The organism is Gordonia rubripertincta (genome assembly GCF_038024875.1).
Taxonomy (GTDB): Bacteria; Actinomycetota; Actinomycetes; order Mycobacteriales; family Mycobacteriaceae; genus Gordonia; species Gordonia rubripertincta.
The window spans coordinates 2,528,624-2,586,294 of sequence record NZ_CP136136.1 but is presented as its reverse complement, the minus strand read 5'-3'; the positions used below and the strand labels follow the sequence as shown (position 1 = coordinate 2,586,294).

Below are 57,671 nucleotides of genomic sequence, written 5' to 3'. Positions count from 1 at the left end.
CGGATCGTTCGACGCCGGTCTCGGATCGGGATACCTTGCTCGCGTCGTCGGTGAGAAGCGCGCACGTGAGATCTGGTTCATGCTCCGCCGCCTGTCCGCGGAGGAGGCGATGGACTGGGGGCTGGTCAACAAGGTCGTCCCGGCTGCCGACCTCAAGGCCGAGGTCCGCGCATGGGCCGACCAGATGCTGGACTTCTCCCCCACCGCACTCAAGGTGCTCAAGCAGTCACTCAACACCGACACCGAGCACTTCGTCAGCATCGGCCAGATGGCCTACTCAACGCTCGAGATCTTCGGCGAGACACCGGAATCCCGCGAGGGGATCACGGCTTTCAACGAAAAGCGCAAGCCCGATTTCACTCCGTACCGAGGCAAGTGACGTGCAGTTCTCGGCTGAACAGCGGGAGTTCGCGGCGGCAATCAACGACTACTGTCGCCGCGAGCTCGCCACGGTCGCCCAACGGGACGCCGTCACCGACGGTGGCGCCCTTTCCAACAGTCCTCTGGTACTGGCCGACATGGCGCGCAACGGTTGGCTGGGGGTATCACTACCGGAGGAGTACGGTGGCGGCGGAGCAGGTTTCGTCGACGAGTGCATTTTCCTGGAGGAATCCTCTCGCGGGCTCGCACCGCTGACCGGATACTCGACCGGGCTCACCGCGGCGCAGACCTATCTCCGCTGGGGCACCGACGACCAGAAGAAGACCGTCGTCACCAACCTCACCGCAGGTCGCCTCGAGGCGATCGCACTCAGTGAGCCCGGCGCGGGCTCCGACCTCGCAGGCCTGCGGGTCAGTGCCCGCCGCGACGGCGATCGGTACATCATCAACGGACAGAAGACCTGGATCTCGGCCGCCCACGTCGCCGAACACATCCTCGTCCTCACCCGCGAGGATTCATCCGGCGGCAGACATCAGGGGATGACACTCCTGATGGTCCCGACCACATCACCCGGCCTCACCATCCGAGCAATCGACACGATGGAGGCACACACCTGCAACGACGTCTTCTTCACCGACGTCGAGGTTCCGGTATCCGCTGTCGTCGGCGAACCACGCAATGCGTGGAAACAGTTGATGCGAGGTCTGAGCATCGAACGCCTCATCATCGCCGCGATGAGTATCGGCGGTGCACGCCGCGCGCTCGACGACGTCGTCGCCTACGCCAAGGAACGCGAACAGTTCGGGCAGAGCTTGGCTTCTTTCCAGGCGCTCCGGCACCGGATGGCCGATCTCGCCACCGATGTCGAGATCGCGCGGGTGTTCCTGTACGACGTGGCAGCCAAGATCGATGCGGGCCTGGAAGACGACCTGTCTCGCGAGAGCGCGATGGCGAAGATGCGGTGCACCGAGGTCGCCAAGAACACGACCCTGGAAGCCATGCAGATGATGGGTGGCTACGGTTACGCACGCGAGTACGGCATGGAGGGTCAGGTCCGCCGCGCCCTCGCACCACCGATCTACGGCGGCACCAACGAGATCCAGCGAGAGATCATCGCGAAGACCATAGGCCTGTGACAATCGCGCAGGCACCGACACCACGAGGTACACGATGAGCGACGACACGATTTTCTCGCCGGCGTTGTTGGCCGGCAAACGAATTCTGATCACCGGGGGTGGCACCGGGCTGGGTCGCGGGGTTGCCCGCCACCTGGTGGAGCACGGCGCGCAGGTCCACCTGTGGGGCCGCCGCGAGGCCGTGCTGGCCGAGGCCGCGGAGGAAGCCTCCGCGTCGCGGCCGGGTTCAGTGCAGTACCACACCGTCGATGTCCGCGACTACGAAAACGTCGACGAGACCATGGAACGGATCTGGTCGGACTCCGGGCCGTTGACCGGGGTGCTCAACAACGCGGCAGCGAACTTCATCGCCCAGACCAAAGACCTGAGTCCCCGTGCATTCCAGGCGATCACGAGTACGGTGATGAACGGGTCGTTCCACACCACCCATGCCGCGGGTAAGCGTTGGATCGCCGACGGACTGCCGGGCAGCGTGCTCTCGACACTGACCACCTGGGTGTGGACGGGATCTGCTTTCGTGGTGCCATCCGCCATGGCGAAGGCCGCCGTGCATTCGATGACGATGTCGTTGGCCGTCGAATGGGCCAAACACAACATCAGGCTCAATGCCCTTGCACCCGGCCCGATCCCGACCGACTATGCGTGGGAGATGCTCAACCCGACCGACAAGAGCTCGGTCGGCGCGACACAGGCTGACCAGATTCCGGCCGGTCGCACGGGAACCATCGAGGAACTCGCCAATCTCACCATGTTCCTGATGTCGGATGCCTGCGACTACCTCACCGGGCAGACGATCGCCATGGACGGTGGACAGATGCTGGCCGGCCCCGGCACCTTCGCCGGACTCACCTCGCTCTCCGACGCCGACTGGCAGCAGATCAAGGAGACCAGCAAGGCCGCCTCGGAGTCGAGCAAGGCTCAGCGAAGCGTGTAGACAACGAGATTGACCTGACAAGCCGGGGGCGCATCGGAGACGATGCGCCCCTGGCTGTTTGCCGTGTAGGCGATCAGGACCGAAAGAACCACCCCACACGAAGTCTTGTGTGGGGTGGTCTGCGTTCCGCGTGGGCGCGTGCTCCTCAGATCACAGCGACGCCCGGTAGGAATACTTGCTCGAGCGGGTGACGGCGAACTCGAAGATCCCAGAGCCCTTGGCACCAGACCCCTCGGCGTCCTGCTCCCCTTCACCGAGAAGTTCGAACGTGCAGAGCCGGTCGGTCAGGGCGGAGTCGAACGAACGAGGCGACACCGAACTGTCCAACGCGTACCGGTCCGATTCGACGTGATCGACGCCGTGCGACACCCCGTGGTGTCCGCCGTAACCGGCCCCGGCCATGAAACCGCCGCCGGCCCGGGCATCGGCGTACACCCGCAACCGTTGTCCCGACGCGGTCGTGACCTCGACCTCTCCGTCGACCAGGTCGCGTTCATCGGTGAAAACCAGGGCGTGGCGGACATCGGTGATGGGGTCGAGCCGACCGTCCACGTGCATGACCGCACCTTCGAGGAGCAGCCGATCGTGATCGCGGGTCTCGACGAGCAGGAAACCGATCGAGTAGTCGGGGAACTGGGCCTGGTACCAGATGTGCAGGCCCTGACCGCCCGACATGGTGCGCACTCCCCGCGAGCGGTCACGCTGACCGTACCAACCGTCGACCGGGACCACGGCGCCGTCGATCGTCAGCTCGCCCTGGTATCGACCGGATTGGAAGAGGTGGTCGAACGAAGTCTTTGTCGCCGAAGCGTTCTCGACGGCGACCTCACCGAACCATGCCGGCGTACGAGCGTGCCACCGGACATCGAACTCGACCCCGATTTCGTTGGCTCCGAGCGCAAGCCGCCACTCGGTGTTGGGCTCGACGACCTCGAACCGGAACGGGCCGGCCCCGTTGCGCCCGGTTGCGCTCAGCAGGCTCGAGAAGCGCAGGTTCCGTTGCTCGCCGGCCTGGGTCAGGACGACGAATCCGTCCACCGTGTCCTTGGGCGGGTAGATGCCGAATCCCATGATGACCGAGGGTGCCTGCCCATCGGTCGGGTGCATGTTGAACATCAGACGGTCGAAGAAACCATCTGGGAGGTCAGTCACGTCGGCCCCGACCAATGGGTCGTGGAAGGTTTCCGTACCGCTCTGGGGTGGTCATCGAAAAGTCACTCCTCGGTGTGTTCTCAGGGGCCCGAGGTCAACGACCGGCGGGCTTGGCGGCCGCGATTCCGGCCGATCTGCGTGCGTCGCGCAGGAACCTGCGCACCAGTTCCGGATCCGAGTAGTAGGGATCGCCGACCCCGTTCAGAACTCGGCGGCGGCTGTACTCGTAGAGGACGGCCAGCTTCCACAGCGCCAGCGTCGTGTACCACGCGAGATCACTCACGTCACGTCCCGAGCGTTCTGCATAGCGCTGGGTGAGTTCGAGTTTCGTCGGGAAACCAGGCTCGAGCATTGCCGCGCCGAGTTCCGCGGTGGGGTTCATCGGCTGCCCCGGCTCGGGCACCGTGGCAAGCAGGTATCCCACGTCCAGGAGAGGATCTCCGATGGTGGCCAGTTCCCAGTCCAGGACGGCGGCGACGCGTCCCGGTGTCTCGGGAGCCACCACCACATTGCCGATACGGAAATCGCAGTGGATCAGCGTCGCCCCGGACTCGACGGGTACGTTGGCCTCCAGCCACGCGTCGATGTCGGCGAAATCGGCAGGAGGCGCACCGTTCTCGTCGGCGACGAGCCGACGCATCCGTTGCAGATGCCGCGCGTTGAATCCCTCGGGACGTCCCATCCGGTCGAGGCCGACGGCACGCCAGTCCACGGAGTGCAGCTCCACCAGGGTGTCGATCAGACTGTGCCCGATCAGCTCCCGCTGTTCGATGGTGTCCAGCGGAGCCGGTGTGCGGTCGGTGACGACCGGCCCCGCGGCGAAACTCATGACATAGAACGGGACATCGAGCACCTCACCCTGTTCGGCCACCGCGAGCACCTGCGGCACCGGAACCGAACTCGACTGCAATGCACGCAGCAGGGTCGCCTCACGGAGCATGTCGTGCGCACCCGGCGGAATCGGCGGCGGCGGCGGACGCCGAACGACCACGCTGTCGGTTCCATCGCTGATCAGGTATGTCAGGTTCGAATGTCCGTCACCGATGGGCCGGGTCGTGATCGGACCCGACAGGATGCCTCGCTCTTCGAGGAAGAGGCGCAGTGCATTCCTGGTTTGTGTGTCCCAGTCCCAGGCCATCGTCGCGTCACCTACCGGTGAACTCTGGCCGGCGCTTCGCCTTGAACGCCGCCAGCGCCTCGGGCATGTCCTCGGTACGGGTCAGCAAGGCCTGGCCGCGATTCTCCAGTTCGAGAGCCGCTTCATACGAGGTGATCTCTTGGTTGCGTTGGATGGCGCGCTTGGACATCCGTACCCCACCTGGTGAGTTGCGGGCGATCAGACGGGCCATCGCCAATGCTTCGTCGAGCAGCTGCTCGGTGGGAACGACCTGATTGACCAGTCCGATGCGCAGGGCTTCCTCGGCCTCGACGATCCGGCCGGTGAAGCCGATCTCGGCTGCACGCGCCGGCCCGACGAGTCGTGAGAGGTTGTAGGAGGTGCCCAGTTCACCCATCGACAGGCCCACCTTCACGAAGGCGGCACTCATCTTGAGAGTCGGTGCCGCGAGGCGGATGTCGGCTGCGAGCGCTAGTGCCATGCCGCCGCCGGTGGCGGGTCCGTGCAGGGCGGCGATCACCGGGAAGGGCAGGTGCCGCAGAGATTGGATCCCCCCGGTCGCGGTCTCCTGGAACTTCAAGAACTCCCGCACACCCATCTCGGTGATCACGTGGATCTCGTCGAGGTCGAAGCCGGCGCAGAAGGCCCGTTCACCGGCCCCGGTGAGGATCAGGGCCCGTAACTTGCTGTCCCGCAGAGCACGACCTGCCGCGAGGTACTCGTGGAACATCGCCACCGTTTGAGAGTTCAAACGGTCGGGACGATTGATGCGGAGAATGCCGATCCCTGGTTCGGCCTCCTCGAAGGTCAGCGTGTCGAGGTCGGGGAATTGGATGGTCATGTCGTGGCTTGCCTAACCCTGGTGAGTGGTACGGACGAGTGGTCAGCGACCCTGGAACACCGGTGCGCGCTTCTCTTTGAACGCCGAGAGCGCTTCGGCCATGTCGGGACTGCGGGTCAGCAGTGCCTGTCCACGGTTCTCCAGTTCGAGTGCTGCTGCGTAAGAACCGACTTCGAGGTTGGCCTGTAGCGCACGTTTGGAGAGCTGCACTCCCCCGGGCGAGTTCGTGAGGATCTGTTCGGCGATTGCGAGCGAATCGGCGAGCACGTCATCGGCGCTGAGCGAGTTGACCAGTCCGAGGTCGGCGGCCTCGGCGGCGTCGACGATCCGCCCGGTGAAGCAGATCTCGCTGGTCTTGGCAGGACCGATGAGCCGGGTGAGCAACCACGAGGTGCCCAGGTCACCGGCGGAAAGGCCGATCCGGACGAAGGCCGCGTTGAACTTGGCGTCGGTGCTCGCGACTCTGATGTCGGCGGCCAACGCCAACGAGAAGCCGCCGCCTGCCGCGGCCCCGTTGACAGCCGCGATGACCGGAACCCGCAGCGAGCGGATCGCGGTCAGCGCACGCGCTGCACGTTCCTGCTGATCGAGCATCCCGAGCGCGCCCAGGTTGGGCAGGTCGTCGGCGTCAGCGAGGTCGTAACCGGAGCAGAACGCCTTGCCTGCGCCGGTCAGGATCACGACGCGACAGTCGTCCTCGGTTTCCAGGCCCCATGCGAGCTGTTCGAGTTCGACGAACATCGTGTTGGTCATCGCGTTGTAGCGATCCGGCCGGTTGAGCGTGACGACGACGATGCCCGGCTTGACCTCGTCGGCGATCAGTGTCTCGAACTTCTGGTCCAGGGTCTTCATCCGAACTCCTTCGTGAGTTGTGGTGGTCACGCGGGTCAGCGGAACTGCGGTGCGCGCTTGCCGACGAACGCGGTGATGCCTTCGGCGGCCTCGCCGTCCTCGAAGAGCGCCTGGATCTGATCGATCTCGAACTGCGCACCGTCGGCGAGCGGTGTGTCGAATGCGGCATCGACGGTGCGGATCACGGCCAACTGAGCGGGCAGCGACGGACCCACGAGCTGTTCGGCGAAGGACAGTGCGGTGGCGAGTACGTCGCCGTCGGTCACACGGTCGACGAGTCCGATTCGGTAGGCCTCGTCGGCGGGCACCTGGCGGGCGGTGAGCATGATGTCGAGGGCGCGTCCCCGTCCCACCAGGCGAGGGAGGCGTTGAGTACCGCCGGCTCCGGGGATCAACCCCAGCTTCACCTCGGGAAGTCCGAGCTGGGCTGCCGACCCGGCCACCCGCAGGGTGCAGGCGAGCGCGAGCTCGAGGCCACCGCCGAGTGCGATGCCGTCGATCGCGGCGATGGAGATCCAACCGGCCGCAGCCAGCCGGTCGTTGACCGCGCGCATCTTGTCGCCGTACTCGGTGAACGACTCGGCATCGATCGACGACAGGTGCTTGATGTCGGCTCCTGCCGCGAAGAATCCGGGCTGAGCCGACCCGATGACCATGACCTTGACGTCGCCGGCCCTCTCGGCGGCGTCCATCGCCGCATGCAACCCGTCGAGGAGGGCTATGCCGAGCGCGTTGGCCGGCGGCCGTTTCATGGTCACCACCGTGATACCGGGTGTGACCGTCTTCCAACTGACCACGTCTTCGGCCTGGTCTGCCATGTCATCCCTCACATTCCGCCCGCTGACCACCCGTCCGGCCGTCAGTTTCCTCTCACTGGAAACTATCGACAAGGTCCATTTAAGTCAACCATTATTTTGGTATGACCATATTGCGGAAGTTGAACACTCGCAGGTCATGGGTTCCCACTCACGTGCCCATTGCTGTTAGATTAGGTACGACCAAATGCACAGAAAGCAGGAACACATGCCCGAATCGCCCTCGTCGAGCGCGGTCGCGCGTCATCCGGTGCAGCTGCAGCCGATGCAGGTGCCCAAAGCTTCCGATGTCCTCGCAAACGATCTGCGCGAACGCATCCTCCGGAACGAGTTCCCCGCCGGCACCGCACTTCCTCCAGAACGCGAGTTGGTCACCCAGACCCGCATGAGTCGGACAACGGTCCGCGAGGCGCTCCGCATCCTCGAGGTCCAGGGGCTTGTCGTGATCAAGACCGGCCGTTCGGGTGGTGCCTTTGTGCAGCAGCCCGGCGGCGAAGCTCTCGCCACGTCGGTGAGCCTGCTCATCCGTGGTCAGCAACTCCGATTGACCGCGCTACTCGAGACCCGCGAGGCCATCGAGCCCGCGTGCGCGAGCCTCGCCGCCAAGTATCGGACCGATGACGACCTGGAAGCCCTGGCTGCCGCCAACGCTGCCATCGGGGACCTCGACGCGCCGCTCGAGACATTCCTCCAGGCGAACGTGGACTGGCACCTTGCCGTGGCAGTGGCGAGTCACAACGAACTCCTGACCGGCTTCATGAGCGCGCTGTCGCGCGCCATCTACACGTCGACCGAGAACAAGGCCTTCGTCGACGACGAGGTGCGGAAGACGACGTATCGGGCGCACAAGACGATCACCGACGCCATCAAGGCCGGCGACTCCGCTGCGGCCGTGCGCCGCATGACCAAGCACGTCCACGGCTATGCCGAGGCGGTCGTCCAGATCGAGGAGCGAACCGAGATCGATCTCAGCGATTCCTGAGCGACACAGGCGAGCACAGCAACGAGGTCACCGGCCCGACGGCGCGTAGTCGATCCGACCACGCCGCCGGTCCGGTGACCCGATTCAGCGGTATACGCTCGCTGCCGCCTCGACACTGGCGATCGATGCGACGTCTGGATCGAATCCCATCGGTCCGTGCCATGCCCGTTCGAACTCGATCCGGTCGCACGAGGATTCGACGATCGTCGTGTCGACTTCCCGCCGGGTACCTTCATCGAGCGGCGAGTCGACGACGTCGCTGATGGCTGCCGCGATGGCGTCTGCGGCCGAACGTATTCGAACATCCGACACATCCGCTTGGTCTACCACCGCCCGTGCGGCGTCCAACGCCGAGTTCAAGTGCACCGGGGCCGGTGTCACCGCGTCAGCGATTTTCTGCCCCATCTGCGATAGTGCTGAAGGAGGAATCTGTCCCGGGCATGCAGATGATCGAGGCGAGATCTCACGAACTCGAGGGCCATGAGCGACAACGCCATCTGCTCCTGCGCCATCGGGTCCGCGGAATCCACGGCGGGGCCGACGACATCACGTAAGGACTTGATGGTTGCGCGCAGCGTGTTCTCCAGATGATCTGCCATCAGATCCGCTCCTTCAAGAGGTCCACCAGTTGCCGTGACAGGACCGGCACCATTCCGCTCACCCACGCAAGCAACACGTCCTGATGCGTCTTGCCAAGTCGTGAGATCCGGTATGCAGTGGCACGGGTTGCGACTATGAGTTGGTAGGTATTGGAGATCTTGTAGTAGGCGAGTCGTTCGCGGTCTACCTCGAAACCGGATGCCTCGCAGTACTTCTTCAAGAACTCTTCTTCGCTGAACAATCCGCACACGAGATACTCCCCGGTCGCCGGGTCACGGTGACCAAAAGTCGCATCCGTGGCCCACGCCAGATCACGGTGCCGATCACCGAGGTGGCAGTACTCCCAGTCCAGCCAGGCCGTGATCTGCGACGACTCTTCGTCGAAAAGGAAGTTTCCGCTGCGATAGTCGCCATGGATCACACTGACCGTGTCGACCGTCGGCAGGTTTCTCCGCAGCCACCGTGCGGCGACGTCCATGAGTGGAAAGTCCTCACCACGGTCTTCTTCCCACACCCGCTGGTACTGGTTCAGCTTCCACTCGGCGGCCTGACTCGTCCCTGGCGCCGGCCGATCGAAACTCGGCAAGTTCAGTGCGTCGACATCGAGCGAATGCAGTGCGGCGAGTTGCTCGACGAACTGTGTGCCGAGCGTCGCGCGCAACCGAGGACCGAACATCGTCCCGAGCCCGCTGACGGTTCCGGTGCTCGACTGGGTCGGTTTGGTGACACCTACGGCGAAGTCGTAGACGAGCGCCGGCTCCGGGAACCACCGGCCGGATTCGTCCAGCCAACGAACTGTCGGAACTGGGAGCACTGAGCCGACCGCGATGAGGATCTGCGCCTCCTGCGATCTACTCGTTGCGTTCAACGACTCGGCAGGATCCATACGCACGACCATCACGTCGGTGACACGACCGCGATCTGGGTCCTGCCACTCGAGAGTGAACCGCATCTGCATCTTCGATGCCCCGCCGGAAAGCCACCGTGCGTCGCTGACCACGAAATCGCCGTCGATGTTGTCACGCAACAACGATTCGAGGCAGGCGACGAAGTCGTCGAGCGTTATTCGTTGATAGGAACTACTGGTCCGCCGTCGGAGCTTCCGGACCAACATCGCGTCGAGCTCAGAGTCCACCGGGAACCGAGCGCGCATCGACTCGATGAACTCGGCCGTCGGGCGGTCACGCAGGTCGAACGATCCCGTTTCCGGCGTGGGGTCGACGGCGGGCTCCGTGCGTTCGCTCACTGTCATGTCACGCTCCCCGACCGTGCTTGGATACGTGCTCGGACAGGTAGTCGAGGCCGAAGATGTCTGCCATCTCCCCGTAGCCGACAGCACCGTCGTACTCGTAGCGATGAAGACTCTGGAAGGCGACATCTCGCGGGTTGAATCCGTACCAGGGACGTGCCGCCACCGCACTTCCACGGAACTCCCACTCTGTTCCGCCGGCGCTACGGACCTTCAGGTGATTCGACATTGTCAGCATGTCGATGCGCGCCGCATCGACCTGCGCCCACACCAGACTCTCGGTCTCACCGTTGCGCGTGACAAAGCCGAACCGCAGGTCGCCGTAGCGAACCTGTCCCCGTTCGAGAGTGATCTCGACGGCGAGATGCATCGCCAACTCCGGCCCGAAGTTGACCGAGATCCAGGAAACCGCCCAGGTTCCGAGATCGCGGCGCGGACCCCAGCTGTGGTCCATGCTCTCGTAGCACTCGACCTCGTAGCGCTGACCCCGAAGCGTCAATTCACCGGTGATGTGACCCTTCACCTCGAAATGACCGTTTGCCCAGCCATCGCCGCGTGTGTCCTGCGACGCCACGGAATCCGCGGCGGTCAGCAAAGCATTCTCGGCTGGATCGTGCATGTCGAACGGGTGGTGTGTTGCCTCGAAGTTCAGATCGAAGGAACAGTTGCCCAGCACGTTCTCATACCGCATGCGGTAGTCACGCGGGGCATTTGATGTCTTGACGCTCAGCCCATTCGGTAGCGAATAGTCGGTGAACGACTTCGGACACGGTTGGTGGACCTGACAGTCCGACAGGTCCATCTCCGCTGCAGACGTGCAAAAATTCTGTGCGAGTGCGACAGATGACAGCGCGACACCTAAGTTGGGCCGCGCGAGGACATACGCGTTTCCGAGGATGCCCGCTTCGGGCACGCTGAAGATCAGCGCGGTCGTCTCTGTCCACGTCCAGTCGTCCGGATCCCGGTCGTGGAACTCACAGTCGGTTTCTTTGATCATTGGAATGCCTCTCGGTGCTGCGATCGCGGTCTCCTTGCCGCTGCGAGAGATCCTTCCCATACGACCGAGGCTTCATGACGGTCATCACGCCCTATCCCCCGTGGGCACCCCAGAACTCCCTCTGGCGGGTCACGATGGGCCACACTCCCCACGTAGGTGAGCGGTTCATGACCCCGGCAGTTCATGACCCCGGCAGTTCATGACCCCGGCAGTTCCTGCTCAGGGACGAGTCGACCTCGCGATCAGCTCCGCACGATTCGCCGCACCGGACTTTCGCAGGATGTTCTTCACGTGGGTCTTCACCGTCTCCAGCGAGACGTAGAGTTCCCGTGCGATATCTGCGTTGGCGAGTCCACGGAGTATGAGCGGCAAGACCTCCCGCTCGCGTCTAGTGAGATCTTTTGCCAGAGAGGAGCTTCGGTCCGTATCCGGCGAGATACGCGTATCGAGATCGCCGTTCAACTCGCGGGTCACGTGGGAGACGAGGTGCTCCCACCCATGGGAGATGTCGGAGTTCACCCGGGCCGCCGAGACGAGGGACTGCAGCAATGCGAGGTAGCCGAAGTAGTCGGCCTGGTCCTCCTCGGAGACGCCCAGACCGAGGCAGAGTGCAACGGTTCGGTCCGAACACCGGAAGGCCATCGCCGTGCCGTCGTTCACCCGCCCCAGTGCGCTCGCAGACGCCGCCGCCGAGCGACCTACCGCGACCGTGGGACCGCGGAGTGCCGAGAGTTCGACGGACCTCGGTTCGAGGGTCAGCTCACACCCGTCGAGGTTGTCGGCGGTACCGGTCGCGGCCAGCACCCGACCGCGTGAACCCACACGCGCGCCGTCGAACTCGAGGCAGAGAGTGTCGGCGCGAAGGACGTCGTGCAGGTGTTCGGCGATCAGGGTCATAAAGGCCTCGCGGTCAGCTGCTCGAAGACGGGCGAGCAGGGTCGCGAGCGTACGGAACAGTTCCGTGTCCACGACATCGATCGTGTCGACCAGTTGCCGATGACACGTCAGTGCCCGCACTGTCACTGCGGCGAGTTCCGCGCGTCGTGCGTCGTCGGGACTGGACATCCGCTCGGCGTTGACCGATTCGAGGCACGACTCGAGAACGACCAGATCATGTCCCGCCTCCGCGCGTCGCCGGAGAAGTCCTCGCGACTCAGCGCGAGTCCGCGACACGATGTCGACCAACCGGCTCACGTCACCAACTGACGACAGGTCACCGCAACCCGCTGTCACCTCAACCATGCGTGTCGAGTCCGGCACGGTAGGCAGCAGCCGCTGCAGCACGGCTGTGGACACCCAAACGTGAATAGATCTCTTTCACATGTGATTTCACGGTACCCTCGGAGATGCCCAACTCATGAGCGATTTGCGCGTTCGTGGCGCCCACAGCCAAGCGCCGCAGGATTGTCAGCTGTCGCGCGGTCATCCGCACACCGCTTTGCCGAGAGCCGACAGCGTCCAGGCCCGGACCCGGCGACGACTCGACCCGGAGATCGGCCCGCCCACCGAGCACCTCCTCCGCATACGTCACGACGTTGGTCAAACGCTCTGCGAGGTCGGCGATCTGGCGGCGCCTCGCCATTCGTTCGGCCAGCACCCCGAGCATCCCGCACGCGAGAGCGACTCGTTCCAGATCGACCATCTCGGCGGGTTCGTCGTAGCGATCGGCGTGAACCATACCCACCGGGTTCCCGTTGCTCAGAACCGGCGCGGTTGCGTACCCGCGCGAGTTCGATACAGACATCAGCGGCTTGTAGGTGAGGCGGTGAGTCTTGGGGTGACGCGACGAGCTGAGGTTCGTGCCGTGCCACCGTCGTGTGTTCAAGGGGTGCGTCGTCGAGGTTGATCGTGCGCTCCGAGAGGTATGCCCGCAGCGACGACTGATCAGCAACGATTGCGCTCTCGATGTACAGGGACGCGGGGCGCCAGGTACTGCCATCGACGACCGAGAAGAGAGCTCGCCGAAAGCCGAGGGCTTTGGACGTCCCCTGAAAGGTCTCATCGAGCTTCTCAGGTAGCACCGGCCAGGGCAACGACGTCAGCGTTCGGACGGCCGCGGCCGCCGACTCCAGCCGGGCCCGGGCGCTGCCGCCTTCCCCGCGTCGCACGGATTCCAGTTGGGGTGAGAAGGTGATCGGCATCGGAGAACTCAGCCGGCTCGAGCACACCCGTGCGTATGGCACCGGCGACGTCGACGAGAAGACTCTCCAGTTCCAGACCGGCGCGTTCATGTACATGCGCAGGACCGTCAGTAGTGCCCATCGTCACTCACCCCGTATCGGAATCCCGTTCACACTCAGCAGAAGTGCTCGTAGGCCGTCAACTGCTCGCGCCTGGCCGGCGGCGGTCCCTCAACTTCGAATACCGGCCGGGGAGGACAGGTGCTGCCGGAGTCCGGACAGGATCTCGGCGTTGACGTTCCGGGTCTGCTCATCGGTGAGTCCCCACGGTGGCGCGATCAGGTCGAGATGGTCGAACCCCGCAGGAAGGTCTGCCAGCCGTCCAGGGAACTCACCTGGCGCGCAGGCAATGGCGATGGCGTCGATCATGTCATCGCTGACAGCGCGAATGAGCGCGTCGGTATCCCGATCACGGGCCGCCTGCCGGATCACCTTCTGCTCCGAGCTCCAGCCGTGAAGCTCGAACAGTCGGTCATAGACGCGGGACGCCGCGTACTGACCGATCGCGAACGCAACCTGCCGTCGAGCGAGTTCGACGTCATCGTCGATCGCACACATGCGGATACCCATGATGGTGATGTCGCCGGGATCACGGTCGGCGCGGCGGGCGCCGACAGCGATATCTTCGGCGACTGGTCCGCGGACGTAGTCTGCGGTGAACATCGGGTGTCCCACCAGTCCGTCGGCGTGCTCACCCGCGGTACGCAGCATGAGTTTGTTGACGCCGGCGATCCAGATCGGGATGGTCGGCCGAACCGGCTCGGGCACTTCCGAAGTCGGTGCGATGTGCACGTGGTAGAACCTACCGTCGTGATCGACTGGGCCTTCGTGGAGCCGCCACAGCGCCTTGAGTACGGTCAAGAGTTCGGCCATGCGCGCGGCCGGCGCCTCGCCGCTCACCCCGTGCCAGGCCTCCATCATTTTCGGGGTTCCGTTGCCGAGCCCGAGGATGATCCGGCCGCCCGACAGTTCGTCGAGGTCGCGAGCCTCTGCCGCCCACATCAGCGGGCTACGACCCACGCCGTAGGCGATGTTGGTGCCGATCGAGATGCGCTCGGTCCCGGCGGCGATCGCCGCCATCGGAATGGTCGCCGATCTGCTGTACAGCTCGCTGGTCCAGACCGCGGCACACCCGACTTCTTCTGCCTCGCGAGCCAGATCGGTCATCGTCTCGAAACGGCGTCGACCGGTACCCACCCCGAATGCGTTCACACCGAAAGTCGTCACAGCACAGATCCTTTCATCGAAGACTCAGGCGCGGCGCGGAAAGCGGTCGAACTCGGGCCTGCGCTTGGCCTTGAACGCCTCGCGCCCTTCTTGCGCTTCCTCACTCGCATAGAACAGCAGGTTGGTGTCGTGCGCGAGCTGCTGAATCCCGGCCAGACCGTCCTCTGCCGCATGGAAGCTCGCCTTCATCAGGCGAAGTGCCATGGGTGACAACTCGAGCATCTCCCGGCACCACTGCACCGTCTCACGTTCGAGGTCGGCCAGCGGCACGACGGTGTTCACCAGACCCATCTCCAACGCCTGCTGGGCGGTGTACTGACGGCAGAGGAACCAGATCTCCTTGGCCTTACGTGTACCGACCATGTCGGCCAGCAGTCCGGCACCGAAGCCACCGTCGAACGAGCCGACGCGGGGGCCGACCTGCCCGAGCCGGGCGTTGTCCGCGGCGATCGTCAGGTCGCAGACGATCTGCAGGACATGCCCACCGCCGATCGCGTAGCCCGCGACCATCGCGACCACCGGCTTCGGAAGGCGACGGATCTGCACCTGCAGGTCGGTCACGTGGAATCGGCCGACCGCATCCGGACTGTCCGGATCGGTGAGATAGCCCGTGTCGCCACGAACCCGTTGGTCGCCTCCCGAACAGAAGGCCTTGTCCCCCTGACCGGTGAGCACGATGACACCGATACTCGGGTCCTCTCGGGCGTGGGTGAGTGCCTCGGAGATCTCGATGAGTGTCTGGGGTCGAAAGGCGTTGTGCACCTCGGGGCGACAGATCGTTATCTTCGCGATCCCGTCGTCGGTGCGCGAGTAGTCGACATCGTCGTAGCGACGAACCGTCGTCCACTCGACTGCGGGGGCGCTTGTCATCGTCAGGCCATCGTCAATCCACCGCTGACCGACAGGGTCTGACCCGTGATGTAGCCGGTCTCGTCGGATGCGAAGAACGCCACGGCCACGGCGATGTCAGAGGGGACTGCGAGACGCTTCATCGGGACCGAGCGGGTCATGCCGCCGATGACCTTGTCGGCATCCTGGCCCGAGTTGTCGGCGAACTTGCGCAGCGCCGGGGTGTCGGTGGGGCCCGGGCACACGGTGTTGACGGTGACGCCCTTGGTGGCGACCTCGCGAGCCAGAGTCTTCGTGAAGGCGATGATGCCGCCCTTGGCGCCGGAGTACACGGCCTCCAGGGAGGAGCCGACCCGGCCGGCGTCCGAACCGATGTTGATCACGCGCCCGAAGCCGCGTTCGATCATGCCCGGCACGACCGTGTGGTTGACCCGCAGCGCGCCCTTGAAGTTGATGTCGAGGATCTTGTCCCAGAAGGCTTCGTCGGTGTCGACGAACTTCATGAAGTCGTCCCAGCCCGCGTTGTTCACGGCGACGTCGACCGGCCCCAATTCCTTGGTGACCTGCTCGACGGCAGCCTTCACCGACGCGGTGTCGGTGACGTCGATCGGCACCGCGATCGCCTCTCCCCCAGCGGCCACGATCTCCTTCGCGGTTTGCTGTGCGACTTCGAGATTCAGGTCGGCAACGGCGACGCGGAAGCCTGCTTCGCCCAGTTTGCGGGAGATTCCCTCGCCGATGCCCTGGGCACCGCCGGTGACAAGTGCGACTCGATTGCTCATGATGTGTTGTCCTTTCGATGGAATGCTGTCTGACGAATGGCTCTCTGCGGTTGTCATGACGCGGCTTTCACCGCGCTGGTGAGTTCGTCACGGAACTCCGGTGCCGCGATCGCGATGAGTCGGCGCCGGCGCTCGGAAAGCGGTTGTCCGCGAAGGTGGGCGATGCCGTGTTCGGTGACGACGCAGTCGACGTCGGCCCGTGCCGTGGTGACGACTCCCTCGTCGAGCGCGAATTTGATCGACGACCGACCCCGCATGGTGGAGCGGAGCGCGACGATCGACCGCTTTCCGGTGAGTGCCGCCGCGCGTGCGAAATCGACCTGTCCGCCGACCGCTCCGAGGTAGGTGCCCCTGCTCATCTCGGCGCCGACCTGGCCGGTCAGGTCGACCTCGATCGCAAAATTGACCGCGACGAGTGATGACAGCTGCGACAAGACCTGCGGCGCATGGGTGTAGCTGGTGGGACGGAACAGGGCGGGCACCTCGGCGATCCGGGTGTACAGGTCGGCCGAGCCGAGCGCCGTACCCGCCACGGACAACCCCTGGTCGATCTGTTTGCGCGCGCCGGTGACGACGCCCTTGTCGATCAACCGGAGCACACCGTCGGTGATCATCCCGGTGTGGACCCCGAGATCCCGGTGGCCGGCCAGCGCATCGAACACCGCCGAACCGGTGGAGCCGATGCCCACTTGAAGGGTGTCGCCGTCGTCGACGAGTTCTGCGATGTACCCGGCGATCGCCCGGTCCGGGTCGCCAACGGGACGGCTCACCTCCTCCTGCAGTGGCCGGTCGGTTTCGATGGTGGCCGTGAACCGTCCCAGCGGAACGCGTGGGGAACCGGGTGGTGCGGGCATCTGACGGTTGATCTCGGCGAACAACAGCGACGTGTGAGCGAGGGCGTCGGCCATGTAGTCGACCCCGATCCCCAACGAGCACATACCATCTGCGTCGGGCGGCGCCACCTGCAGCAGGCCGGCGTCGCAGGGCAGTCGGTGTTCGGCGAACATTCGTGGCAGCGCCGAGTAGTGACATGGCACCACCTCGAGCTGATCGGTCGCGCCGAGGTCTCGGAGCGCACCCAGACCGCCGTAGGACACCATCGTGTCGGCCGGAGAGATCGTCTGCGCCAGTTGATCGTTCCAGCTGAGCCCGGTGAACAGCCGCAGCGGCCCAAGACCGGGTGCCTGTTCGAGCAACCGGTCGACGAGTGGACGCGGCTCGGCCGCCGCCTGGCTCCACCAGACGCCCATACCGGGCTTGAGCAGTCCGCCGAAATCGACCATCAGTCGACTCGTTCGATCAGCGTGCCGGTACCGAGACCGCCACCGCAGCACATCGTCACCAGACCCAGGTGGCTGTCGCGTCGTTCCATCTCGCTCAGGATCGTCGCGATCAGGCGGGCACCGGTGGCGCCGACGGCGTGGCCGAGGGCGATCGCACCGCCGTTGACGTTGACCCGGTCCATGTCGGCTTTGAGTTCCTGCTGCCAGGCGAGGACCACCGACGAGAACGCCTCGTTGACCTCGAAGAGATCGATGTCGTCGACGGAGAGACTGTTCCGCTCGAGCAGTTTGTGGGTCGCCGGGATCGGACCGGTCAGCATGATGATCGGGTCCACACCGACCGTCGTCTGGTCGGCGATCCGTGCCCGCACACGCAGCCCGTGACGTTCCGCGGCTTCGCGAGTGCAGAGCAGCACTGCGGCGGCGCTGTCACAGATCGGACTCGACGACCCCGCGGTGATCCGTCCGTTCTCCTTGCGGAACACCGTCTTCAGCGCACCGAGGGTATCCAGCGACGTTCCCGGCCGTACGGTCTGATCGCCTGTGCGGACCTGGCCGTCGAGCTCCATCGGGACCATCTCGTCGACGAACCGTCCGGCGTCGATCGCGTCGACGGCCAGTGCGTGTGAACGCACCGCGAACTCGTCCATCTCGGTCCGCGAGATGTTCCACCGCTCCGCGATGAGTTCGGCGCTCTCTCCCTGGGTGACGAAGTCGTAGCGGTCGCGAAGTTCCGCGGGCCACGGCTCCCCGTAGAGTTCGCTGATCTTGGCGGGCGAGTTCATGGGTACATGTCCCATGTGTTCGACACCGCCGGCGATGACGATGTCGTGTACACCCGAGCTCACCAGGGCCGCAGCGAGATTCACTGCAGTCTGCGCGGAACCGCAGCGACGGTCCAGGGTCGTGGCAGGCACCTCGGCCGGGTACCCCGCCTGCAGCCAGGCGTTCCGGCCGATGTTGCGCGACTGCTCGCCGAAGGGGGCCGTACAGCCGATGATCAGATCTTCGACGACACGGGGGTCGATTCCCGTCCTCCCGACGAGATCCTGATAACAGGCCGCCAGCATCGCGTTGGGGTGGATGTCGCGAAACCAGCCCTTCTCGGGGTGGGACCGGCCGATCGGGGTACGCACGGCCTCGGCGATGACGACCTCGCGGCCGGCAGCGACGAACGGACCGGAAACTCTCGCACCCATGTCAGATCACCGTCCCGCCGTCGACGGGGAGGATCTGTCCGGTGATGTAGGCCGCGGCATCCGAGGCGAGGAACACGAAGGACGGTGCGATCTCGTTCGGGTATGCCCAGCGGCCCAGCGGGATGCGCGCGAGTGTTTTCTCGGCCAGCTTCTCGTTGCTACGGATGTTCTCGGTCATCGCGGTCGCCGCCAGCGGGGCGACCGCGTTCACGGTGATCGCGCGGCGTGCCAGCTCCTTGGCCAGCGACTTCGTCAGACCGACGATCGCCGCTTTCGCCGCCCCGTAGTTGGCCTGCCCGATGGTGCCGGTGAGCCCGGCGGCGGAGGTCACGTTGATGATCCGCCCGGTGCCGTCGTCGGGAAGCACGTCCAGCGCGGCATGGCTGCAGTGGTAGCTGCCCATGAGGTGGGTGTCGAGGACCCTGCGGAACTTGATCTCGTCCATATTGGGGAACATCGCGGGCGCGATCACGCCGGCATTGTTGACCAGGATGTTCAGGGTTCCGTTGCCCAGCGCGGCAGCCGCGCGCACCGCGTCGCGGGCGTTGTCCGCGTCGCAGACGTCGAGGGCGAAGGGCTCTGCGGTTCCTCCGGCGGCGTTGATGCGCTCGCTGACCTGGGCAGCGGCGTCCTTGTTGATGTCGGTGACGAGGACCGCCGCACCGGCGGCGGCGAACGCCTCGGCGACCGCGGCTCCCACGCCCCCGCCCGCGCCGGTTACCAGCGCGGTTCGTCCGGCGAGCCCGAAGACGTCGAGGCCGGCGGGCGCCGTGGATTCGGTGTTCTGCTGCTCACTCATCAGTAGCTCCTGGGGAGGCCGAGGACGTGCGATCCGAGGTAGTTGAGGATCATTTCCTGACTGATCGGGGCGATCCGCGTGAGGCGCGCCTCGCGGAAGTAGCGTGCGACGTTGTACTCCTCCGAGTAGCCCATCCCGCCATGTGTCTGCAGGGCGCGGTCCGCGGCGTCGAAGCCGGCGTCGGCACACAGGTACTTGGCCGTGTTGGCCTCGCGGGCGCACGGTTGCCCACTGTCGTAGAGCCAGGTGGCCTTCCGCAACATGAGTTCGGCTGCATCGAGGCGGGCGAGTGAATCGGCCAGCGGGAACTGGATCCCCTGGTTCTTACCTATCGGACGGCCGAAGACCTCGCGGTCGTTGCCGTAGCGGACACCTGCGCGCATCGCCGCCCGGCCGATGCCCAGCGCCTCGGCGGCGACCAGGCAGCGTTCCGGGTTCAGTCCGTCGAGAATGTAGTAAAAGCCCTTGCCTTCCTCGCCGACGCGGTCCTCCACCGGAATCTCGAGGTTGTCGATGAACAGTTCGTTGGACGTGACCGCATTACGGCCCATCTTCTTGATCGGGCGGACATCGACCTTCGCGCGGTCGAGATCGGTGAGGAACAGCGTCAGGCCGTCGGTCTTGCGGGGCGACTCGTCGAACTTCTGGGGTGCGGGTCAGCAGCAGGATCTTCTCGGACTCGACCGCTTTGGAGATCCACACCTTGCGGCCGTTGACGATGTATTTGTCGCCCTCGCGCTTGGCGAAGGTGGTGATCTTGGTGGTGTCGAGACCCGCGCCCGGTTCCGTGACGCCGAAACAGACGTGCAGGTCACCGTTGACGATGCGGGGCAGCGTGCGCTGTTTGAGTTCCTCGCTGCCGTGCACGATCACCGGATGCATGCCGAAGATCGACATGTGTATCGAGCTGGCACCGTTCATCCCCGCGCCCGATGCCGCCACCTGCTCGAGCAGGATCGAGGCCTCGGTGATGCCGTACCCGTGCCCGCCGTACTCTTCCGGCGTGGTGATGCCGAGCCAGCCACCCTCGGCGAAGGCGTTGTAGAACTCCGTGGGGAATTCGTGCTTCTCGTCTTTCTCCTGCCAGTACTGGTCGTCGAACTTGGCTGCGAGTTCGGTGACCGCATCACGAATCGTGATCTGGTCTTCGGTGAGATCGAAATCCATGTCAGGTCTCCATATCCTCAGTCCAGGCAACTATACCAATGGACTGACCAAATAAAGCAAGGGGTGCGGTCAAGCGATCGTGGCGGGCCCGTCGAGCAGGCTCGCCGCGATCCGGTCGTTCCATGCCGTCGGCGTTCCGAACAAGCTGCGGTCGAGCTTGGCTCGTTTGTAGAACAGGTGCAGGTCGTGTTCCCACGTGTAACCGATGGCACCGTGCACGGTGAGGGCTGACTCGGCGACGTCGGCCACCGGACCGGTCACCTGCACCTTCGCCACCGCAGCTACCGTCGCTGCGTCATCGAGTCCGGCGTCGAGCGCGGCGGCGGCGTACAGCGCGATCGAGTACGACGACTCGACCGCGACCAGCATCTGGGCCGCTGCGTGCTTGACCGCCTGGAACGTGCCGATGAACTGGCCGAACTGCTTGCGTTGCTTGCTGTATTCGACGGCGAGATCGAGCATGCGTTCGGCGCTCCCCAGGGCATCGGCGGCGACCAGGACCGCGGCGAGCGATGAGATCCTCCTCAACGATGCGTCATCGGCAGCAACAACGGAGGCGATCGGGGCCCGGTCGAACACGACGGTCGACGCGGCGCGCGCCCGGTCCAGCAGGTTGTCGCGGGTCACCACGGCGTCGGCGGTGGCCACTCGCGCCCAGCCCCGCCCGTCGGGGCCGTCGACCGGAACCAGCAGCGTGTCGGCGTCGGCGACACCGAGCACATGAGCCACTGTCCCGGTGACCGTCGAGCCGTCGGTCGTGCATGGGACCCAGGCCGGCACGCGGTCGGCGCGGAGCACTGCGGCGAACTGCTTCTCGCCGGCCAGCTGTGCGGTCAGTTCGTCGTCGGTCAGCAGGACCGAGGCGAGCGTGGCGGCGAACCACCGCGAGTCCGGTGCCGCGGACCGACCGAATTCCCGTGCGGCAAGCGCGAGTTCGAGAACCCCGCCGCCCTGCCCACCGGACTCCTCCGGATGCCCGACGCCCCACCAGCCCTCGCTGATCAGTGCACCGGTGAACCGCGCGGAATCTCCCTCGGACGCAAGCTGTCTGACGGTGTCGGTGGGAAACTTGGCGGTGATCCACTCACGCAACGATGACGCGAACAGTTCCTGCTCGTCGGACAGTTCCCAGTGCATTACACGCTCCTCGAGTTCGCGGCCGCGGACTGCGCGTCTTGTGGACCGGCCACGCCCGGCCCGTCGGCGCTGTGCACGACTCGGCGGATGGCGTCGACCGCCTCGGGGTTCTCGGCACTCGACAGGTCCCCCGGATCGGTACCGATGGCCGCAGCCCGGACCGCGCGACGCAGGATCTTGGCCGACCGCGTCTTCGGGAGCGCCTCGACGGCCCACACCTCGGCGGGCGCGAACGGCTTGCCGACGCCGGTGGCCACCAGTTGCCGTAGTTCCTCGGAGACGCCCTCGGTGTCGGCGCCGGCGCGGGGAACCCAGAAGGCCCACACGGTTTCGCCCTTCTTCGGATCAGGTATGCCCACCGCGGCCGCCTCGGCCACCGCAGCGTGGGTGGTGAGCACGGATTCGACCTCGGCCGGGGCCAGTCGTTTGCCCGCGACGTTCATCACGTCGTCGGACCGGCCGAGGATGTACCACCGGTTGTCGTCGTCGACGAGTGCGTAATCGCCGTGACACCACATCCCGGGGAACGTGGACCAGTACGACTCGAGGTACCGGTCGCGATCTCGCCACACCCCCCTGGTCATGGCCGGCCACGGCTGGCGGCAGACGAGTTCACCGATACTGCCCCGCAACGGTTTTCCCTCGTCATCGACGACGTCGACGTCCATCCCCAGCGACGGGCCGCCCAGTGAACAGCTCGGGATGGGCTCGACCGGGTAGGGCGCCAGGAAGGAACCGCCGACCTCGGTGCCGCCGGAGAAGTTGATGACCGGCACCCGGCCGGCGAACACCTCGGCGGCCAGCCAGTCGTAGGAGTCGGGATCCCAGGGCTCGCCGGTGGAACCGAGGACGCGGACCGCCGACAGGTCGCGGGTGGCGATGTCGGCGAGCGGCGTCGATCTGATCGCGCGGATGAGTGTCGGCGAGACACCGAGCATGGTGACCCGGTGCCGCTCGGCGAGGTCCCAGAGACGGCCGGCGTCAGGCACATCGGGTGAGCCTTCGTACAGGAGGAGTGTCGCGCCGTTGGCGTGAGTACCAAAGGCCGCGAGCGGCCCCATCACCCAGCCCATGTCGGTGATCCAGCAGAACGTGTCCCCCACGGAGATGTCGAACGAGTAGGCGACCTCGGTCGCGACCTTGGTGACAAAGCCGGCGTGAGTGTGCACCGCTCCCTTGGGTTTTCCGGTCGTTCCGGAGGTGTAGCCGAGCATCAGGGTCTGCATGGCGGGCATCGGAGCGAACTCGTGGGGTTCGCGCGTGGGATCGGTGAGCGCGTCCCAGCTGACGGTCGCGACGTCGGCGTCACCGACGTCGACGCCGGTTGCGACGTTGTCGATGGTGATGACCGATCGGACCGACGGGGTGTTCGGGAGGGCCTTGGCGAGTTCGCCGGACATGCCGATGGTGCGTCCGCGCCGCACGGTGCCGTCGGCGACGACGATCGCTTTGACCTCCGCGTCGTTGAGCCGGGCGGCGATCGCCGGCGCGGCGAAGCCGGAGAACAGCGGAACCAGGATCGCGCCGATACCGGCTGCGGCGTAGAGGGCCACGACCGCTTCGGGGATCATCGGCAGGTAGATGCCCACCGCATCGCCCTCGCCGATCCCGAGTTCGATGAGCCCGGCGGCGACCCGGCCCACCTTGTCGGCGAGTTCGCGGTAGGTCATCGTCGCGACGGTCCCGTCCTCGGCCTCGTGCACGATGGCCGGACGTTGGCCGTCATGGGCGAGCCAGCGGGTGATGCACGCGTCGACGGCGTTGAAGCTGCCGCCGACGAACCACTCGGGGAACTGTGGTCCCCCGGAGGCGTCGAGGACCGCGTCATACGGTGTCGCGAACGGGATTCCCAGATCGGTGATCGCCGCATCCCAGTACCACGACACGTCCTCAGTCGATCGCTTCCGGAGTTCGTCGATCGTCTCGATGCCGTGCGCTCGCGCGAGGCGCAGCACGTTGGCGTTCTCGAGGTAGTCGGCGTTCGGTGTCCACGTGTATGTACTCATCACGTCGCCTTTCTCAGCCACGGGGCATGCCGAGCACCCGCTCGGCCGCGATGTTGCGTTGGATGAAGGTCGATCCGCCGGCGATGGCGGTGCCGCGGGCCTGATAGGCGAGCCGGAGCCAGCGCTGCTGGTCGGCGTCGGCCGAGTCGTCGGTGTCCGCGGCGAGACCGAACTGGCCGCCGAAGTCACCCAGCTCCAGGCCGAAGTCGGCGATGTCCTCGACCAGCGGACAGAAGTAGAGCTTCCCGATCGAGGTGACCGGGCCCGGCGGCTGTCCAGAAGCAGCACCGGTGATCACCCGCTGGCCGATCAGGTAGTGCGTCAACGCGCGACCGTAGAGGTCGGCGATGCGCTGCCGGATCTCGCTCTTTTCCGTCAGCGGAGCACCTTCGTCGTCTGTGGTCCGTCGGACCTGATCGATCAGGTCGCCGACCGCCCGAGTGGTGTTCACCCGCCCGGTCGCGATGCCCACGCGCTCGAAGGCGAGCGTGCCCATCGCGACCTTCCAGCCGCCGTCGACCTCCCCGACCACGGCAGAGTCGGGAACGAACACGTCATCGAGGAACACCTCGTTGAACTCGGCCTCGCCCAGCATGTGCTCGAGGGGGCGGACGGTGACCCCCGCCGAGGACATCGGGAGCAGGAAGTAGGTGATCCCCTTGTGCCGATCGCCACCGCCCGTGCGGGCCAGCAGGATCGCGTTGTCGGCGATCTGTGCGCGCGAGGTCCAGATCTTCTGCCCCTGGATCGACCAGCCACCGTCGACCTTGGTCGCCTTGGTGCGCAGTGAGGCCAGGTCCGAACCCGATTCCGGTTCGGAGAACAGCTGACACCAGATCTCGTCACCGGTCAGGATCGGCTGCAGGTAGCGCTGCTTCTGCGCATCATCGCCAAAGGCGACGATCGTCGGTCCGGCGAAGTCCTCACCGATGATGTTCAGTCGCTCCGGCGCTCCCGCACGGTCCATCTCCTCGTTGAAGATGGCCTTGATCTTCGCGTCGGCACCGGCGCCACCGAATTCGGTGGGCCACGACAACCCGGCGAAACCGGCGTCGAACAGCTTGCGCTGCCAGACCGACCAGAACTCACGCTTGCGCTCGAGCCGGGAAGGCTCGGGCCAGGGCAGCGTCGGAAGGGTCGCCGTCAACCATTCGCGTACGCGGGTCCGGAACCGTGCCTCTTCCGGCGTATCACTCAGATCCATGTGAACCTCTCCATCCGTTATGGACTAAAGGTACTATAGGTCTGACCATAAAATCTAGGAGGTTCCGCGTTGTCGGCCACTACATCCACAGGCTCGATCCTCGACGAGGTGTCGTTCGAGATCGAAGCCGGCAAGATTCGCGAATTCGCCACGGCGACCAGGACAACCGATCCGGTGCACACCGACCTCGCCGAAGCGGCGGAGTCCGGGTTCACGGCGCTGCCCGCGACTCCGACCCACGTGGTCGTCGCCGGGCATCACCGCAATCAGCACGGGTTCGTCGCAGCACTCGGCATGGACATCGCGCGCGTGGTGGTCGGATCGGTAGAGTGGGAGTACCACCGTCCCCTGGTCGCCGGGGACCGCGTCACCGGGACACGCCGCATCGTCGAAGACACCACTCGCGACGGTAAACGCGGCGGGACCATGCGGCTGGTGACCCTCGAGACCACGTGGGTCGACGACGAGGGCAAGACGGCAATCACTCAGCGCGAGGTTCTCATCGAGAGGGGTGCAGCATGACCCGCACCCCCATCGCGCTGACGGCAGGACAGGAACTCGCGCCCCGGGTCATCGGTCCGATCACCCAGACCGACATCGTCCGTTTCGCCGGTGCGGGTGGCGATTTCAACCCCCTGCATCACGACGCGGACTACGCACATGCCGCCGGACTTCCCGGCGTCATCTCGATGGGGCAGATGCAGGCCGGAATGCTCGCCGCCTGGGTATCCGACCTGGTCCACGTCGAGAACCTGTTGTCCTACTCGGTACGGTTCTCCTCTCCCCTGGCGATCGGCGAGACACTGGAACTCCGCGGAACCGTCACGAACGTCGACGAATCCGGTACCGCAGCGGAGCTCGAACTCCGGGCGACGGTCGGCGATCGCACCGTGATCTCCGCGTCCGCGCGCGTCCGGCTGTCAGCACCGGCCTAGGGTGCTGCGAATGCCGGCGCCGGTCATGCGTTCTACCACAACGACCGGCGTCGGCTCAGATCCTCGGTGATCTGGTGCCTCAGTGGCTCAACGTGATCTTGCCGAACGCAGTACCGGCCTCGAGGTGACGATGAGCCTCGGCGACATCGTCGAGTGGATAGCTCGCCGCGATGGTCGGCGGATCCACCCGACCGGCGCTCACGAGGTCGAGCAGTCCCCGAAAGTCCTGCGGTCCACCCATCGTGGTTCCCAGCAGGCTGTACTGGCCGAAGAAGAATGCACGCACGTTCATGGTCGCCTGCTCGGCGACGTTTGCGCCGAGCACCACCAACCTGCCACCGGGCCGCAACGTCCGAACCGACCTGTCCCACAAGCCAACCGGGTCGAGCACCACATCGAAGCCCCGCCCGCCGGGCGAGACCGCCATGACGCGCTCGGGCCAGTCGTCAGCGGTGTGCAGCACACCGTCGGCCGCGCCCGCCGTGCGCGCTCGGGACAACTTGTCGTCACTCGAACCGGTCACGTAGACCTGCGCGCCGATCGCCGTGGCCAGGGCGATCGCCATGGTGGCAACGCCGCCGCCCGCACCGATAATCAGGAGCGACTCCCCGGCTTGCAGCCCGGCGCGGGTCACCAGCGCACGGTAGGCGGTCACGCCGACCAGCGGCAGTGCCGCGGCCTCCTCCCAGCCGTAACCCGACGGCTTCGGCGCCACGCACTCCACCGGCACACTGACCGCTTCGGCATAGGTACCGGGCAGGTGGTCGCCGAGGATGTCGAAATCGGGCCCCGGCGCATCGGTCCGGTCGCCCCAGAACAGCGACGGCAGGATCACGACTTCCTCACCGGTGTCCGCCCGCATCCCCGCCCCGTCGGCTCCGGGTGTATGCGGCAACGGCGAACCGTAACGTCCCTGCCGGACCAGCACGTCGTGCCAGTTCAGCGCCGACGCCCGGAGTTCGACGGTCACCCACCCCGGTTGCGACACCGGCCGTGGACGCTCGCCGATGCGCAAGACGTCGGCGTCGCCGAAGGACGGCATCATCACTGCTTTCATGCGATCTCTTCCATGCTGTCCTGTGGCCTCACGATCACCGTGGCCAGTGCGCACGGTTTGCCGGAAGTCGCGACCGCGGCGACCTCGACGACCGCCATCGAGCGGCCTCGATGCTGCACCCGGCTGCGGAAGGTGATGGTGTGCGCAGCGTCGGCCGGTCGGACGAAGGCGGTGTCGATACTGTTGGTGCGCAGCTGCCCGGTCGCACCCAGCGCCGACATCGCGGCGAACTCCGCTCCGGTGATCAGGATGCCGCCGTGGATGTTTCCCATACCGTTGGCCGCGTACGGATTCGGCGGCAGTTCGATCACGCCGGGCTCGAGCTCCCGCACAGCCAGCGCGGCACGCAGCGACGTCTCCGGTCCGGGTGGCGTCGCGTCGATGTGAGGCGTGGTCAGTGCCTCGGTCACGGTCAGCAGGTGCGAGCGCTGAGTGATGAGCGCCAGGACATTGCCGTCGGGACCGCACACCTCACCCCGGGTGGTACCGCTCGCGTCGTCGCGGGCGACCAGCCTTCCCGTGGCGGTCAGCGTGCTGCCGTCAACAGGCGGGTCGGCCAGCAGATCGAGTCGGATGCCCAGGCTGACCGGCCAGCGGTCGGGCGGCGAACCGGCCGCGACCACATAACCCGTCACGTCGTCGAGAATCACGCCGAGCGCGCCGCGACAGACACCGACGCCAGGGTCGGCGAGCCAGCCGCCGCTCTCCTCACACAACTCGGCCGAATCCGGCGACAGCGCTGCCTCCGACACTCGGAGCAACCGCTCCGCCCCGCCGAGAACGAACTCCGGCGCAGTGACCTCCATGCCGGTCAGTGTGCCCCGGGAGCGGCCACCTGTTCCAGTTCAGCTGCCACCTGCTTACGCAGTACGTGCTTCTGGATCTTGCCGGTGGCGGTCATCGGCAGTTGGTCGATCGCGATGACGCGCTCCGGAGTTTTCTGGATCGCGACCCCACGGTCGGTGAGGTAGGCCCGAAGCGCCTCCACCGTCGGCGCCTGATGACCGGGCTTGGGCACCACGTACACGCACACCTTCTCGCCCAGGCTCGGGTCGGGCATGCCGACCACCGCCAGCGAGGACAGGTCCGGATGCGCAGCCAGCTTGTCCTCGACCTCGCGGACGCTGATGTTCATGCCGCCGCGGATCACGATGTCCTTGGTGCGGCCGGTCACCCGGACGAAGCCGTCGGCATCCATGACACCCCAGATCACCGGAGCGGGAGAACCCTTCGGGCGTATAGAGCTGGTCGGTGTCCTCGGGGCGGTTGAGGTAGCGGACCATGTGCGACGGACCGCGGTAGGCGATGTCCCCCTCGCCGCCGCGCGGCACCTCGAAGCCGTCCGCGTCGACGATCTTGACCTCGGCTCCGGGCAGGGCGGCGCCGTCGGAGGTGATCGAACGCTCCGGCGAATCCTGGAGCGTGCATGTGGTGGTCGACAGGTTCTCCGACCTTCCGTACAGCGAAAGGACCCGCGTGTCAGGCAGTTTCGCGGTGGCGTTCTCCACCACCGCGGCCGGAATCGGGGATCCGGCGCAGGTCCAGACTCGCAGGCTGGACAGGTCGGCCTCGGGATGCTCGTCGGCGGCGGCCATCAGGGTCTGCAGGAACGTGGTCGCGGTGACCGCGGCGGTGCAGCCGAACTTCTCGATGTCCTCCAGTGCCCGGACCGGGTTCCACTCGGCCATGAAGTGGGTGGCGGCCCCGGCCAGCATCGGGATGAGCACACTGGTCACCAGACCGGTGGTGTGGGTGATCGGCGACGGACCGAACTGCACGTCGGCCTCGGTGTGGCCGAACGCAATGGTGAGTGCGCGCGCGCCGGATGCGTAGGTGTTGAAGGTGTGCACGCACCCCTTGGGTCGTGAGGTCGTGCCGGAGGTGTACACGATCACGTAGGGGTCGTCGGGATGCGCCCGGAAGTCCAGTTCGGAGTCCACCTCGTCTGCGGTGATGTCCCCGAGGATCAGATCCTCGAGCACGTCGATGTCACGATCGGCCAGAGCCTCGCGGTCGTCGGCTCCGGCCCGCACCGCGACGATTTCGCTCAAGGTCGACGACTCGCGGCGGATGCCCTCGAACATCTCCAGGTAGTCGAACCCCTTGAACTCCACGGGTGCGATGGCCATCCGGATGGCGGCGTCGTCGACGACGTGGGTCACCTCGTCCCGGCGGTAGATCGGCATGATCGGCACCATCACCGCACCGATCCGGGTCAGCGCTGCGGCGATCACCACGAACGCCGCCCAGTTGGGCAGCTGGACCGCGACCCGGTCGCCGGCGGTCAGGCCGCGACGCCGTAGGCCGAGCGCCAATTGCTGTGACCGGTTGTAGATCTCGGCGTATGTCAGTTCGTGTGTTCCGTCGGTGACGAACACCTTGTCCCCGTGCGACACCGAGCGCTGCCGTAGGAGTTCGCTGAAGTTCTCGTCCGTCCACTGACCGGTCCGGTAGTAGTCCGCGATTTGCTCCGGGGCGTACCGGCCGAGATCACGTTCGCTGCTCATTGCGTCTGCCCTCACATCGTGTTCAAGGTAATGCTTCGATATTAGAATGGTATGACCGTTTAGAGCAAGGACATCTCGATCTCGACGCCGGCGCGATCAATCACGGGGCTCGAGGAGATCAGTCGGGGCGTTCGAGGAGATTGAGGCGGACCGCCGCCAGATCCGCAGCGGATACGCCGGCCCGGTCGGTGAGGTAGTGGGCCGCGTCGCCGTAGCGCTCGGTGAGATGCGCCAGCGCGAACCTCATCGCTTCTGCGGGGGCGTCGAAGAGAACCCGGGCGATCTCCGGGTCACGGCCGGCCGCGACGATACGGTCGGCGGATGCGTCCACCCGATTCGGCCTGAGCACGCCGGTCAGCGCATAGTCCTGCACCACCACTTCCTCGGCCACACCCAGGGAACGCAAGACGAGCGCGACGAAGACACCGGTGCGGTCTTTGCCGGCGGCGCAGTGCACGAGCACCGGCAGAGCGGACCTATCGGCAAGCAACCGGTAGGCCGCGCCCAGCACGTCGGCACGTTGCTCGAGCAGTGCCACATAGAAGCGACCCATGTCGGTCGCGTCGAAGGCGGTGAGCTCACCGGTGAGCAACATCTGGAAGAAGTTGGTATCGGCGCCCTCACCGCCTTCGGCGATCGGCAGCTGATGAAGCGTGCCACCGGTGGCCGACGCCCAGGCCGACGGCGCGCGCGTGAACTCCGCTTCGGCCCGGAGATCGATCACGGTCCGGACCTCCAGGCTGCGATAGTGCGCGTCGTGCTCCGCGTCGTAGAAGGAGTACGACGACGGGCCGCCGGGATCGACGATCGCCTCGGCCCGATACAGGCGCCGGCGGGCGATCACCGCCCCGTCGGCGACCCGGTACCCGCCGACGTCTCGCAGATTGGAGGTACCCGGAACGGCGATCCGTTGCTCGGTCACCGGCTTCAGCCCTCGATTGCCAGTGCGCGCACCGGACACCGCCGGACCGCCTGTTCCACCGCCTTGCGCTGACTCTCGTCGGGAGTCTCGTCGAGCACCTCCAGATCACCGTCGTCGTCGATGGTGAAGACGTCCGGTGCCGCGTACTCGCACTGCCCGTGTCCTTCACACAGGTTCCAGTCGACCAGCACCTTCATGACCGATCTCCTTTCTCGATCCGCACCCGTAGCCGCTTGAATGCGTGAAATTGGTTGCTGTGCAATCGGTCCGGAGCCGCCAAGGGCGTGATCCGCAACCCCCGGTCGAGCACCTGGGTCAGGAAGGACGTGACCTCGGCACGTGCCAGGTGCGACCCCATGCAGGCGTGGATGCCCCAGCCGAAGCCGACGTGCTCGTTGTCTTCCCGGTCGATCCTGACGAGATCCGGATCGCTGAACACCGCCGGGTCCCGGTTGGCCGCCTGGAACCAGCACACGATCTTGTCGCCGGCCCTGATGGTGCGACCGTCCCATTCGACGTCGCGGGTGGCGGTCCGCCGCATCGCGCGGATCGGGGTGATATAGCGGAGCATCTCCTCGATCGCCGGCTTGAGGAGCGTGCGGTCCCGCTCCAGCTTGCGCCACTCGTCCGGGAACTCGTGGAACGCCAGCACCGTTCCGGTGAGCAAGTTGCGGGTGGTCTCGTTGCCGGCTCCGACCAGCACGAAGTAGTACGCGGCGAGATCGGCCCAGGGCAGCGGTTCACCGTCGAGTTCGGCGTGCACCAACTTGGAGACGATGTCGTTGCGCGGTTCCCGGCGGCGCTGTTCGCTCAATTCCTCGAAGTAGGCGAACATCTCGGCGCGGGCGCGCTCCTTCTCATCGGGCCGGGTCATGTATTCCGGATCGTCCGAGACCACCCGGTTGGTCCAGTCGAGCAGGAGACCGCAGTCCTCGAGCGGGACCCCGAGCACCTGACCGAGGGCCTGGATGGGCAACAGCGCGGCAGCCGACTTCACGAACTCGACCTCACCGCGTTGCTCGATGTCGTCGAGGATTGCGGAGACCGACCTATCGATCACCTCCTGCCAGGCCTGGATTTTCACCGCTCGCAGGTGTGGGGCGGCCAGCTTTCGCAGCTTGCCGTGGCGCGGCGGATCGGTGTTGTGCACCGTGCTGGTGGAGCCCTCGACCTTGCGGCTGAGGATCTGCGTGCCCTCACCGTTGATGAAGGTCTGTGGGTCCATGACGACCCGGACCACGTCCTCGTAGCGGGTTACCGACCAGAAGCCCGGGCCGTTCGGCTCCTCGTTCCAGTGCAGCGGTTCCCGCTCACGCAGCTGCGAGAGCAGCGTGTTCTCGGTGCCGGCGATGAACGGATCGAGATCCATCAGATCGATGGCCTGTGATTGCACAGTCATTTCGACTTCCTCACTGCGTGTCCACCACCGGGCTCAGGCTGACGAGACATGCGGGAAACCGTTGCCGAACAACAGGACCGGGGTCAGAATTTCCGCCGCGCGGGCACTGGTCAGGACCGGCCAGGCCGCCTCTGCGTTGGGGTGCATGGTGTCGAATCCCTCGGCCACGAACTTGTCCCAGATGCCGGCACGTGCAGCGTGCGGAAGCAGGAACTCGCGGGTGTAGACCATCACTCCGTCGCGAATCTTCTCTTCCGTCGACTTCTTCGACAGGGTCCGGTACATCGACATCGTCCCCTTCTGGCACTTCTGGGAGATCTCGGCCATCTCGTGCGCGTCGAGCACCCGCAGCTCGCCCATCGGCGTGGTCATCGTGTCGCGGGCGAAGACGACTGCCCCCTCGAGGTATTCGAGGTAGTTCGACGGTTCGCTGAAGGTGGTCTGGATCTCGGTGATCGTCGCCTTGACCTTGTCGGCGGAGAACACCATCACCTCGGTGACGCAGTACGGCAGCCCCTCGGCGACCCCCGACCACGGATACGCGGTCTCGTTGAGGAAGTGATCGCGGACGATGGCGAACTTGTTGCCCGGCAGCGGATATGGCCCGGTGTCGGCCATTCCCGCACGGCAGTCGTAGTGCAGCATGAAGCCGAACAGTTCGGTCCGGGCATTGAATTGCCGGAACGCTTCGAGTTCGGCCGGATCGTCGAGCGGTTTGACCTGGTCGACCAGTGTCTGCAGCACGTCGGGAGCCAGCACCGGGACCTGGTACTCGCGCGCCGAGACGAAACCCGGTCCCTCGCCCCAGGTTCCGTGCTGCAGGCGTCGGCCGAACTGGATGATCGTCTCCAGATCCTCGCGCCGGCTGTTCACAGTGTCCTGTTCGAGTTCGATGCCGATACCGCGGCCCAGGATCGGGCAGACCGACGCCGCCCAGTTACGGGTGACGTTGATCTTGGTGCCGATCTCGCGGCTGGAGGTCTTGGCCAGATCCAGCAGCCCGTCGACGCCCACCTCGTCGGTCAGCATGCGGATGAACCGGGGGTAGTTGTTCCACTGCTGGACGAACGAGACGGTCTCGTACTCCTGGCGTGGGATCAAACCGGATTCGCCTTCGGAGGCCCGGCCGAGGATGAAGTCCCACAGGTTCCAGGCTGCGTAGTCGAGCCAGCTGTTGATCTGGGCATCGTCGAGGGATTCGAGCCGGACATCGTCGGCGGTGGTGTCCAGGAAGGGTACGGTCAGGCGCTCGCGCATCTGCCGGTTCCCCTCGACGCCCTGCGGCACCTCGGCCTTGAACGCCTGCAGGAACGGAGTCGGATCGAAGGGAGCCTCGACCCCGGTGTCGGTGGTGGTCATGTCTCTCTCTGCCTTTCGGTTACGCGTTGCCGTCGACGAGGTAGACCACTCCGTTGTCGCCGGAGGTCTCGAGCCGCACAGTGGTGCCGTCGGCGGGGATGGTCTCGCCGCGGGAGGTCTGGATGCCCTCGGTGAACTCGGTCGACATCACACAAGGGATGCCAAACTCGCGGGAGAGGATGCCCAGATGGCTCTCCGGAGCACCCTGCAGGGTGATCAGACCGGCCACTCCGGCCATCAGTGCCGGCGACATGAAGGTGGTGGTTCCGCCACGGGAGATGACGATCGAGGTCTCGACGTCGGGACCGTCGATGAAGTCGAGGACCTCTTCGGGGGAGTCCAGGAACCGGATGGTCCCGGTGGCGGTCTTGGATGACGTGAACGCCTTGATACCGGTGCCGATCACCGCGTCGGCAACTACTTCATTGCTGGTCATGGGGTTTTTCCTCCAGATTCGGGGACTGGTCAGAATTGTTAGACCAATTGCTACGATGATGTGCGCAGTGTCACAATGACGTCAACCGGTTTCGGTCGTCACAGGGCTTTTTCCCCAATTCGGGGGAGCCACAGAACCGACCCGGCCAGGAGGAGACAACCGTGAACGTCGAGGAGTCGGAGCCGACCGTCGAGGCGGCAGTCCGTGCACTGAGTAGGGCCGCTGCCGGCCTCGACACCTCGACACAGTCCACCACCCGTGGGGTGGTGGACGGCCAGACCGCCTTGGAGATGATCGCCGCGGTGCAGCGGGTCCTGTCCGGACTACCCACCGATCCGGAACTGGAGCAGGCGACGCTGGACCTGCGGGCGAGCCAGGCCGAGATCCTGGCCGCAGAGGTGGCGCGGCAGCGCTCCAAACTGTCGGTCCTGCGCGAACAGCTCACGCGGCTCCGGGCGGCACGAACCGTCGACGACCTCGCCGACGCGATCCCCATCGAGGCGGCCGGCCTCGGCTACGAGCGTGCACTGTTCTCCTGGGTGCGCGACGAGCGGTGGATCCCCCGCTCCGGGCACAGCCTCGGGGACCCACACGAGGCCCGGGCGATGGTCGCCGCCGGCGGGCCGCCCTATCAGGAGATCCGCTACCTCAACGAGGTGCGGGTCGTGCGCGAACGTAAATCCATCCTGGTTCTCGGAGTGGCCGACAACCCGCGAGTGCATCCGACGATCCTGCCGGTGACCCGATCGGTGACCTACACCGCGGGGCCGGTCGTCGCTCGCGGACGCGTCGCCGGAATGGTGCACGTGGACCGCAATCTCGAGACCGGCTTGACCGACGAGTTCGACCGGGATCTGCTCGGACTGTTCTGCGAGAGCGTCGGAGTGGCCCTCGACCGGCTGCTGACCGCTGAAGAGATCGGCCAGGCGCAGACGACACCGAGTGAGGCGGAGTGGCTGGGCACGCTGACCGAACGCGAGCGCGAGGTGCTCCGACTGGTCGCCGAAGGGCTGACCAATGCCGAGATCAGCGCGCGCCTCTACGTGAGCCCCGAGACCACGAAGTCCCATGTGAAGCGACTGATGCGGAAGATGGGCGTGCGGACCAGATCCCAGGCGGGAGCGATGTTCCACGCCGCCGGTGCGGCCTGACACCGGATTCGCGCAGGCCGACTTCCGCCAACCCCTCCCCCGAAAGGGTGAAGTGTGCGTTCGGTCACTCCGGAGGGTTTCGGTGACACCTGTCTCGGGCTAGATTCGAACCATCGAACGGTCTGACCAAAAAATGACGGAGGCAATCATGACCGGTGTCTACTCCTTCGACCACGATCACGGTGTGCCGGCCCGCGAGCTCGGGCACCTGCTCGGCGGCAAGGGTGCCGGCCTCGCAGAGATGACCACGGCACTCGGACTCAACGTCCCACCCGGTTTCACCATCTCGGTTCCGGTGTGCCGCGACTATCTCGAGAATGGTTGGCCAGAGGGCCTCGACGACGAACTACGCACACACATCGAGCGACTGCGGGGCCGGATGGGCCGGCGCCTCGGCGACCATCAGGACCCGCTGCTCGTCGCGGTTCGCAGCGGCGCCCCCGTATCGATGCCGGGGATGCTGGACACCGTGCTCAACCTGGGCTTGAACGACGAGACCGTGGAAGGCCTCGCCCGCGCGGCCGGTGACGACCGATTCGCCTGGGACAGTTACCGCCGCTTCCTCACCATGTTCGCCACGACCGTGATGGGAGCCGGCGAGGACCTGCTGCCCACGGCACCGGATCACGCGGGCGCCGACGAACTCCGGACTCATGTCGCCGAGCTCAAGCGGCGCATCGCCGAAGTCACCGGACGCGAGGTGCCGCAGGTTCCGTTCGAGCAACTGAGGCAGGCGATCGAGGCCGTCTTCCGTTCCTGGGGATCGGACCGGGCCCGCGCCTACCGCGCCCACGAGGGAATCGAAGAGGATCTGGCGACCGCATGCAACGTACAGGTGATGGTCTTCGGCAATCGGGGCGAGGACTCCGGCACCGGTGTGGTCTTCACCCGCGATCCGTCGACCGGCGAAGCCGTGCCGTTCGGCGATTACCTGCCCTGCGCGCAAGGTGAGGACGTGGTCTCCGGCAACTCCTCCACCCGGCCAATCGGCTACCTCGCAGATCATCAGCCCACCGCCTACCAGGATCTGCTCACCACTTTGCGTCGGCTCGAACTGCACTACCGCGACATCTGCGACGTCGAGTTCACCGTCGAGAACGGCAAGCTCTGGCTGCTGCAGACCCGCATCGGCAAGCGCGGCGCCGTGGCGGCGGTCCGGATCGCGGTCGAGATGGCCGACGATCCCGATATCGCGCTGTCCCCCGCGGAGGTCCTGGTCCGGGTTCCCGAGACGATTCGCGCCCGCGCCCGCGCCGAGGTTGCCGCTGCGGCACACGATCCGGGCGTCGGCACCCAACTGCTCGGCTCCGGGCTGGGCGCTTCGCCGGGCCGGGTCAGCGGGCGGGTGGTGCTCAGCGCGGACGAGGCGATGGATGCCGACGGCGACGTGATCCTGGTCCGCCCCACCACCAGTCCGGAGGACGTGGCCGGCATGTCGGCTTCGGTGGGCATCCTGACCACCCGCGGCGGACTGGTCAGTCATGCCGCCGTCGTCGCCCGCGGCTGGGGCATCCCCGCGGTGGTCGGCGCCGAGACCCTCACCGTCGACGACGCGGGGGTCCGCTCCGCGGACGGTGCGCGGGTCAAGGCCGGTGACCTCATCACCATCGACGGCACGTCGGGCTGCGTCTGGATCGGCGAGGTGACCGGTTCCGACGCGGAAGCCGCCGATGCGGTCGCGCGGCGGTTGCCTCACCTGCTGCGGCTCGACGAGTGGGCGCAGCGTCCGGAAGTGACCCCGGCATGAGCGGCTCGCCAGACCATGTGGTGGTGGTCGGTGCCTCGCTCGCCGGCCTGCGGGCGGTACAGACCGCTCGCGAGGCCGGATTCCAGGGCAAGCTGACGCTCGTCGGCGAAGAAGTTCACCTTCCCTATGACCGTCCGCCACTGTCCAAGGAGTACCTGGCCGAGGGACCGCTGACGGACAACCACCAGTTCCCCGACGTCGATTCCCTGGGCAGCGAACTCGGTGTCGACCTGCAGCTCGGCGTGCGGGCCACCGGCCTCGACGTCGCGGAGCGGCAGCTCACCACCACCGCCGGCACCACCGGCTACGACCGGCTGTTGATCGCCACCGGCGTCACCGCCCGGACCCTGCCCGGTACCGACCACCTGTCCGGCGTGCACGTGCTTCGCCGACTCGACGACGCCCAGGCCATCCGCGGGGCCCTCGACGCACGCGCCCGCGTCGTCGTGATCGGCGCAGGTTTCATCGGCGCCGAAGTGGCCTCGGCCGCCGTGGCACGTGGCCTCGAGCCGATCGTGCTCGAAGCCGCCCCCACCCCGCTGCTCCGCGCCGTCGGCGAATCCGGCGGCCAGGGCCTGAGCCGCATGCACGCCCGCCACGGCGTGGACCTGCGCTGCGGAGTGGCGGTTGCCGAAGTACTCGGCGACGACCGTGTCAGCGGGGTTCGGCTGGCCGACGGCAGCGAGATTCCCGCCGACCTGGTGGTGGTCGGCATCGGCGCCGATCCCGCAACCGGTTGGCTCAGCGGATCAGGCCTGACGGTGGACAACGGAATCGTCTGCGATCCGTCACTCCGTGCCGCCGAGAATGTCTGGGCTGCAGGCGATGTCGCACGATGGACCAACCCACTCTTCGACACCGCGATGCGGCTGGAACATTGGACCAACGCCGGAGAGCAGGCCGTTCACGCGATGGAGAATCTCCTGGATCCCGCCGCCGCGGCGCCGTATTCGCACGTCCCCTATTTCTGGTCCGACTGGTACGGCCAGCGAATTCAGTTCGCCGGCCTGCCGATCGGCGAGCCCGAGGTGGTCAGCGGCAGCTGGGACACCGACAACCTCGTCGCCCTGTACCGCGACGGCGACCGACTCATCGGAGCTCTCGCCGTCAACCGCCGCGGCGACATCATGAAGTACCGAGTCCAGATCTCGCGGCGCGGCACGTGGGAGGCCGCACTGGCCTTCGCCGCCAAGCGCAACGCCATCTCGGCGTGAGCCGCGACGGCCAGAAAGCGAATCCTCATGCAACAACACGATGACTTGTTCATCGGTGGCCACTGGGTCACCGCCGATTCCGCGGAACGCACCCCGGTGATCAATCCGGCGACCGAGGCCGTCTGGGCGCAGGTCCCCGACGGCAACGAGCGCGACATCGACACCGCAGTACGGGCGGCGCGCGGCGCGTGGCCCGCCTGGGCTCAGACCGATCCCGCCCGGCGCGCCGAGCTCCTCGACCGACTCGCCGACGAGATAACCTCGCGCGCAGCAGAACTGAGTCGCATCATCACCGCCGAGAACGGCACACCGATCGCGGAGAGCGGCGCGGCGCCGGTCCATGCCGCAGCACATCTACGGCTGACCGCTGAACTCGCCGACGTTCTGACCGCTCCGGACGATCGGCCCAATCCGATGGGCCCCGGCCACACAGTGGTGCGTCGGGTTCCCGTCGGGGTCGCCGGCCTGATCACTCCCTGGAACTTCCCGCTCGGCCTGGTGATCATCAAGCTGGGGCCGGCGCTCCTGGCCGGTTGCACCGTGGTGATCAAACCGGCACCGGAGACCCCGATGGCAACCCGGCTGCTGATGGACGCGGTGGCTGCCGCGGGATTCCCCGACGGTGTGGTGAACCTGGTGACCGGCGGCACCCGGGCCGGCAACGCCCTGGTCGAGCATCCCGGCGTCGACAAGATCTCCTTCACCGGTTCCACTGCGGTGGGCCGGCAGATCGGGCGTAGCTGCGGTGAGCGGTTGCGGCCGGTGACACTGGAACTCGGCGGCAAGTCACCGGCGATCGTGCTCGACGACTTCGAACCCGACGTGCTGGCCCGCAACCTGCTCAAGGTCACCATGCGGAACACCGGGCAAACATGCAAGGCATGCACCCGCCTGTTGGTACCGGCCCACCGACACGACGAGATCGCCGCGCTGGCAGCCGATGTCGTCGCCGGCGCACCGATCGGCGACCCGACGGACCCGCAGGTCGTGTTCGGTCCGCTGGTGTCGGCACGGCAACGCGACCGAGTGGCCGGCTACCTCGAGTCCGGCCACGCCCAGGGCGCCAAGGCCGTGACGGGCGGCGACGTCGCCACGCGCTTCCCGCGCGGCTTCTACGTCGAGCCGACCGTGTTCTCACAGGTGAGCCCGGACATGACGATCGCCCGGGAGGAGATCTTCGGCCCGGTCCTCTCCGTCATCCCCTACCGCGATCTCGACGACGCCGTGAAGATTGCCAACGACTCTGATTTCGGCTTGGCAGCAACAGTTTTCAGCGAGGACGAAGACCTGGCGACGACCGTCGCGCAGCGCCTGGCAACCGGCAACGTCGGCATCAACCACTACGGCTCGAACGCTGCGGCACCGTTCGGCGGCCACAAGGACAGCGGCCTGGGCACCGAGTTCGGCGCCGAGGGCCTGTCAGCCTATCTGCAGTACACCTCCATCCACTATCAGTCCTGAACACCCGAGGAGATCTGATGCGCGCAGCAGTCATGTGGGCCCCCGGCGAGCCCTTCGACATCCGGGAGATCGATATCGCTCCCCCGGCCCCCGGGGAGGTCTCCGTCGAGCTGCACAGTTGCGGCGTGTGCGCCTCCGACCTGTCACTGACCACCTCGTTCGGCCAGCCGACGCCGGTGGTGCTGGGACACGAGGGCGCGGGCATCGTGACCTCGGTGGGCGAGGGCGTCACCTCGGTCGCGCCAGGCGATCACGTGGTCATGGTCTGGGTCCCGCCGTGTGGTCATTGCGTGCCCTGCCGCCGCGGCGACGACTACCTGTGCGCCAATCGAAGGTCGTCGGCCGATCAGCGCGCCGGCAAGGGACCGGCGCGGCAGTCGCCGCTCAGCCTGAACGGCGCGTCGATCCATCAGGGCATGGCGACGTCGACCTTCGCCGCGCAGACCGTGGTACCGGCCAACGCGGTGGTCCGCATCGACGACGACGTCCCCTTCCCGGTCGCAGCGATGATGGGCTGCGCGGTGCCGACCGGAGCCGGCGCCGCGCTGCGCAGCGCCCGAGTCCAGCCCGGCGACAATGTCGCGGTGATCGGTTGCGGAGCAGTCGGTCTCAACGCCGTGATGGGCGCAGTGGTGGCGGGCGCGGCGCGAGTGATAGCCATCGACCCGATGCCGGAACGGCGTGCCCTTGCGACCACCGTGGGTGCCACCGAAGGCGCCGAACCCGACCAGCTCGACCAATTGCGCGACCTCGACGTGGTGATCGACGCGGTGGGCGCGCCGGCCACGGTCACCGCGGCCTGGCGCGCCGTGCGCCGCGGCGGCACCGTCACCGTGGTCGGCGCGGGGCGTCCGGATCAGGTGGTCGAGATCAACGCCTACGAACTGTTCCACGACGACAAGAAGTTGACCGGCAGCTTCCACGGCGGCATCAGCATGCATCGGGACCTGCCCCTGCTGGTGGGCCTGTGGCGGACCGGCCGGCTACCCGTCGAGCGGCTCATCACCGAGACCGCCGATCTCAGCAAGATCAACGATGCCGTCGACGCCCAGCAGAGCGGCCAGGCGCTGCGGATAGTGCTGTCACCTCAGGCCTGATCGCCCACACCTCACCTCACCTATCACCGCCGCTCAGCGGCGGTGATAGGTGAGACGGGCGCGTGTGACGACCCGGCCGGACGTATCGGACGCAGCCACGTCGATGGTCGCGGAGTTGCGGCCCAGGTGATGTGACTCCGCTACGAACTCGATTGTCTCGCCGAATCTTCCGGGCCTGGCGTAGGAGATGTGCAGGGTCGCCGGAACCAGATCGGGGTTCTGTTCGTGGACGACGTGCGACGCGGCGAGTTCGGTGAGGTACACCGACACCCCGCCGTGTAACGCGCCCCCGGGATTGGTCGCGTTCTCTCCCACCCGAACCTGCACCCCGGCTTCGGTCATCACCCCGCCGAGACATCCCAGCGTCGACCCCTCGAGATCGCCGACACTGCCGGCCATGACTGCCGGCCGCGGCGCCACGTCGATGAACGCGATCCGCTCGATCACTGTCGCCACCAGACGGTCACCGGAATGGACTGTGCCGGTGGAGACTCCGGCAACCGCATCGTGCTGCACCGTCTGCCCGCACACCGACAGGTCCGGGCCGACATCCGGGATGTCCCCGCAGAACACGATGGACAGATCGGTGGTGACCGCCCAGCCACCTGCCGGCCGGTGCGCGACTGCGGCCCCACCGACCGCCGCGTCCACCATCACGCCGATCCCGCCCGGGGCGGGCCGACCGTCGTCGGTCCGCAACCACGACCCGGAGCGCATCTTCCCGGTCACCGCCGAACTGGTGCCGACGATGTCGACGACGCCGAAGATCGCCTCGGGAATCTGCGCAAGGAATGCGACCTCCGGATCGGCGTCGGCCACCGAGCTCAGCCGACCAGCGCAAGCACCCGCTGCGCCTGCTTGAGATGCGGAAGGTCGAGCATCTTGCCGTCGAGCGCGACGGTACCGACCTCCCCCTCGAAGGCGGCCACGACGCGGCGCGCGAAGTCGACTTCCGCCTCGGTCGGGGTGAACGCCTCGTTGATGACCTCGACCTGCGCCGGATGAATCGCGATGCGGCCACTGAAGCCCTCGGCGCGCGCACGGCGTGACGACTCCGCCAGCCCCTCGGGATCGCGGATGTCGACATACAGCGTCTCCACCGCTTCGACGCCGGCAGCCCGGGCACCCATCAGCGTCATCGACCGCACCAATTGATAGGTAACCGCCCAGCCCCCGTCCGGCCCGACATTCGTCGAGGCGCCCAGTGCGGCGCTGAGATCTTCAGCCCCCCAGGTCAATCCGTAAAGACGTTCGATCTGCGCCGCGGCGAAGTCTCCGAGACGGAACGGCGCGACGGCGGTCTCGGTGGCCACCGGAAGCAACCGGATACGCCCAGCAGACAAACGATGTGAGGCTTCGAGCGCGTCGATGTAGTGCGACACCTGCTGGACATGGGCCGGTCCGTCGATCTTGGGGATCATGATCCCGGCCGGACCGACGGCGATCACCGCGGCCAGATCGGCCAGCGCTTGGCCGGAGTCCAGCGGATTGATCCGAACCCAGAGCTCGGGCAGTTCCCGTTTCCCAGCAGCCTCACGGAGATAATCGGCGACCAACCGTCGCGCGTCGGCCTTGCGGGACGGACTCACCGAATCCTCGAGATCCAGGATGATCGCGTCGGCCGGGGACCCGTCGATCTTGCCCAGTTTCTTCTCACTGTCGCCGGGGACGAACAGGAACGACCGCAGCGGTTTCACTGCGGCTTCTTCCGCTGCAGCCCGGCACGTTTGCAGGAGGCCACAACGTCGCCGTGCTGGTTGAAGGCCTTGTGCAGGAAGACCACGATCCCCTGATCCGGCCGAGACTTGGACTCACGTAATTCGATGACCTCGGTGGTGACGTTGATGGTGTCACCGTGGAACAGTGGCTTGGGAAAACGAACCTCGTCCCAGCCGAGATTGGCAACCGCGGTGCCCAGCGTCGTGTCACCGACCGAGATCCCCACCATCAGGCCCAAAGTGAATGCACTGTTGACCACCCGCTGCCCGAACTCGGTGCCCTTCATGTACTCCTCGTCGAGATGAAGCAGCGCGGGGTTGTGGGTCATCGCGGTGAACAGCACATTGTCGGTCTCGGTGACCGTGCGGCGGATCGGATGCTCGAACATCTGCCCAACCGTCAACTCGTCGAACCACACACCTGCCACGGCACACCTCCACAGTCGAATAATGGCTGAATGGTACGACCTTTATCGGAACCGGTCAACGACTCGGCCGAGCCCCGGCGCGCAGAAGCGCGAGCTGCCGACGGCAGTGCCGCTGCAGATCCGCTGCCTCACAAACCGGCAGACCGCCGGAATTCGTGGCGAGCGCAGACATCACCCGCTGGTAGAACTCCGCTTGACCGACACCGAAAGTCACGAACACCTCGTCACCCGGACCACCGAACGGCGCCCAGGCGCGGGCGAACCGGATCAACTCGTCGGCGTGCCCCACCGTCGCACTTCTGGCCATGACCGCCACCTCCTCAACAACTAAATGGTATGACCATAAAGTAGCGGAAGCGAGGGCCCAGGGGCAATAGCCGACCCATGTCCGCTCAGTCGGTCACAGGGCCGTCCGGGAACTCGTCGACGATCGACGGAGCATTGAGATGGTTGCCCATCAGCTTGAAGGCCAGCCCCGGCTTCTGCCGGGCGATCGCGTCGGTGACCGCCTCGTGCACCTGCAGCGACCGGAGACGGGAATCGGCGTCCTCACCCTGCAGTGTGGTCCGATCGAACTGCCGGTATGCAGCACGTGAGACGGCTTCGACCAGCGTGAACAGAACCTCGTTGCGACCGGCCCGCGACACCGCACTGTGCCAGGCGACCTTGCATTCGACGAAATCTCCGTGACCTTCGAGCGCCCGGGCGGTGCGCTCGTTGATCTCGCGCAGTTCGGCCAGGTCTCCCTCAGAGCGGCGTTCGGCGGCGAAGTAAGCGCACCACGGCTCGATCGCGACCCGCGATTCCATCAGCATCTCACTGCTCGGAGCCCAGCCTTCGAGGTTCAGCCGAACCGAGCGCAAGACCTCCGAGGCGGTCGGGCGGGTCACCACCGAACCGCCGCGCCGACCCGTTCTCACCGCAATCAGCCCTTCACGCTGCAGTTGGGCCAGGGCTTCGCGCACCGCGGAGCGCGTCAGCCCGCTGTCTTCGACCAGTTGACGCTCAGCAGGCAGCATCGAGCCCACCGGGATGTCACCATCAAGGATTCTGTGGCGAAGCGTCTCGGCGAAGACATCGGCAGGACGAGGTACCGAGACCGCCCCGAGCCCGATCGGTTGTGCTGACTCCGTCACTACCACCTCGCCTGTCGACCCTGCCGGAGACGACTGGTGCCGCCGGCGGCGGTCTGTTCTACGTGCTGCACCGTGGGTCGACCCTATCGCAGGAGCCCCGGCTCAGCTCGGCTCCCACGGGAGCCTCGCGCGCCCTCACCAGTCGGCTGTCAGTCCGCTCCCCTCCAGGATCTTGGGTCGCTGCGCGCGGTGGAAGCCGTTGTAAACGGCGTTGTTGTCGGCACCGTTGAGCGTCCAACGCCGGCCGTTGGGTGCCGCTCCGTCGATCCGCAGACAGGTGCCGGTCACAAAGCGCTGCCGCCGGCGACAGCAGGAAGACGATACCGGCCGAAACCTCCGACTCCGATCCGAAGCGCCGCAGCGGCTGGCGAGGGACCACCGAATTGCGGATGTAGCTGCGCTGATGCTCGGGATAAGTGTCCAGACCGCTCGACGCGATGGAACCCGGTGCAAGCGCATTGACCCGGACGCCGTACTCCGCCCATTCCCCAGCCGCGGATTCCGACAGGGTCAGCATTCCGCCGCGTGCCGCTCCGGAGTGGGCCGAAGCCGGGCCACCCGTGCCAGATGTCGGCGATGATGTTGACGATCGAGCCGCCGTGCTCCTTCATGTAGCCGTTGAAGACTTCACGCATGAAGATGAAGCCGCCGGTGAGATTGTTGCGCACCACCGCCTCGAAACCCTTGGTGGAGATGTCCTCGAGCGGCGACTTGTACTGTCCGCCCGCATTGTTCACCAGACCGTGGATGCCACCGAATCTCTCGACAACCTCGGTCACGACCTGCTGCACCCGCTCCTCGTCGCGGATGTCGCAAGTGAACGGCTCCACAGTGCCGCCGTCCTCGCGGATCTAAGCGGTGACTCGGTCCAGCCGCTCCTGCGTGCGACCGACGATCGCCACATTGGCCCCGAGATGGGCGAGTTCGTGGGCGGTACAGCGCCCGATCCCACTGCCGCCACCGGTCACGATGACCGTCTGTCCCTCGAAAAGTCCTGACTTGAAAACGCTTTCGTACGCCAACACGATCTCCCTCGCTAGCTCGTGCCCTCGTCGAAACCGGTCGGCAGATGCGGCCCGATCGCGACGTGTTCAAACAGTCCGAGGCCCACCGCGCCGTCGGAACGCACCGCACGACAGATCTGCTGAGCGTGAACGTTCTCGATCCGAGCCGGGTCGGCGTCGGCGACATTCCAGGCGTCCGAACCCGCCGCAGCGCCACGGTGATCGGTGCCGTGCTTCCATTTCGGGTGGTAGTAGCCCAGTCCCTGCATCAGGAACTCGACCCTCGGCTCGATCGTCACCTGCCGCGAGATCGCCCCGCGGGGCCCGACGGTCAACTCGACCTCGCGAGCCCGCCGGGTCCCGGGCCGGTAGTCGATGTCGAAGTGGAAAACGTCGCTGCGAAGCAGGTTCTCGTCGTCGCCGTAGGCCTTCTCCCCTTCCGTAAGGAAGGGCAGCACCACCCCGGTTCGGGCTTCGCTGACACCCTGCGCATTCTCGTTGACGGCCACGAGTAGGCATTCGTCGTCGAAACGCAACAGTGTCCAGGCGAAGTAGATACCGCTCTTCTTCTTCGAGTCCTTGCCCTCGCTCACCGTGCCGGTGGTCCGAGAACCCCAGGATCGGTCGCGGAAGCCCCACCACTGATCCCGGCTGCAGTCGGTCCGCACACCGTCGACCTCGAACCACCCCGACCATTCGCCGAACTGCACCGTGCGCAGCCGTTCGGAGATCAGGGTGTGGCCGGAGTCGCGCCGCATCCGACTGTCCTCGACGTGTTTGGTGACCGCGGTGAAGGTGAGATCGGCTGCCACACCGTCATACTCGTCGACGACGATCCGCAGCACCCGTCCGGGTTCGACTACCTCGAGGCGAAGCGGTGCCGCCTCCATGTCGAAATCGACAGTCAGGGGCGCGGAGCCGAAGACCGACCTCTGCCCACCGTTCCGGGACACACTGAACGAGGCATCGACGATCCCCCGGTTCGGGTGCACGCTGAGCCCGAAGCCAACCTGCGTGGTCAGGTCCTTGTCGTGCATCGCCATCCAGTGCCGGTTGTACCGGCCGGGGTCGGCCCCGATGGTGGTCGTCGCCGGCAACGGTGCCTGATGAATCGGGTAGTCGTCCCATTTGCTGAGCATTGAGTCTCTTTCAGTCGAGGAATTCGAGCAGGTCGAGGTCGAGTGCCTGGCGGGTGCCGCGATCGATCAGCGAGGCGAACATCGCGAAACCGCGCTCGGTCGGGGCCACGAAGGCCAGCGCCGCGATCATCGCCAGCAGGACCGATCCGGATAGGCGGCGATGCTCGGTCCACGCGCGTTCCGGAGGCCAGCCGGTGATGCCGCGGGCAGCCAGCGCATCACTATGTCCGGCGATCAGGCCGCGTTCGGTCTGCCGGCGTTGTTCGGGGGGTAACGCGGTTCCGAGCAGAAAAGCCGGGTCCCAGGCCGGGGACGTGAAAGCCAGTGTCTGCCAATCGATCAGCACAGCGCCATCCGCGTCGCTCCACAACAGATTGTCCAGCCGCAGATCCTGATGGACAAGGGTTCGGGGACCGGCGATCCCGGCTGCCCACTCCCGCGATCGCTGACCGAACCTCTCCACCAGGTGACGCTGCGGCGCGTCGAGGCCGGCCCCCACGGTGTCGCCGTGACGGTGCCACGACTGCAGGTAGCGCTCAGCCAGGCCCTCGATGTGGTCCTGCGTCCGGTTGTAGTAGCGTTCGTCGCCGCCGGCGGCGGTCACGTCGTCCCAGAATGGGGCCTGCAACCCGGGCAGCTGATCCATCACCGAGGCCACCTGGGCCGGCGTACCGTCGCGCAACTGGTCCAGCTGGCGGGTAAGCGTCGACAGGTCTTCCAGCACGATGCCGGTTCCGGTGTCACCGAAGTCGACGAGTCCGAGCAGCCGCGGCGTGGTGACCTCCAGATGCGGCAGCAGATCGGTGTAGAAGTAGCTCTCCCGGCCGAAGGCGTCGATTCGCTGTGCGGTGGTTGCCGACGCCTCGTCCGAGGGAGGCAGTTTGACGAACACGCTCGACGGCCCGGTCGTCCCGTCGCGGTACCGCAGACCGAGGCGGAAGCTGTCGGCGAGTTGCCCGGCACCGCATGGGGTGGCGGTCACCTCGACCACCCCGTCGGTCTGCGGCAACTGATCGCTCAGGGCAGTCACGAAGTCGTGGACGATCATCGCGAGAGCAGCCCCTCGCGCAAAGCGTCGAGCCGCTCCGACTCCACACCGCCAGCCTCCCGCAGATAACCCGCAGCACCGCCGTACTCCCGGTCGAGATACCCCAGTGCCGCCGACAACGCCGCCGGCGGCGATTCGAAGAAGGTCCGGACCTCGTCCATGACCAGCCCGAGTTCGGCGATGAGCGGCTCGGCCTGCTCGGCAACATGACGTCGGTTGACACCGGTGACCGCGTAGTCCTCGAGGATCGCCTCCCGCGGCACCCCGATCACTTCGAGGATCAGCGCGACCAGCAGACCTGTACGGTCCTTGCCGGCATGGCAGTGGATCAGGGTCGGTCTGCCCTGCGGATCAGCGATCTCGGTGACCACCCGGCCGAAGACGTCGGCGCGGCGGTCGAAGACCTGGCTGTACCAGACCCCGAGGTCAGCCGGGCCGAAGCGCGTGACCGACCCGTCCCGCAGCATGCGCATGAAGTCGGTTTCGGTGCCCTCGACGCCTTCGGGGACCGGTGCGTGCAGCAGTCGCGCCCCGGTGCCGGTCCCCCACGCCGACGGCACCAGTTCCGCCTCCGGCTCCGAGCGGAGGTCCACCACCAGACGCAGACCCAACGCCCGGTACGCCGCGGCGTGCTCGTCCGACCAGCAGCACTCGGCCGTCGAACCCACCGGCCCCAGCACGTCGCCGCGAAACAGCCTGCCGCGGAAAACGATCCGTCCGTCGGTTGTCGGCAGGCCGCCGAGGTCGCGGGTGTTGGTGGTGCCGGGCAGCGGCGTGATCATCACGCCGCTGCCCGGCCGTACATCGCTACTCGTCATGGTCGCCCCGCTGCCGACCGAGGGTGGCCAGCAGATCCTCGTGCAGCTCCATCCAGATGTCGTGGTACGACTCAGACATCGGCCTGGCGAGCGCACTCTCGTCACCGTCCCGGAACCGCGCCAGCGCGTCGTCGAAACGGCCTCGGTAGTTACCGAACCGCGCCGACGCCGCCGAGGCATCACCGACGATCCGGTTCACCTCACCGTGAATGCGGTCGAGCCCGGCCAGGACCGCGTCGAGGTCCTTGTCCGACTGCCACTGCGTGGTGAGCGCCTTGAATTCCCGGTTGGGCGCGAGGAAGGCGTCGTAGGCGCAGGACAGACCCGTCTTTTCGGTCTCACCGACCTCCTTCTGGGTGAGCAGCAGCAGTCGGGCTCGACCTGCGGGAGTGAGACGGGCACCGGAGATCCGACCGGTGAGCTGCTTGACGAAGCCGGCCTCGACAGCCTCCGTCAGACACTGTTCGATGAGGGAGATCTCCAGTCCGGTGCTGGTGGCGATCTGCTCGGCAGTGGCAAAGCCGCGCACCCGGGTGGCGTGCAGTACCTCGAACTCGCGCTCGGCGCTGACCACGGTGTCACCGCTGGCCTGCGTCACGTCGTTGGCCCAGGTACCGGTCAGGAACAGCCGCGGGATCATCTCCCCGGCCACACCGCTGATGATCGTCTCGTAGCTCGCGGTGGGCACCGGGTGCACGCTCATGAACCCGTGGTCGGCGATCAGTTCGTCGACCATGCCTGCGGCCCGTGCGAAGGGCAGCACGAAGCCCGAGGCGTAGACGACCGCGCCGGCCATCACCTTCTCCTCCTGGCTCATCGAGGCGATGTGCTTGTACAACGCCTCCGAGCTGGCTTCGCCGCGGGCCCGCATGTCGTCCATGTCGGCCAGCGAGAGCACCCGCACATCGCTCATGGGTGTGTCCCACTTGTCGCGGGCATAGACCGAAACACCCTTGACGTGGGGCAGGTAATTGGCAGGGTCGCTGAACATCGTCGACAGATCCTGCACCCGGACCTTCAACCCGGAGTCGGCGTCGAACTTCATCGCAATGGTCACCGCGTACGGCAGACCTTCGGTGGTCGAGGACCATTCATAGGCCGGTTCATTGATGAACAGGTCGCGGACCAAGACGAAACCACCGTCCTCGGTCGGGTACGGGCCACTGTCGCCCAGACCGAGTCGGTTGTCGAAGTGGACGAGGAAGCCGAGCAACTCCAGCGCACCGTTGAACCGCTGAAAGGTGGAGCGTTCGGCGTCCCCGGTGATCTCGATCCGATCAGATGAAAAACGGTCGATCCAGGCGGAGTCCAGGATCGGCGCACGGTAGTCACGCATCGAGGAGAACATCGGTCCCGTACCCCAGATGCCCTTGTACATGCGACGCACCGTCGACATCGCCGCGGGCAGCACGCTGGTCCGGTAGTCGAAGTCATGCAGCTTCAGTTCGAGGGCGATTCCCCGGCCGAAGCTCGACGCGCTGGCACAGGCCCAGATGTGCAGCAGGTTGATCTTGGTCCCGATCTCGTTCTTGGCGCGCGCCGCGATCTCCGTCATCCCTTCGGGCCCCACACGATCCTGAATAGCCTTGAGCCACAACGGGTGGTGGAACCAGCTGTCCATGATGCCCATCGCCTCATACTCCTGGCGCGGGATCAGCCCCGACTCCCCCTCGGTGGCACGCGCAGCCAGAGCGTCCCACTCGTTCCAGGCGAGGTAATGCAGAACGTCGTTGGTCTCGTCGATGCTCAACTCGCGGTCGAACTCCGGGTCGTCGAGATCGAGTACGTTGGAGCCCAGGCGCTTCCGCATGATCGCATCGCCCTCCAGACCGGGCGGCACCTCGCCCTGGAACTTGGCCAGCAACGCTTGGATCTGGGCCATCTGTTCCGGGCTCATCCCGCCACCGGTGTCGGCGTCGACCGGAGAATCATCCACCGGTGCACCGGGTTCCACGGATACGATGCCATCCGGCCGCGACGAGATATCCAGCTTCAACTGCACTCCGTCAGCCGGGATGGTCTCCCCCGGCCGGTGCGTACGCCGCGTTCGAAGATCACCGACATGATGCAGGGGATGCCGTATTCACGGCTGAGTATGCCGAGGTGGCTCTCCGGCGCGCCCTGCAGGGTGATGACACCGCGTACGCCGGCGTTGAGCGCCATCGCCAGGAACGTGGTGGTGCCGCCGCGGGCGATGACGATGACGTCGCTGACGTCCTCGCCACTCTCGACGAAAGAGATGACGTCCCCAGGGGTTTCGAGCCACTTGGCGCGACCCACGACGAGGTCGTCGCTCTCGTAGACGGTGAGTCCCTTGCCGACTGTTTCGAAGGTGGCGGGATCGGCGACGACGGGTTCATGAGTGGTCATGGGATTCTCCTGGTCGAAGTGGATGGCGAAGGGGTCTGGGTAGGAAAGTTCTTCATCAGGCGGACTGTCGGGATCGGGTCATGGGCGCGAGGTGAGCAGATCGAGCGAGCCGGCGTCGAGGGCTTGTCGGGCGCCCAGGCTCAACATCCGGCGGAACATCGTGAACATCCGGGGATTGGACTTCACCGAACTGATGGGCGGCACCAGCATCATCAGCACCGCGCAGGCCGCCCACCGATATATGTCCTGCGCGTCGGACTCGGTCCAGTCCACGCCCAGTTCCTGCAGGTCGGCTACGTGCCGGCGCAAAAGCTCTGCTTCATGCGCGCGTCGCGTACCGACCTCCAGCGAGGTACCGACGAGGTAGGCGAAATCGAACATCGCCGAACCCCAGCCGATGGTCTGCCAGTCGATGAGGACGATCTCGCCCTCCCCGAACAGCAGATTGTCTGCTCGCAGGTCGTGGTGGACCAGGGTCTGCGGACCCGGGTTGAGCTGCGCCCACTCGGCCGCAGATCCGACGAAGCGGTCGATGCACTCGCGTTCGTCAGCGGGCAGGTCGGCCGCGATGGTGTCGGTCACCGAATGCCAGGAACGTTGCATCCGTTCCAGGATCCCCGGGATCGGCACGCCCAGTCGGCGGTGCAGCCAGGGAAGCTCGGCGGTGGCGGCGTCCTCCCAGAACGGCGCCTGCAGTAAAGCGAGCTGATGCCGCGCACGGTCGAGCTCGTCGATGGGCACCTCCCGGAGCTGGTCGCCCGGCCGGTGTCGCTCGGTGAGGTCCTCGAGCAGGACCGTGTCCGGCGTCCCGGCCCCCGCGTGGTCGATCACGCCGAACAGACGGGGTGCACGCACACGCGTGCGTGGGGCCAACTCGCTGTAGAAACGCGCCTCCCGTTCGTAGGCGCCGAGGGAGGCGGCGGTGGCGGCGGCGGCACTGTCGACCGCGGGTCGCTTGAGGATCAGGCCGGCAGGGTCTGCCCCGGGGGCGTCCCAGGCCAGCCGAACCTTGAACGTGTCGGCCATCGCCCCGGAGCCGACCGGCGTCAGCACGGCACCGGTCAGCCGCGTCCCCTCGGCGTGCCTGCCCGCGTGAAGTGCCGCCTGGAACTCCTCGATCGTCGCCTTGTCGGCGGGAGTCGAGGTCACGCTGTCGCGTCGCATGGTCACCTCAGGCCCTGGTGATCAGCGCGTCGAGGGCTTCGACCCGGTCACCGGCGACCAGCAACGGATTGATCTCGACCGATTCGACCCCGTCGCCGAGCGATTCGGCCACCGCGGTCACCCGCAAGACGGTGTTTACCACCGAGTCCAGATCGGCAGGCTTGCTGCCGCGGAAACCGGTGAGCAGGCGGTAGCCGCGGAGCTCGGTGATCGCGGTGGCGACGTCGGCCCGCGACACCGGCAGCACCCGCAGTGCGCTGTCGTCGAGAAGTTCGACCATCGCGCCGCCGAGGGCGATGGCCAACACCTGGCCCCAGTCGTCATCGCGGGTGACACCGACCAGCAACTCCACCCCACCGGTCCGCATCGGGCTGACCAGTACGCCGTCGAGGGTTACCCCCGCTGCCTCGGCACGGGCGGTCAGCCGGTCGAACGCCGCCCCGACGGCCTCGGCGCCGTCGAGGTTGAGCTCCACGCCGCCGATCTCGGTCTTGTGGGCGACCTCGGGCGAGGACATCTTGAGAACGACAGCCCCACCGAAGTCGGCTGCGGCGGCGAGCGCGTCCTCGCGGGTGGCGGCCAGGCGAGCGGGTACGAAGTCGATGCCGGCATCGGAGAGCAGGTTCCGGGCAGCGGCTTCACTGACCGGGCCGGAACCGGAGAGCACGACGTCGAGCGTGGTCGGCGCAACCGTGGTGGTCGCACGTTCGCGCAACCAGGACGACCACCGCGACAACCCGGCAGCGGCGCGGACGAACCGTTCGACGCCCGGCATTACCACGTCGATCCCGGTGTCGGACTTGGTCTGTCGCACCGCCTCGGACTGCGGCTGGTCGATCTGCGGCAGGATCGCACCCGGCACGCCGGTGGCCTCGATCGCCTCGGCGACCGCACGGAAGGTGTCGACCCGCTGCGGCTCACCGTCGGTTGGCAGCGACGTGACCGCACCGATCAGGCCGACCTCCGGTTCACGCGCCAGGGCCTCGAAGGCGCCACGCCAGACCTCCGGCCGGGTGGCCGCCGCACCGGTGACGTCGAGTGGGTTCTGCGGGTGCGCCGAGGGCGGCAACACCACGGTGAGTGCGGCCGCGGTGTCCGCCGAGATGGCCGGCAGCGGCAAGCCGACCTCCGAACCGTGGTCGGCGATCAGGTCGCAGGCACCGCCGGAGACCGACATGACCGCGACACCCGGGGCACGCAGCGGTCCGGTGTGGGCGCAGAGCATGCCGGTGTTGATCAGGTCCTCCACCGATCGAACCCGGATCACGCCCTCCTGCCGGAGCACTGCGTCGATCACCCGGTCGTCGCCGACCAGGGCACCGGTGTGGGCCTTGGCGGTCTGGGCGGCGAGTTCGGACTCACCGACCTTGAGCATCACGATCGCCTTGCCGCGGTCGGCGGCCCGGCGAGCGGCCATCCGGAACAGCTCCGGGTCGCGGATCGTTTCGGCGAAGATGCCGATCGCCCTGGTGTTCTCGTCGTCGACGACATAGTCGAGCACGTCGGCGACGGTGACCATCGATTCGTTGCCGGTGGTCACCACGAAGCTGAATCGCGCGTCGTTGCGGGCGGCGTAGCCCACCAGCGAGGAGCCCACTGCACCGCTCTGTGTGATCAGGGCGAAGGGGCCCGGCTCGATCGGCATGTCCAGACCGAGCGCACACATCGCGATCCGATCCCACAGATTCGCGAAGCCGAGGTGGTTGGGCCCGAGCAGGACGACGCCGAGTTCGTCGGCCGCCGCCACCAGCTCCGCCTGCGCGGCGCGGCCGGTCTCCCCCTCCTCTGCCCAGCCCTGACTGAGCACCGCTGCCGCCCGCGCTCCACCGGCGGCAGCGTCGCGCAGCGCCTCGACGGTCGCGCCCTGCGGGGTCAGCAGGAACGCGCAGTCGATACCGCCGTCGATGTCCTGGCACGACGGGACCGTGGACTCGCCGTGCACGACGCTGGTCCGGGGGTTGACCAGGGTGATCGGGCGCGCGCCGGTGAGCCGGCTGTGCTGGGCAAAGGCCCTGCGGGAGAACAGATTCTTGTCACTGGCGCCGACGAGCGCGATGCGCTCCGGGCGGAGCAGGCTGGCCATCGCCTCGCGGGACGGCCGGCGGCGGTGGGTCGGTCGATCATTCATCAGAGCTGGTCCTTTCGCGCTGAACCGCGGTCAGAGTCGAAGCATGGTGCGCAGGGTGCGGCCCTCACGCTGGCCGGCGGCAACCTCGTTGATGGCCTCGAGGTCGACGACCTCGTCGACCATGCCCTCGAGGTCGAGACGGCCGGTGCGCCACAGCGCGATCAGCCGCGGCAGCTCACGCTGCATGTCGGACGAGCCGTAATACGAGCCGATGAGCTGCTTCTCGTCGTGGAACAGCTCCTGGGCGGTCAGCTCCACCAGGTCGTCCGGGCGACCGGCACCGACGATCACCACCCGACCGCCGCGCCGTGCGGCACGCCAGGCGGCGGTGATGGTCGTGGAGCGGGCGACGGCGTCGATGACAACGTCGAAGCCGGGGTCGTCCGTCAGTGCCTGACGGGGATCGTCGTCGGGCCCGTAGGCGTGGGTGGCGCCGAAGCCTCGGGCCAGTTCCTGTCGGCCCGGCTGCGGATCGACCGCGACCAGCTCGGCCGCCCCGGCGATCCGGGCTCCCTGGAGCGCGCTGAGACCGACTGCGCCGCAACCGATCACCAGTACCGAGTCCCCGGGGGAGACCCGACCCGAGTTCACCGCCGCACCGAAGCCGGTCGGAACCGCACAGCCCAGCAGCGCGGCGAGTTCGAACGGGATGTCGTCCGGAAGCGGGATGATACCGCTGACCGGGACCACCGTCTCCTCGGCGAACGTGCCGGTGCCCAGACCTACCTGCACGGGGCTACCGCCGACCGCCAGGCCCGAACTGTTGCCCTGCTCGCTGGATCGCTTGCGGTTGGCACAGATGTAGGTTTCGTGGCGCACACAGTGGTAGCAGTGCCCACAGGGCGGCACCCAGGTGACCAGCACCCGGTCGCCCACCCTGACGCCGGTCACTTCGGGTCCGACCTCGATCACCTCGCCGGCGCCTTCGTGGCCGAGCACCACCGGCATCGGCTGACCGAACGCGCCGGACGCCAGCGACATGTCGGTCTGGCACACCCCGGCCGCACGAATCCGCACTGCCACCTGCCCTTGTCCGGCCGCGTCGCGAGTGGCGTCGGAGCGCACCTCGAACTTCGATCCGGCCTCCCAGATCACTGCTGCGCGCATCAGCCCGCCTCTCCTTCGAATGTCCCCAGTACCGCCTTGACCTCGAGATATTCCTCGAGACCGAAAGAGCCCAGTTCGCGTCCCAGCCCGGACGCCTTGTAGCCGCCGAACGGTGCCACCGGCGGGTGAGGCGAGCGGACCCCGTTGATCCGGACCTGTCCGGCACGGATGCCCCGCACCAACCGGGTCGTGGTTGCCGGGTCGGTGGACCAGAGTTCGGCCGAGAGTCCGTACGGGGTGTCATTGGCGATGCGGATCGCGTCGGTCTCGCCACGGTGGCCGAGGATGACCAGCACCGGACCGAAGATCTCCTCGTGCACGATGGGGTCGTCTTCGTCGACATCGGTGATGACTGCAGGTTCCACGAAGAAGCCGACCGGACCGTCGCCCGGACGCCCACCGGCGACCGTTGCGCCACGTTGCCTGGCACCGTCGACATACCGAAGAACCTTGTTGCGCTGCACATCTGAGGCGAGAGGACCCATGGTGGTCGCCGCATCCAACGGATCACCCAGCCGGTACTCGGCAGCCGCGGCGGTGGCGATCTCCATCGCCTGGGACCGGCCCGTCTCCGGGACGATCAGCCGAGTGGGGGCGTTGCACTTCTGTCCGGCGTTGGTGAAGCAGTTGCGAACCGTGGTGCGCACCGCGACCTCCAGGTCCGCGTCGTCCATCACCACCGCGGGCGACTTGCCGCCGAGTTCGAGGGTCGCGCGGACCACCCGATCGCCGGCGACGGCGCCGATGTGGCGGCCGACGGCCAACGATCCGGTGAACGAGACCAGATCGTAGGCGCGGCTCTGGACCAGCTTCTCGCCGGTGGTCGAGCCGCGACCGGTGACCAGGTTGACCACACCGGCGGGGAGGCCGATCTGATCGCAGAGTTGGGCCAGGAACAGCGCATTGAGCGGGGTCAGCTCGGCAGGCTTGAGCACGATGGTGCAGCCGGCGGCGAGCGCAGGGGCCAGCTTGGCGACCAGTTGGTGTACCGGGAAGTTCCAGGGCGTGATGCCCAGGACCACCCCGACCGGCTCGCGGAGCACCGTGCTGCCCGAGCTGTCGCGGTACTGCCAGCGCAGTTCACGCGCCGCATCAGCAGTACTCCGCAGCACCGCTTCGGGCAGGGCGGCCTGCACCCCCCTCGATTCGGCGAGGGGCATCCCGATCTCGGAAGTGGCCAAGACCGCGAGGGATTCACCGTTCTCGCGCAGCGCATCTGCCAGCGCATCGAGGTAAGCGGCGCGCTCGGCGACCGGACGCGCACTCCACTCTCCCAGTGCTTGTCGTGCGGCGGAGAAGGCCGCGGCCACGTCACTGTCGTCGGCATCGACGATGGAGCCGATGACCGCTTCGGTGGCCGGGTTGAGGACGGGGATGCGTTCCCGACCGGCCGGAGTGAGCCACCGGCCGCCGATGTAGAGCGAGTTCATCGGAACCAGCTCGGCCGCGGACGGGACCTGATCGATGGTCGTCGACACCACGATCACCCGACCCGGCGCAGACGGACCGGGAGGTGGCTCCATCCGCGGAAGATGTTGTGGTTGACCCGTTCCGGCGGGCTCACGACTTCGAAGGCCAGGCCACGGCGCAGCGCTTCGGCGAAGAACGACCGGACCTCGGCCCGGGCGAGGTGGGCACCGAGACAGAAGTGGATGCCCCAGCCGAAGGTCAAGTGCTCATTGGGCGAGCGGGTGATGTCGAACTCATGCGGATTGTCGAAGACCTCAGGGTCACGGTTCGCCGCGGAGAACCACAGCACCACCTTGTCCCCGGCCGCGATCTGCTTGTCGCCGATAGTCATCGGCTCCAGGGCGGTACGACGCATCGCAGCGACCGGGGTGACCCAGCGCAGCACCTCCTCGACCGCAACACGCAACCCCGCCGGCTCGTCGATCAGCTGCTGCCAGGCCTCGGGATGCCGGTCGAACAGGATGGCCCCCCCGGACAGGGCCTGCCGTGCGGTCTCGTTGCCGGCCGCGACCAGGACGATGTAGTACGCGGCCAGCTCCTCCCAGGTGAGCGGGCGGCCGTTGATCTCGGCGTTGGCCAGCACGCTGACGAGGTCTTCCTGCGGCTCGCGGCGTCGTTGCTCGGTGAGCTCGGCAAAGTAGCTCATCACCTCTTCGCGAACCTCGGCCAGCTCTTCGGCGTCGACCTGCTCGGCGGGGTCCGAACTGGTCAGTCGGTTGGTCCAGTCCACCAGTTTGGGACCGTCGACGGCCGGGACACCCAGCACGCGCGACAGCACCAGCATCGGCAGGCGAGCCGAGATCAGCGACACCATGTCGAACTCGCCGTCCTGGGCCTGCGCCTCGTCGAGCAAGAGGTTCACCGCCTCGTCGATGGCCTCCTGCCACTGCTTGATCTTGATCGCGCGCAGGTGCGGCACGGTGATCTTGCGAAGCTCGGCATGCTCGGGATCGTCCATGTTGTGCAGGCTGGCCAGCTTGCCCTCGACCTTGCGGTCGACGATCTGCGTGCCATCGGCCGAGGACAACCGCTCGGCGTCGTAGGCAGCGGCTTTGACGTCCTCGTAGCGGGTCAGCGCCCAGAATCCGGGGCCGAGTTCCGATGGCGGGTTCCAGTGCACCGGGTCGTGGGTCCGGATCTCGTCGAGAACCGGCATCTCGCGGTCCTCGTGGAAGATCCTCAAGTCCATCAGATCGGGGGCGGCATTAGCGGTTGTCACATTCATCATTTCCAGCCATTTCTGTGAGCTACTTCTCATCAAGCTACGTTCGGTGGTATGTTTCTGTCAACCATTTTAAAAGGTACGACCAAGGAGGTCCGATGGCCACGGTATCGCCGATATCCGCCGCCGACACGTTGTCGCCGGAAATCGCGGAGCTCGACGCGGCGGTGTTCCACTTCGACCACCCCCACGACCGGTCTCACGAAGACCTCATCGCCCTTCTGGGCGGCAAGGGGGCCGGCCTGGCCGAGATGAGCACCGGCCTCGGCATCGCCGTGCCGCCCGGTTTCACCGTGTCGGTGCCGGTCTGTCGGGCATACCTCGACCGCGGCCGCCCGGCCGGTCTCACCGAGACACTGGCCCGGTATGTCGGCGAACTGGGCGAACGCATGGGCCGCCGTCTCGGCGATACATCCGACCCGTTGCTCGTGGCCGTGCGTAGTGGCGCTCCCGTCTCGATGCCGGGCATGCTCGACACCGTCCTCAACCTGGGTCTCAACGACGAGACCGTCGAGGGCCTGGCCGCGGTCTCGGGGAGCAAGGACTTCGCCTGGGACAGCTACCGGCGCTTCGTGAGCATGTATGCGGTCACCGTGATGGGGGTCGACGGCGGCGAGCTGGCCGCCGCAGCGGTCCGGAACGGGGGCGGCCTCGAAGGACACGTCCGCGATCTCAAGCGGGCGGTCGAGCAGCTCGCCGGCCGGCCGGTGCCCGAAGACCCCTTCGAGCAGCTGACCGAAGCAGT

General features: G+C 66.6%; 54 protein-coding genes and 3 pseudogenes (2 of these 57 running past the window's edge). 12 read left to right on the top strand and 45 right to left on the bottom strand.

What is annotated here, in order from left to right:
- The 3 genes in view from RVF83_RS11755 to RVF83_RS11745 are tightly spaced (at most 34 nt apart) and all read left to right on the top strand, a layout consistent with a single transcriptional unit that may run on beyond the window.
- A protein-coding gene (locus RVF83_RS11755; protein WP_039880214.1) for an enoyl-CoA hydratase-related protein crosses the window boundary here: on the top strand, nt 1-379 show its 3' end. Its footprint begins 416 nt before the window's first position; 379 of the gene's 795 nt are visible here — the last part of the coding sequence; the start codon falls outside the window, past its left edge; its stop codon occupies nt 377-379.
- Between the two features lies 1 nt (nt 380).
- Nucleotides 381-1,517, top strand: a complete 1,137-nt coding sequence (locus RVF83_RS11750) for an acyl-CoA dehydrogenase family protein (protein ID WP_005196960.1) — start codon at nt 381-383, stop codon at nt 1,515-1,517.
- A gap of 34 nt (nt 1,518-1,551) precedes the next feature.
- Nucleotides 1,552-2,451 carry an SDR family oxidoreductase gene (locus tag RVF83_RS11745; protein WP_005196958.1) on the top strand — a complete coding sequence of 300 codons (900 nt, stop codon included), beginning with the start codon at nt 1,552-1,554 and terminating at the stop codon, nt 2,449-2,451.
- A 150-nt stretch (nt 2,452-2,601) separates the two neighbouring features.
- On the opposite strand, the gene RVF83_RS11740 is transcribed toward RVF83_RS11745, so the two are convergent.
- The 5 genes from RVF83_RS11740 to RVF83_RS11720 form a co-directional block, all read right to left on the bottom strand.
- Complete coding sequence (locus tag RVF83_RS11740; protein ID WP_341262024.1) at nt 2,602-3,603, bottom strand: hypothetical protein; 1,002 nt, start codon at nt 3,601-3,603, stop codon at nt 2,602-2,604.
- A gap of 94 nt (nt 3,604-3,697) precedes the next feature.
- Complete coding sequence (locus RVF83_RS11735) at nt 3,698-4,741, bottom strand: phosphotransferase family protein (protein WP_005196955.1); 1,044 nt, start codon at nt 4,739-4,741, stop codon at nt 3,698-3,700.
- 7 nt (nt 4,742-4,748) lie between these two features.
- On the bottom strand, nt 4,749-5,561 hold the full coding sequence (locus tag RVF83_RS11730) for an enoyl-CoA hydratase/isomerase family protein (RefSeq protein ID WP_005196953.1): 813 nt from the start codon (nt 5,559-5,561) through the stop codon (nt 4,749-4,751).
- A 42-nt stretch (nt 5,562-5,603) separates the two neighbouring features.
- Nucleotides 5,604-6,413 carry an enoyl-CoA hydratase/isomerase family protein gene (locus tag RVF83_RS11725; RefSeq protein WP_005196951.1) on the bottom strand — a complete coding sequence of 270 codons (810 nt, stop codon included), beginning with the start codon at nt 6,411-6,413 and terminating at the stop codon, nt 5,604-5,606.
- A gap of 35 nt (nt 6,414-6,448) precedes the next feature.
- Nucleotides 6,449-7,231 (bottom strand): enoyl-CoA hydratase/isomerase family protein, encoded by a 783-nt coding sequence (locus tag RVF83_RS11720; RefSeq protein WP_005196949.1) that lies wholly within the window; start codon nt 7,229-7,231, stop codon nt 6,449-6,451.
- Nucleotides 7,232-7,436: 205 nt separating this feature from the next.
- Here RVF83_RS11720 and RVF83_RS11715 point away from each other — a divergent pair, with 205 nt between their 5' ends.
- Nucleotides 7,437-8,210, top strand: coding sequence for a FadR/GntR family transcriptional regulator (locus tag RVF83_RS11715; protein WP_083877515.1), 774 nt, complete (start codon nt 7,437-7,439; stop codon nt 8,208-8,210).
- 377 nt (nt 8,211-8,587) lie between these two features.
- On the opposite strand, the gene RVF83_RS11710 is transcribed toward RVF83_RS11715, so the two are convergent.
- The 15 genes and pseudogenes from RVF83_RS11710 to RVF83_RS11640 form a co-directional block, all read right to left on the bottom strand.
- A complete protein-coding gene (locus RVF83_RS11710) occupies nt 8,588-8,809 on the bottom strand; it encodes a hypothetical protein (protein ID WP_005196944.1) in 222 nt (73 codons plus the stop codon).
- Nucleotides 8,809-10,062 carry a phosphotransferase family protein gene (locus tag RVF83_RS11705; protein ID WP_039880211.1) on the bottom strand — a complete coding sequence of 418 codons (1,254 nt, stop codon included), beginning with the start codon at nt 10,060-10,062 and terminating at the stop codon, nt 8,809-8,811. Before RVF83_RS11705 ends, RVF83_RS11710 begins: the two co-directional genes overlap by 1 nt.
- A 1-nt stretch (nt 10,063) precedes the next feature.
- A complete protein-coding gene (locus RVF83_RS11700; protein ID WP_005196940.1) occupies nt 10,064-11,056 on the bottom strand; it encodes a DUF7064 domain-containing protein in 993 nt (330 codons plus the stop codon).
- Nucleotides 11,057-11,275: 219 nt separating this feature from the next.
- Entirely contained in the window at nt 11,276-12,250 is a 975-nt protein-coding gene (locus RVF83_RS11695; protein ID WP_051989267.1) for a LuxR C-terminal-related transcriptional regulator, read from the bottom strand.
- A 40-nt stretch (nt 12,251-12,290) separates the two neighbouring features.
- A complete protein-coding gene (locus RVF83_RS11690; RefSeq protein WP_341262023.1) occupies nt 12,291-12,734 on the bottom strand; it encodes a helix-turn-helix transcriptional regulator in 444 nt (147 codons plus the stop codon).
- A gap of 673 nt (nt 12,735-13,407) precedes the next feature.
- The gene (locus tag RVF83_RS11685) at nt 13,408-14,463 is read right to left on the bottom strand and encodes an LLM class flavin-dependent oxidoreductase (RefSeq protein WP_005196932.1); all 1,056 of its coding nucleotides are present in this window, start codon (nt 14,461-14,463) and stop codon (nt 13,408-13,410) included.
- A gap of 24 nt (nt 14,464-14,487) precedes the next feature.
- Nucleotides 14,488-15,333: a 1,4-dihydroxy-2-naphthoyl-CoA synthase gene (menB, locus tag RVF83_RS11680; RefSeq protein ID WP_005196930.1), complete on the bottom strand. Its 846-nt coding sequence runs from the start codon at nt 15,331-15,333 to the stop codon at nt 14,488-14,490.
- A gap of 2 nt (nt 15,334-15,335) precedes the next feature.
- Nucleotides 15,336-16,094, bottom strand: a complete 759-nt coding sequence (locus RVF83_RS11675; protein ID WP_005196928.1) for an SDR family NAD(P)-dependent oxidoreductase — start codon at nt 16,092-16,094, stop codon at nt 15,336-15,338.
- A gap of 53 nt (nt 16,095-16,147) precedes the next feature.
- Nucleotides 16,148-17,377 carry an acetyl-CoA hydrolase/transferase family protein gene (locus RVF83_RS11670; protein WP_005196927.1) on the bottom strand — a complete coding sequence of 410 codons (1,230 nt, stop codon included), beginning with the start codon at nt 17,375-17,377 and terminating at the stop codon, nt 16,148-16,150.
- Nucleotides 17,377-18,576, bottom strand: a complete 1,200-nt coding sequence (locus RVF83_RS11665) for a thiolase family protein (RefSeq protein WP_005196923.1) — start codon at nt 18,574-18,576, stop codon at nt 17,377-17,379. Before RVF83_RS11665 ends, RVF83_RS11670 begins: the two co-directional genes overlap by 1 nt.
- 1 nt (nt 18,577) lies before the next feature.
- On the bottom strand, nt 18,578-19,375 hold the full coding sequence (locus RVF83_RS11660) for an SDR family NAD(P)-dependent oxidoreductase (RefSeq protein ID WP_005196914.1): 798 nt from the start codon (nt 19,373-19,375) through the stop codon (nt 18,578-18,580).
- Nucleotides 19,375-20,542: pseudogene (locus RVF83_RS11655) on the bottom strand (acyl-CoA dehydrogenase family protein). Before RVF83_RS11655 ends, RVF83_RS11660 begins: the two are co-directional and overlap by 1 nt.
- A 69-nt stretch (nt 20,543-20,611) precedes the next feature.
- Nucleotides 20,612-21,679, bottom strand: a complete 1,068-nt coding sequence (locus RVF83_RS11650; RefSeq protein ID WP_005196912.1) for an acyl-CoA dehydrogenase family protein — start codon at nt 21,677-21,679, stop codon at nt 20,612-20,614.
- Complete coding sequence (locus RVF83_RS11645; protein ID WP_005196911.1) at nt 21,679-23,685, bottom strand: AMP-binding protein; 2,007 nt, start codon at nt 23,683-23,685, stop codon at nt 21,679-21,681. Before RVF83_RS11645 ends, RVF83_RS11650 begins: the two co-directional genes overlap by 1 nt.
- Nucleotides 23,686-23,698: 13 nt before the next feature.
- On the bottom strand, nt 23,699-24,889 hold the full coding sequence (locus tag RVF83_RS11640; protein WP_005196909.1) for an acyl-CoA dehydrogenase family protein: 1,191 nt from the start codon (nt 24,887-24,889) through the stop codon (nt 23,699-23,701).
- Between the two features lie 69 nt (nt 24,890-24,958).
- On the opposite strand from RVF83_RS11640, the gene RVF83_RS11635 reads away from it, so the two are divergent.
- Entirely contained in the window at nt 24,959-25,411 is a 453-nt protein-coding gene (locus RVF83_RS11635; RefSeq protein ID WP_005196905.1) for an FAS1-like dehydratase domain-containing protein, read from the top strand.
- Nucleotides 25,408-25,824: a MaoC family dehydratase gene (locus tag RVF83_RS11630; protein ID WP_005196903.1), complete on the top strand. Its 417-nt coding sequence runs from the start codon at nt 25,408-25,410 to the stop codon at nt 25,822-25,824. Before RVF83_RS11635 ends, RVF83_RS11630 begins: the two co-directional genes overlap by 4 nt.
- Before the next feature lie 79 nt (nt 25,825-25,903).
- On the opposite strand, the gene RVF83_RS11625 is transcribed toward RVF83_RS11630, so the two are convergent.
- The 8 genes and pseudogenes from RVF83_RS11625 to RVF83_RS11590 all read right to left on the bottom strand — a co-directional run bounded on the left by RVF83_RS11625 (nt 25,904) and on the right by RVF83_RS11590 (nt 33,504).
- A complete protein-coding gene (locus RVF83_RS11625; RefSeq protein ID WP_039880210.1) occupies nt 25,904-26,881 on the bottom strand; it encodes a quinone oxidoreductase family protein in 978 nt (325 codons plus the stop codon).
- On the bottom strand, nt 26,878-27,687 hold the full coding sequence (locus RVF83_RS11620; protein WP_005196899.1) for a PaaI family thioesterase: 810 nt from the start codon (nt 27,685-27,687) through the stop codon (nt 26,878-26,880). The genes RVF83_RS11625 and RVF83_RS11620 overlap by 4 nt, the downstream gene beginning before the upstream one ends.
- A gap of 5 nt (nt 27,688-27,692) precedes the next feature.
- Nucleotides 27,693-29,388, bottom strand: a pseudogene (locus tag RVF83_RS11615) (AMP-binding protein).
- Nucleotides 29,389-29,506: 118 nt separating this feature from the next.
- Complete coding sequence (locus tag RVF83_RS11610) at nt 29,507-30,310, bottom strand: tyrosine-protein phosphatase (RefSeq protein WP_255220657.1); 804 nt, start codon at nt 30,308-30,310, stop codon at nt 29,507-29,509.
- 5 nt (nt 30,311-30,315) lie between these two features.
- A complete protein-coding gene (locus RVF83_RS11605) occupies nt 30,316-30,507 on the bottom strand; it encodes a ferredoxin (protein WP_005196893.1) in 192 nt (63 codons plus the stop codon).
- Nucleotides 30,504-31,709, bottom strand: coding sequence for a cytochrome P450 (locus RVF83_RS11600; RefSeq protein WP_005196891.1), 1,206 nt, complete (start codon nt 31,707-31,709; stop codon nt 30,504-30,506). Before RVF83_RS11600 ends, RVF83_RS11605 begins: the two co-directional genes overlap by 4 nt.
- A 33-nt stretch (nt 31,710-31,742) precedes the next feature.
- Nucleotides 31,743-33,068 (bottom strand): hypothetical protein, encoded by a 1,326-nt coding sequence (locus RVF83_RS11595; protein WP_005196889.1) that lies wholly within the window; start codon nt 33,066-33,068, stop codon nt 31,743-31,745.
- A 19-nt stretch (nt 33,069-33,087) separates the two neighbouring features.
- Nucleotides 33,088-33,504: a PEP-utilizing enzyme gene (locus tag RVF83_RS11590; protein WP_005196887.1), complete on the bottom strand. Its 417-nt coding sequence runs from the start codon at nt 33,502-33,504 to the stop codon at nt 33,088-33,090.
- Between the two features lie 161 nt (nt 33,505-33,665).
- Here RVF83_RS11590 and RVF83_RS11585 point away from each other — a divergent pair, with 161 nt between their 5' ends.
- The 5 genes from RVF83_RS11585 to RVF83_RS11565 all read left to right on the top strand — a co-directional run bounded on the left by RVF83_RS11585 (nt 33,666) and on the right by RVF83_RS11565 (nt 40,174).
- Entirely contained in the window at nt 33,666-34,655 is a 990-nt protein-coding gene (locus tag RVF83_RS11585) for a helix-turn-helix transcriptional regulator (protein WP_005196885.1), read from the top strand.
- Nucleotides 34,656-34,803: 148 nt separating this feature from the next.
- Nucleotides 34,804-36,402, top strand: coding sequence for a pyruvate, phosphate dikinase (locus tag RVF83_RS11580; RefSeq protein ID WP_005196884.1), 1,599 nt, complete (start codon nt 34,804-34,806; stop codon nt 36,400-36,402).
- Nucleotides 36,399-37,616 (top strand): NAD(P)/FAD-dependent oxidoreductase, encoded by a 1,218-nt coding sequence (locus RVF83_RS11575; RefSeq protein ID WP_005196882.1) that lies wholly within the window; start codon nt 36,399-36,401, stop codon nt 37,614-37,616. The genes RVF83_RS11580 and RVF83_RS11575 overlap by 4 nt, the downstream gene beginning before the upstream one ends.
- Before the next feature lie 27 nt (nt 37,617-37,643).
- Nucleotides 37,644-39,077 (top strand): aldehyde dehydrogenase, encoded by a 1,434-nt coding sequence (locus tag RVF83_RS11570; protein ID WP_005196881.1) that lies wholly within the window; start codon nt 37,644-37,646, stop codon nt 39,075-39,077.
- A 17-nt stretch (nt 39,078-39,094) separates the two neighbouring features.
- Nucleotides 39,095-40,174 (top strand): Zn-dependent alcohol dehydrogenase, encoded by a 1,080-nt coding sequence (locus RVF83_RS11565; protein WP_005196880.1) that lies wholly within the window; start codon nt 39,095-39,097, stop codon nt 40,172-40,174.
- Between the two features lie 33 nt (nt 40,175-40,207).
- Here RVF83_RS11565 and RVF83_RS11560 read toward each other — a convergent pair whose 3' ends face one another.
- From RVF83_RS11560 to RVF83_RS11480, 17 genes and pseudogenes are all read right to left on the bottom strand, one after another.
- Nucleotides 40,208-40,993 carry a PaaI family thioesterase gene (locus RVF83_RS11560; RefSeq protein WP_005196879.1) on the bottom strand — a complete coding sequence of 262 codons (786 nt, stop codon included), beginning with the start codon at nt 40,991-40,993 and terminating at the stop codon, nt 40,208-40,210.
- Nucleotides 40,994-40,998: 5 nt separating this feature from the next.
- Complete coding sequence (locus RVF83_RS11555) at nt 40,999-41,871, bottom strand: HpcH/HpaI aldolase/citrate lyase family protein (protein WP_005196877.1); 873 nt, start codon at nt 41,869-41,871, stop codon at nt 40,999-41,001.
- Complete coding sequence (locus RVF83_RS11550; RefSeq protein WP_005196876.1) at nt 41,868-42,320, bottom strand: MaoC family dehydratase; 453 nt, start codon at nt 42,318-42,320, stop codon at nt 41,868-41,870. The genes RVF83_RS11555 and RVF83_RS11550 overlap by 4 nt, the downstream gene beginning before the upstream one ends.
- Nucleotides 42,321-42,375: 55 nt before the next feature.
- The gene (locus tag RVF83_RS11545) at nt 42,376-42,627 is read right to left on the bottom strand and encodes a hypothetical protein (RefSeq protein ID WP_005196868.1); all 252 of its coding nucleotides are present in this window, start codon (nt 42,625-42,627) and stop codon (nt 42,376-42,378) included.
- An 85-nt stretch (nt 42,628-42,712) separates the two neighbouring features.
- Nucleotides 42,713-43,456: a FadR/GntR family transcriptional regulator gene (locus tag RVF83_RS11540; RefSeq protein WP_039880209.1), complete on the bottom strand. Its 744-nt coding sequence runs from the start codon at nt 43,454-43,456 to the stop codon at nt 42,713-42,715.
- Between the two features lie 135 nt (nt 43,457-43,591).
- Nucleotides 43,592-43,744, bottom strand: a complete 153-nt coding sequence (locus RVF83_RS11535) for a hypothetical protein (RefSeq protein ID WP_341262036.1) — start codon at nt 43,742-43,744, stop codon at nt 43,592-43,594.
- 61 nt (nt 43,745-43,805) lie between these two features.
- Nucleotides 43,806-44,424 (bottom strand): annotated as a pseudogene (locus RVF83_RS11530) (SDR family NAD(P)-dependent oxidoreductase); the annotation flags it as partial.
- Between the two features lie 68 nt (nt 44,425-44,492).
- Entirely contained in the window at nt 44,493-45,599 is a 1,107-nt protein-coding gene (locus RVF83_RS11525; RefSeq protein ID WP_005196861.1) for a hypothetical protein, read from the bottom strand.
- A gap of 10 nt (nt 45,600-45,609) precedes the next feature.
- Complete coding sequence (locus tag RVF83_RS11520) at nt 45,610-46,629, bottom strand: phosphotransferase family protein (RefSeq protein ID WP_255220656.1); 1,020 nt, start codon at nt 46,627-46,629, stop codon at nt 45,610-45,612.
- 14 nt (nt 46,630-46,643) lie between these two features.
- Entirely contained in the window at nt 46,644-47,465 is an 822-nt protein-coding gene (locus RVF83_RS11515) for a tyrosine-protein phosphatase (protein ID WP_005196859.1), read from the bottom strand.
- Complete coding sequence (locus tag RVF83_RS11510) at nt 47,455-49,401, bottom strand: hypothetical protein (RefSeq protein WP_341262022.1); 1,947 nt, start codon at nt 49,399-49,401, stop codon at nt 47,455-47,457. The genes RVF83_RS11515 and RVF83_RS11510 overlap by 11 nt, the downstream gene beginning before the upstream one ends.
- Nucleotides 49,402-49,457: 56 nt before the next feature.
- The gene (locus tag RVF83_RS11505) at nt 49,458-49,835 is read right to left on the bottom strand and encodes a PEP-utilizing enzyme (RefSeq protein WP_341262021.1); all 378 of its coding nucleotides are present in this window, start codon (nt 49,833-49,835) and stop codon (nt 49,458-49,460) included.
- A 78-nt stretch (nt 49,836-49,913) separates the two neighbouring features.
- Nucleotides 49,914-50,999 (bottom strand): phosphotransferase family protein, encoded by a 1,086-nt coding sequence (locus RVF83_RS11500; RefSeq protein ID WP_005196857.1) that lies wholly within the window; start codon nt 50,997-50,999, stop codon nt 49,914-49,916.
- Nucleotides 51,000-51,006: 7 nt separating this feature from the next.
- On the bottom strand, nt 51,007-53,127 hold the full coding sequence (locus RVF83_RS11495; RefSeq protein ID WP_005196856.1) for an acetate--CoA ligase family protein: 2,121 nt from the start codon (nt 53,125-53,127) through the stop codon (nt 51,007-51,009).
- A gap of 30 nt (nt 53,128-53,157) precedes the next feature.
- Entirely contained in the window at nt 53,158-54,234 is a 1,077-nt protein-coding gene (locus RVF83_RS11490) for a Zn-dependent alcohol dehydrogenase (RefSeq protein WP_005196855.1), read from the bottom strand.
- Complete coding sequence (locus RVF83_RS11485) at nt 54,234-55,664, bottom strand: aldehyde dehydrogenase family protein (RefSeq protein WP_051989270.1); 1,431 nt, start codon at nt 55,662-55,664, stop codon at nt 54,234-54,236. The genes RVF83_RS11490 and RVF83_RS11485 overlap by 1 nt, the downstream gene beginning before the upstream one ends.
- A 53-nt stretch (nt 55,665-55,717) precedes the next feature.
- Nucleotides 55,718-56,893: a cytochrome P450 gene (locus RVF83_RS11480; protein ID WP_051989266.1), complete on the bottom strand. Its 1,176-nt coding sequence runs from the start codon at nt 56,891-56,893 to the stop codon at nt 55,718-55,720.
- 131 nt (nt 56,894-57,024) lie between these two features.
- Here RVF83_RS11480 and RVF83_RS11475 point away from each other — a divergent pair, with 131 nt between their 5' ends.
- Nucleotides 57,025-57,671: the 5' portion of a PEP/pyruvate-binding domain-containing protein gene (locus tag RVF83_RS11475; protein ID WP_005196841.1), read on the top strand. The gene runs 1,015 nt beyond the window's last position; 647 of the gene's 1,662 nt are visible here — the first part of the coding sequence; it begins with the start codon at nt 57,025-57,027; its stop codon lies off the right edge, out of view.

Coding starts and splice junctions, on each gene's coding strand:
- RVF83_RS11745 (WP_005196958.1), top strand. CDS start 1,552: ATGAGCGACGACACGATTTTCTCGCCGGCGTTGTTGGCCGGCAAACGA.
- RVF83_RS11735 (WP_005196955.1), bottom strand. CDS start 4,741: ATGGCCTGGGACTGGGACACACAAACCAGGAATGCACTGCGCCTCTTC.
- RVF83_RS11730 (WP_005196953.1), bottom strand. CDS start 5,561: ATGACCATCCAATTCCCCGACCTCGACACGCTGACCTTCGAGGAGGCC.
- RVF83_RS11725 (WP_005196951.1), bottom strand. CDS start 6,413: ATGAAGACCCTGGACCAGAAGTTCGAGACACTGATCGCCGACGAGGTC.
- RVF83_RS11720 (WP_005196949.1), bottom strand. CDS start 7,231: ATGGCAGACCAGGCCGAAGACGTGGTCAGTTGGAAGACGGTCACACCC.
- RVF83_RS11715 (WP_083877515.1), top strand. CDS start 7,437: ATGCCCGAATCGCCCTCGTCGAGCGCGGTCGCGCGTCATCCGGTGCAG.
- RVF83_RS11710 (WP_005196944.1), bottom strand. CDS start 8,809: ATGGCAGATCATCTGGAGAACACGCTGCGCGCAACCATCAAGTCCTTA.
- RVF83_RS11705 (WP_039880211.1), bottom strand. CDS start 10,062: ATGACAGTGAGCGAACGCACGGAGCCCGCCGTCGACCCCACGCCGGAA.
- RVF83_RS11700 (WP_005196940.1), bottom strand. CDS start 11,056: ATGATCAAAGAAACCGACTGTGAGTTCCACGACCGGGATCCGGACGAC.
- RVF83_RS11690 (WP_341262023.1), bottom strand. CDS start 12,734: ATGGTTCACGCCGATCGCTACGACGAACCCGCCGAGATGGTCGATCTG.
- menB (WP_005196930.1), bottom strand. CDS start 15,333: ATGACAAGCGCCCCCGCAGTCGAGTGGACGACGGTTCGTCGCTACGAC.
- RVF83_RS11675 (WP_005196928.1), bottom strand. CDS start 16,094: ATGAGCAATCGAGTCGCACTTGTCACCGGCGGTGCCCAGGGCATCGGC.
- RVF83_RS11670 (WP_005196927.1), bottom strand. CDS start 17,377: ATGGTCGATTTCGGCGGACTGCTCAAGCCCGGTATGGGCGTCTGGTGG.
- RVF83_RS11665 (WP_005196923.1), bottom strand. CDS start 18,576: ATGGGTGCGAGAGTTTCCGGTCCGTTCGTCGCTGCCGGCCGCGAGGTC.
- RVF83_RS11660 (WP_005196914.1), bottom strand. CDS start 19,375: ATGAGTGAGCAGCAGAACACCGAATCCACGGCGCCCGCCGGCCTCGAC.
- RVF83_RS11650 (WP_005196912.1), bottom strand. CDS start 21,679: ATGCACTGGGAACTGTCCGACGAGCAGGAACTGTTCGCGTCATCGTTG.
- RVF83_RS11645 (WP_005196911.1), bottom strand. CDS start 23,685: ATGAGTACATACACGTGGACACCGAACGCCGACTACCTCGAGAACGCC.
- RVF83_RS11640 (WP_005196909.1), bottom strand. CDS start 24,889: ATGGATCTGAGTGATACGCCGGAAGAGGCACGGTTCCGGACCCGCGTA.
- RVF83_RS11630 (WP_005196903.1), top strand. CDS start 25,408: ATGACCCGCACCCCCATCGCGCTGACGGCAGGACAGGAACTCGCGCCC.
- RVF83_RS11625 (WP_039880210.1), bottom strand. CDS start 26,881: ATGAAAGCAGTGATGATGCCGTCCTTCGGCGACGCCGACGTCTTGCGC.
- RVF83_RS11620 (WP_005196899.1), bottom strand. CDS start 27,687: ATGGAGGTCACTGCGCCGGAGTTCGTTCTCGGCGGGGCGGAGCGGTTG.
- RVF83_RS11605 (WP_005196893.1), bottom strand. CDS start 30,507: ATGAAGGTGCTGGTCGACTGGAACCTGTGTGAAGGACACGGGCAGTGC.
- RVF83_RS11600 (WP_005196891.1), bottom strand. CDS start 31,709: ATGACTGTGCAATCACAGGCCATCGATCTGATGGATCTCGATCCGTTC.
- RVF83_RS11595 (WP_005196889.1), bottom strand. CDS start 33,068: ATGACCACCACCGACACCGGGGTCGAGGCTCCCTTCGATCCGACTCCG.
- RVF83_RS11590 (WP_005196887.1), bottom strand. CDS start 33,504: ATGACCAGCAATGAAGTAGTTGCCGACGCGGTGATCGGCACCGGTATC.
- RVF83_RS11580 (WP_005196884.1), top strand. CDS start 34,804: ATGACCGGTGTCTACTCCTTCGACCACGATCACGGTGTGCCGGCCCGC.
- RVF83_RS11575 (WP_005196882.1), top strand. CDS start 36,399: ATGAGCGGCTCGCCAGACCATGTGGTGGTGGTCGGTGCCTCGCTCGCC.
- RVF83_RS11570 (WP_005196881.1), top strand. CDS start 37,644: ATGCAACAACACGATGACTTGTTCATCGGTGGCCACTGGGTCACCGCC.
- RVF83_RS11565 (WP_005196880.1), top strand. CDS start 39,095: ATGCGCGCAGCAGTCATGTGGGCCCCCGGCGAGCCCTTCGACATCCGG.
- RVF83_RS11545 (WP_005196868.1), bottom strand. CDS start 42,627: ATGGCCAGAAGTGCGACGGTGGGGCACGCCGACGAGTTGATCCGGTTC.
- RVF83_RS11525 (WP_005196861.1), bottom strand. CDS start 45,599: ATGCTCAGCAAATGGGACGACTACCCGATTCATCAGGCACCGTTGCCG.
- RVF83_RS11515 (WP_005196859.1), bottom strand. CDS start 47,465: ATGACGAGTAGCGATGTACGGCCGGGCAGCGGCGTGATGATCACGCCG.
- RVF83_RS11505 (WP_341262021.1), bottom strand. CDS start 49,835: ATGACCACTCATGAACCCGTCGTCGCCGATCCCGCCACCTTCGAAACA.
- RVF83_RS11500 (WP_005196857.1), bottom strand. CDS start 50,999: ATGCGACGCGACAGCGTGACCTCGACTCCCGCCGACAAGGCGACGATC.
- RVF83_RS11495 (WP_005196856.1), bottom strand. CDS start 53,127: ATGAATGATCGACCGACCCACCGCCGCCGGCCGTCCCGCGAGGCGATG.
- RVF83_RS11490 (WP_005196855.1), bottom strand. CDS start 54,234: ATGCGCGCAGCAGTGATCTGGGAGGCCGGATCGAAGTTCGAGGTGCGC.
- RVF83_RS11485 (WP_051989270.1), bottom strand. CDS start 55,664: ATGAACTCGCTCTACATCGGCGGCCGGTGGCTCACTCCGGCCGGTCGG.
- RVF83_RS11480 (WP_051989266.1), bottom strand. CDS start 56,893: ATGGACTTGAGGATCTTCCACGAGGACCGCGAGATGCCGGTTCTCGAC.